Below are 57,671 nucleotides of genomic sequence, written 5' to 3' on the forward strand. Positions count from 1 at the left end.
ATAACCATATTGGCCAGCCACGACGACAGGGCACAACCCGCCGCGAAGAGCATATGAGCAGGTAACTGCGCCCAGCGTCCAGGTTCGCCGACGTTAAACGCAGTCAGAAAAAACAAAACATATAACCCTGCCTGCATTGAAAGCCAGGCCTGATAACGCCAGCTAAAATCTTCAGCCAGTGGCCTGCTTAGCAATGAACGAACGGTGGAAAACATAGGGACAAAGGTAGTTCAACGTTGGACCTTAGACGTTAAACCATGAACTACCTTTGCCCCATGAACACCCCCTCCTACCGCGTTCCGGCCCTTTTTTCTCGAATTCCAGGACTGATTGCCGCCGAGAGTACCCGTCATGGTGGCGTGAGCCAGGGGCCGTATGCAGCGCTGAATCTGGGCGTTAATACCGACGATGACCCTGTCCACGTAGCCGAAAACCGACGCCGGTTTCTGGCTAATTTCGGTATGACCGAAGCCCATCTGGCCTCGTCGTATCAGGTGCACGGCACGGCTATCCGGGTGGCTACGCAGGGGGAACGCACCCACGGTTTCGACGCGCTCATGACCAACAAACCCGGTCTGCTGGTAGGCGTAACCGTTGCCGATTGCACTCCTATTTTGGTCTACGACCCCAAAAATAAGGCCGTAGCGGCTATCCACGCGGGTTGGCGCGGCACGGTGGGCAACATCGTGACCCACACCCTCAACCTGATGCAAGCTGAATTTGGCACCCAACCCGGCGACTGCCTCGCCTACGTAGGCACCTGCATCGACGACTGCCATTTTGAAGTCAGCGCCGACGTGGCCGCGCAGTTTTCGCTTGACCACCAACGGCCCGGCCCAACAGCGGGAAAAGCCTTCGTTGATCTGAAACAGGCCAACGCCGATCAGCTTCGCGCAGCAGGCATACCCGACGCACAAATCGAGGTGTCGCCGTATTCAACCACAGTCGACAATGCCGATTATTTCTCGCACCGAATGGAAAAAGGCATCACAGGCCGGATGCTGGCTGTGGTTGGGGTAGATGAGTAGGCAGTGGGCAGTAGCAGTGGACAGTACTGACGCTGGTGTAGCTTCGCGCTGACGGTTGCTGACGCATAACCCTTCGACAGGCTCAGGGTGACAGCCCATCTAAAGCAGTTCAGTGAACTTGATTCAACGTTGTTGTCACCCTGAGCCTGTCGAAGGGCTAGGCGTCAGCAACCTAGAGCGCATAGCCGCCAACCATCAACTCGCCCCTCCCACCTTTTCTCCTGTTTATTTCGTTACTTAGTGTAGCAGTAGCTCAATCGAGTTTAGTGGTTATATAGACACACCTGTCCTAGTTTATGTACACTCCCAATTTTGGCGGCGAAGCCCGGACTATTGTTTCCAGCACGGTCAATCAGGCGAAGGGACGGTTCTTTACACGACCCGGCGTACGGTCGACGATACTGTACATGCTGGCCGTCGTCCTCGTGTTTGGCCTGGTTGGCTTTATGGCCCACGCCGTTGTCATCAACGAGTTTCTGCCCGCCACCGTCGATGTAGGCCTGTGGGTGTACCTGATCACGCTGACGCTGATTTTGTTGCTGGGCATGATCCATGCCAGCGTACAGTCGTCGGTGTTTAAATGGATTAAGCCCAACGATTATTTCATGGGCACGATCATGACCCTCTGCGTAGGCCTGGTGGGAAGTTTGACCCTCTTTTTCCTGACCTACACCACTAAATGGTTCGACTCGCTCAATGCGCAGGAGTTTCGCGGAAACGTGCGGCCGCTCACCAGCGCCATGATGGCCTTTCCACTACCGTTTTTCATTGCCTGGGCCTACGAAATGTATGAACGCATTCCGCCCAAGATTTACAAAATCTGGAAATACAATCCCCTCATTCGTCTGCCCAACCTCACCGAACGCGACCGCAACAACACCAAGGTGGTCACTTTTGTGCTCGACGTGAACAACAACGAACCCAACCCCTACGACATGCGCTCGAAGATTCCCGACGTGATGCTGGTGGGCGACGGGTTCAAGCTCACTATCGACGAAGACAACCGCAAGAATCCCAACCGGATGATTCAGATTGCCAATCCGCGCGGCGAATTTTTCGAGTGGTACTTCTACATCCGCCGGGCCTGGTACAAGCCATACCGGTTTGTGGATCCCTACAAAACCGTAGAAGAAAACGCCCTGCGCGACGGCGACCGGATTATTTCGCGGCGGCGCAACCCTACTCCCGTTCCGGGCCGTATGCCAGGCAGTGGCTTGTCGGGTGCGGGGGGAAGTGGTGGCTTCGGCGGAAATCAGCCGTTTGGCGGGAGTCAGGCATTTGGCGGCGGTACAGGCCGGTGAACCAGACGGGCCTGCAGGCTTGGTTTGCGGGCCAAAACAGTGTTATTTGCTCAACAAAATCGACTAATTACATGAATCGTGCTGAATTTTTGAAACTGGCTTTTGGAGCCGGTTTGGGTGTTACGGCTGCCGGTGCAGGCTTCGCCCGTGGCCTCGGCCAACAACCCGCCGGTCCGTTTACGCTGGCACCCCTCCCCTATGATACTGGTGCACTGGAACCCCACATCGATAAGATGACGATGGAAATTCACCACGGGAAGCACCACAAGGCTTATGTTGATAACCTCAACAAAGCGGTGGCAGGTACCGACATGGCCAAAATGAACATCGACGATCTGGTGAAAAGTGTCAACGCCAGCACCCCCGCCGCCGTGCGCAACAATGCCGGTGGCCACTGGAACCACACCTTCTTCTGGAACATCATGTCGCCAAAAGGGGGCGGGCAGCCCAAGGGTGCCGTAGCGGCCGCGATCAACAAGAAATACGGGTCGTTTGATAAGTTTAAAGAGGAATGGTCCAAAGCCGCCACCGCTCGTTTTGGGTCGGGCTGGGTATGGCTCATCAAATCGGGCAACGACGTGGAGATCACCTCGACGCCTAACCAGGACAATCCGCTGATGGCACTGGCCGAGAAAAAGGGTACGCCCATACTGGGCCTCGACGTGTGGGAACATGCCTACTACCTCAAGTACCAGAACAAGCGTCCCGACTATGTTGCCGCTGCCTGGAACGTATATGACTGGGATAAAGTAGAGAAACATTTCGGCGCGTAGATGACCGCTTTAGGTTTCATGAGCGTGTAAGTGAAGGGGGCTTCGCGCATCGGGCCCTTCGACAGGCTCAGGGTGACAACAACCTTGAATCAATTCAAGAAGATTGTTCTAGTGGCCTGTCACCCTGAGCTTGTCGAAGGGCCCGATGCGCGAAGCCCCCTCCACTTACACGCCAATGACCTTGTCTTTTTCGCTCACCGACAAATACGTAGCTTTCTCCAGCTTCATATCGTTGTCGAACAGGTAGAGCCGGGGCACGCCCGTAGCGAGTTCTGTCTTCGCAATGTCTTCGGGACTGATTTTTTCCAGGTACATCATCAGCGACCGCAGGCTGTTGCCGTGGGCCACAATGAGCACGTTTTGGCCCGCTGCTAACGTTGGTTCAATGTTAGCCTGATAATACGGCACGACCCGTTCATACGTATGTTCCAGGCTCTCGCCGTGGGGGGGCACCACGTCGTAGCTCCGTCGCCATTCATCTACCTGCTTCACGCCGTATTGTTTGGCTACATCGTCTTTATTAAGACCCTGTAGATCACCATAGTTGCGCTCATTCAAAGCCGCAGACCGCGTTACGGGCAGGTTGGTTTGGCCAGTTTGCTGCATAATAATATCCAGCGTTCGGATGGCCCGTTTCAGCACCGACGTAAAGGCACAATCAACCGGATAGGGGGTCAACAATTGCCCTGCCTGCCGGGCCTCCGCTTCGCCCTGCGGCGACAAATCAACGTCTACTTCGCCGGTGAACCGATTCTCCAGGTTCCAGACAGACTGTCCATGTCTCACAATTGCCAGGTAAGCCATACTTCGTTCTTTTGTTACGGGGTAGCCATGTACAGGGTAAACGATACGGCGGGTGTGGACTGTTTAGCTTGACGGAATTGAGCAAAAGTTTGGCGGTTTCCCGAAGGTCTGAATATGCTGTACACGCAGATTTAGCTATCGAAAACGCCACTACTTAACTGCACAAATTGCACAATGATTATGCACCCACTTCCGCAATAGCTTGATAATAACGTCTTTTTAAGTCGAAGACTTATCACCAAACCCCTGCGCCGTTTCCCGCGTGGGGGTTTATTTTTGCTCCGCATTTGCCCTGCGCATCTATGAAGAAACAAGCTTCGGCCAAAAAAGCCACTCCTACCGCCGACCTTTCGTTAGCCACTCTTCCCGGTCAGCAACGTGTTCGTATTGAGCGCGTATCACCCGAAATTGATGCCGGTTTCGACCGGCCCGGCCGCTACCCCATCAAAGCTATCCTCGGCGATACCATTGCCGTTGAGGCCGACATCATCACCGACGGACATGATTACCTCGCCGCGCGGCTGCTCTACAAACATGCCGACGAGAAAGCCTGGCAGGAATCGCCGATGACGCTGCTGGTAAACGACCGGTGGGCGGGTTCATTTCCGGTTACAGCATTGGGGCGGTACCACTACGCCATCGAAGCATGGGTTGATCATATTGCGTCGTGGCAACACGAGATTCACCTGAAAGTAGCAGACGGACAGCGGATTAGCAGTGAATTAAAAGCCGGTGCCGTACTAGTCGATGGCATGGCGCACCGGGCGGCGGGCCTCCCCAATACCGACGCTACAACAGCCGCTCATGATGCCGCCGAACTCATTCGGGCTGCCGCGCTCTTCCGCGCAGGAGCCGACCATGTCGACCCGTCGAACCACGACGATGCCCAGGCGGGTGACCCCTACGCTGAAGCCGTGGCCCTGGCCGAAAGCGATCAGTTTCTGCGTTGGGCGCAGCTATATCCCGAACGGCAACACCCGGCCCGGTATCCGTTTGAACTGGGTGTGGAAGTAGACCGGGCGGCGGCGGGTTTCAGTACCTGGTACTGCCTGTTTCCCCGGTCGGCGGCACGGGAGGCCGGTGCTCATGGCACGTTTGGGGACGTAGAAAAACTCCTGCCGCGCATTGCCGGTATGGGCTTCGACGTGCTTTATCTGCCACCTATTCACCCCATCGGCATGGCTCACCGCAAGGGTAAAAACAACTCGGTCATCTGCCAGCCCGGCGAACCCGGCGTACCCTACGGCATCGGCTCGGCGGAAGGTGGTCACGATGCCATCCACCCCGAACTGGGCACCGTCGATGATTTCAAACACCTCATTGCCGAGGCCAAAACCTACGGTATGGAGGTGGCTATGGACCTGGCCATCCAGTGTTCACCCGACCACCCGTGGGCTAAAGAGCACCCCGACTGGTTCAAAAAACGGCCCGACGGTACCATTCAGTACGCCGAGAATCCACCCAAGAAGTACCAGGATATTTATCCCGTCTATTTTGAGACGGACGACTGGCAAAACCTGTGGCTCGAACTCAAGCGCGTGCTGCTGGTCTGGGCCGACTGGGGTGTAAAAATCGTGCGGGTCGACAATCCGCATACAAAGCCGTTCGGGTTTTGGGAGTGGGTAATTGCGGAGGTAAAAAAGCACCACCCCGACATGATTTTCCTGTCGGAGGCGTTCACGAAGCCGAAGGTAATGCAGCAACTGGCTAAGGTGGGCTTTGCCCATTCGTATACCTACTACACCTGGCGCAACACCAAAGCCGAATTACAGCAGTACATGACCGAGCTGACGGCGGGCGACATGAAGCACTATTTCCGCCCCAACTTCTGGCCTACTACCCACGACATCAACCCCGGTATTCTGCAATCGGGCCACGAGCCGCAGTTTCTGATCCGCTATTTCCTGGCTGCCACCCTCTCCAGCAACTACGGCATCTATGGGCCGTCGTTCGAGCTGATGGAACATGTACCGGTGCCGAATAAGGAGGAATTTCTGAACTCGGAAAAATACGAAATTCGGTATTGGGACTGGGAACGAACCAACAAGCTGACGTACCTGATCAGCCTGACCAACCGCATCCGGCGGGAAAACGCAGCCCTGCAACAAACCAACAATATCACGTTCTGCACCGTCAACGACGACAATCTGCTGGCGTACTTGAAAGTAGCCGGCGAATCCACGCCGGGCAACAACCGGTTATTGATCGTAGTCAATATGGACGCCTACAACCGCCGTGCTGGGCTGGTGCAGGTGCCCATCTGGCAACTCGGCATTGGCTCAGACCAGCCCTACACGGTGCATGACCTACTCACCGGCAATCACTACACCTGGCGCGGCGAGTGGAATTTTGTGGAGCTGGACCCCTACATCATGCCGATGCATTTGTTCCAGATTGAAGCAATGTAGAGGGGGAACGGATGCCGTCGGTGCAGCTTCATGCTCGCCGATGGTGTCTATTCATGCCCCCCACGCTGACCGCAAAAAGCGCAGGGCATTCTGGTGGAAAATGTTGGTAATAGCTTCCTTTGAATAACCCCGTTTAGTGAGCAGTCCGGCTATGTTCTGCACATCGGCGATGGTGTCGAGATCAGCGGGAGATTGTTCAAGGCCGTAGGTGCCGTCGAGGTCGGAGCCGATGGCGCAGTGGCGCGACGAACCCGTAAGCTGGCAAATATGGTCGTAGTGATCAACCAGCGTATCGAGGGTAACGCCGAGGGTTTGAGCTTCAAACAAGGCGCGTTGGGTCAGGCCGGGTTTCATCATCCAAACATCGAGACAGCCGCCAATAATGGCCCCACGTTCGGCGAGGCGCAGAATCTGGTGGTCGGTTAGTTGGCGTTGGTGGGGCACCAGTGCCCGGCAGTTATGGTGACTGGCCCAGATCGCACCTTTATACAGATCGAGCGCTTCGTCGAACCCTTCGTCGGTGAGGTGCGTGACGTCCAGAATCATGTTAAGCCGGTCCATTTCGCGGAGTAAATCACGCCCCAACGGCGTTAGTGGGCCAGAAAGTCCGGTACCGGGGGCGTAGCGGCCGGTGCTGTAGTGCGCCGGACCAATGGCGCGCAACCCATAGGCATACGCCCTTTCTACATACGACATATCGATCAGCGAATCGGCCCCTTCCAGGCTGAGGATATAGCCGACGGGCTTTTCGTTATTGTCGATAGCTTCATTCTGCCATAACGCAACATGCTCATTCAGAGACACTAACGAGTCAATCCGACGCATTTGACCGTCGGCTTCCATCGTTTCATACCAGGCCCGTTGTGCCTGCGTCATAGCCCACGCCTGTTGCGGCGAATTCCAGCCCGCGCCGGGCAAACTGCTGTCGGTCTGATTAAACCGCGCAATCTGCGTGGCTACCACAAGGCCAATGTTACCCCGCCGCAGATCGGGCAGCGACACCACACCCCGCCCCCGGTCGGGCTTGTCGGTCATGCCGTTTTCCGATTGCCGAATGGCCGTTACGGGTTGCCGGTAATCGCGGTTCCATTCAATGGCGTTGAGCGCCATGTCGAGGTGTAGGTCGATGGTAAACATGTATTCTTGAGTGGTGAGTGATGAGTAATTCACCTGTTACGTGCCGTGACGGGCCATGCGTTTGATACGTGTCCGTTTTCAACCGTAAGCGCTTTTTCATAAAGGGCCACCGTAGGACAGATGTGGATGGGTATGGCGTACCAAACCTCGCCGGGATCATGGCGACGGGTATCGGGAACGCGGACAATCAGGTGTTCTTCATTTTGACTAATTACTTCGGCAGCAGACTGTTGCGGAAAAATCACGCGCGGCAACGGTGATTCCGACGCCACCGCTTTATAACCCAGATCAAGCGTGAGCGTATGGTCATCAACAACCGATACGACCCGCGTCAGCAGGGCGGCGGCAATCTGCAAGGGTAGTTCGGGTATTGTCTGGGCATAGCCCGCATCCCAGAAAACAAAGGTACCGGGGCTGGTTTGAAGTCGTTCGGTATCGCGTTTGGCGTGAGTGGCAAACGTGGGCGAACCGCCAATAACCAGGTTTAGTGCCACCCCAGATTCATGCTCAATTTCCTGCCGAACCCCCTCGGCCAATGCGTAGGCGGCGGCAGCCTCCTGCGTCCGCTCAAGTATGTCCGTAGCATGAATATGACCGTCGTAGGCATGCAAACCGACACAATTAACAGACGTTAGGCCAGTTAGTTGACCAAACAGAGCTACTGCTTTTTCGGGTAATATGCCCGTGCGGTTCATGCCCACGTTGAGGTCGATATACACGTCAAGCGACTTCCCGACAAACACGGCTTCTACATGCCGAACCGCCTCGATGCTGTCTACCAGACATGAAAAACGGGTAGCGGGATACTGATCAGTTAGCGCCCGCAACCGGGTTGCTTTAGGTCCAACCACGGGGTAGGCCAGCAGCACGTCGGGCGCACCGGCCTGCGCCAGCATCTCCGCCTCGGCAATGGTGGCGCACTTGAACTGATGGATACCTGCCGCCAGCAACAGTTCTGTCACGGTACGCATCTTGTGCGTTTTCACGTGCGGCCTCAGTTTGTCGGCACCACCCACCAGTTCAATGGCTACCTGAATATTGGCCTTTACGCGCTCCGGATACACCAGCAGCGCCGGCGAGTCGATTTCAGTAGGGTTGGTGATGGTGAACCAGTTATCAGTGTTGAGCATGGGATAGGGTATGTCTAACGGAGCGTTGCTCCGTTTTTTACGCTGTACAAACGGAGCGTTGCTCCGTTAGACATGGCTAATACGTTGCCCGGCCGCCGCTGAGGTCGTAGCAGAAACCGGTGGTGAAACTGTTTTGACTAGACACGATAAACGCCACTAAATCAGCGACTTCCGTGAGCGTACCACATCGACGCATCGGAATTTTGTCGGTCATGTAGCGCACCTGTGCCTCGGGGAGGGCTTCTACGAGCGGGGTCATGATCACGGCGGGGGCGATGGCGTTGACGGTAATGCCCGTTTCGGCGTATTCCTTGCCCTGCGCTTTGGTCATGCCAATAACGGCCGCTTTTGAGGCCGAATACCCCAACATGCCGGGGTTACCCTCTTTGCCCGCAATACTGGCAACGTGCAAAATGCGGCCATAATCCTGGGCCAGCATTGTGGGCAGCACGGCTTTGGTGAGGTAGAGTGCACCCCAGAAATTCAGGTCAAATACAGCCCGCACATTGTCCAGCGGCATCAGGTGCGTGGGCGTCTGCGTCAGGCCCGTAATGCCCGCCGCATTGACTAGTATGTCTATTCTTCCGAACCGGGCAATAACGTCCGCAACAGCCTGTTGCACAGCTGCTTCCTGGGTCAAATCTACGGGAAACGCCACAGCCCGTTCGCCTAGTTGCGTAGCCTCAGTAGTGACAGCGTCGGCGTTTAGGTCGAGCAGGGCCACGCCAGCCCCGTCAGCCGCGAGTTTGTGGGCAATGGCCCGGCCAATACCCGATGCCGCCCCGGTCACAATGGCGATTTGGTTCTGCATAAAGTTGTGAATTGGTGAGGGTGAGGAGTGACTTGTAATTGGCATAGCTTCGCGCTCTGGTGTGGCTTCGCGCTCTGATGTGGCTTCGCGCTTGGTGGCTTCGCGCTCTAGGCCCTTCGACAAGCTCAGGGTGACAGGCTAATAAGCAATCATCTTGACCTGAGACAAGGTCGTTGTCACCCTGAGCTTGTCGAAGGGCAACCCGCGCGAAGCCACCGAGCGCGAAGCCACCAAGCGCGAAGCTATGCCAACGACAAGTCACCCCTCACCATTCAGCATTTTTTTTACTACGTCGGCGGGGTAGCGGAGGGCCAGTTCACGAATCTCGTAACTAAACCGTTCAAACGTGCGCTGCCAGGCTTCTGCTTCTTCGGGGGTGTAGCTATAAAAACCGTCGGCGTTGGCCACACCACGTCCGCCCCGGTCTACGATATCCTGAATCAATCTGGGTACGTCGGTGCGGGTGCTGAGGGTGGGCCAAAGGTCTTTCAACACGTTCAAATAGGCCGGTACACCAGTGAGGTCCATCCATCGAAACACGCCCACGAGGGTCATCCAGTAGCCCGCGTTGTTGCGACAGGCCCGGTCCACGTCTTCGATAGTGGCGTACCCATCTTCCACCAGTGCAAACGCCTCGCGGTACATGGCGTACATAAGGCGGTTGGTGATGAACCCGCGAATGTCTTTTCGCACCAGCGTAGGCTCCTTACCCCAGCGGTGAGCTAGTTGGTAGAAAAATTCGGCGTAGCGAATGTCGGTTTGTTCGCCACAGATGACCTCCAGAAACCGCGTCGTGTGCGATGGCTCGGCCCAGTGCAACCCAATAAACCGCTGTGGTCGGCGGGTCAGGCCCTGCAACTGCGTGATGGGAATGGCCGACGTATTGGAGGCAATCACCGTTTCATCATGCACCTGCGCTTCCATCAACCCATACACCCGCCGCTTAATATCGACGTCTTCAAGGGTGCATTCTATAACCAGCCGACAGGAACTCAGGGCCGAATAATCGTCGGTGAGGGTTAATCGCTGAAGAAAAAAATCGGGTTCCTGCGCCACAATACCATGCTCACGCAACTCGCTTAGGTGGTGCCGGATACGCGGTTCGGCGGTGGGAAGATCCGTTGGTATGGGTGCCACAGCCACCACCGGATGCCCCGCCATGAGCAGGCAAGTGGTTATGCTACAGCCCATTAACCCCAGCCCCACCACGGCCACAGGCATTGTTTCGGGAGAAAAGTTTTCAGTCATGCAGGGGAAGGAGGCGTTCCAGCATGAAAGGGAATTTAAGAGCGGATTTAATGAGACTGTTGTCGCTTGGCTCCAGCCGAGTGACCCATATCTGAGGGCCTCTGGCCCGTAATGCGACGTTGAGTCATGTTGGCCAAACTATTTCAAAACCAACCTACGGGCCGGAGGCCCTCCGGCGTTGTCGCTTGGCTTCAGCCGAGTGACGCCTATCAAAGGGCCTCCGGCCCGTACTTGGATATTGGAACAGTTAAGCCAACATGACTCAACATCGCACTACGGGCCGGAGGCCCTTTGATAGGCGTCACTCGGCTGGAGCCAAGCGACAACGGCGCGACAACGCCGGACTGTCACTATTCACTCTTTCACCCCTCGCTCTTCATACTTCGCCCCTCACTATTCATTCTTCGGTAGCGGCCCTCTAAACTGATCCAGTTTGTTCGTAGCTACGGAGGCCGTGCGACCACGGGTGGCTTTCACCGCCGAGGGTACTTTGACGGGGCGACCCGTTTTTGCGGATTTGTAGATTGCCTCCATAATGCGTTGATCCTGAAGACCTTCTTCACCGGGGGTAAAAGGCACACGGTCGGTGAGTACGCATTCCGACATATGGTCAATTTCGGCGGCGAACTGGTTGACGTCCGGTAGGCTGACGTTTTCCCGGCGTTCGGCTTTTTTCTCGGCGAAGGCTACATCCATTTTCAGGCCACTATACGAAAACGCGGGGTCAAGGCCAATCCAGCCGCGTTCGGCCATGACCCGGTAGCGGCGCGTTTCGTGGACGCCATAGTGCGTGAGGCAGTTGGTGATGATGCCGCTGGGAAACCGCATCTGCCAGCTTACCATTTCCTCTACCTCCTTAAATCGCGGGTCGCCGGGCGTACTCGACTGGTAGGCAAATACTTCGGTTGGTTCTTCGCCGGTCAGGTAGCGAATGGTATTGAGGCAATAAAGGCCAATGTCGGGCAGGGCACCACCCCCGGCCAACTTCTTTTTGAAACGCCAGTGCGCCGGGTTGTCGGAGTTCTGGACGTTAACGGTCTCAATGGTTTTGGTTTTGCCAAACTGGTTGCTGCGGACCATATCGCGTACCAGCCGATTGTAGGGTTCGTACTGAATGCGGTAGGCCACCATCAGCTTGCGGTTGGCTTTCCGGCAGGCATCGATCATGGCCTGGCATTCGGCGGCGGAGTTGGCCATGGGCTTTTCGCAGAGAATATGTTTGCCCGCCTTTGCCCCGCGAATGGTGTATTCGGCGTGCATGGAATTGGGCAGCACAATGTAGATCACCTGCACCTCCGGGTTGTCTTTCAGGCGGTCGTAGGTGGCGTAGCTGTAGCAGCTTTTCTCCGAAATGCCATATTGTCGGGCCACCTTGAGCATCTTCTCTGGATTTCCACTCACCAGCGCTACCACCTTCGATTTCTTGCACTGGGCAAAGGCGGGCATCAGTTCCTCCAAGGCCAGATGTCCCAGGCCCACAATGGCGTAGCCCACGCGCTTGTCGGGCGGCATGGGCGTGGGTGTGGGGCCGCTCTGGCGTTCGGTGGCGGCTTTCCACTGCTCCAGCTTCACCGGCTGCTCAGGGTTCGTGGTGTTCTGCGGCTTCATCGCAGGCGATGCGGCCACCGTTTCCGACGACGGCTGACCGGCAGTGGGAGCCTCCGAAACGGGTGCCGGGCCACCCTTTTTACCAGTCGATTTACCCGTTGAACAAGCCGCCGCAATGGTGCTCATGGTGCCCACCGCTGCCGCCCGCAGAAATGACTTCCGCGATACTCCGGCCCGTTCGTTCGTATGTAGTAATTGATCTACCCATTCGTCTATCGAGTTCATAGCGTGTTCGTTTGCGCAATGGAAACGGGTGGCGAAGGAGGAATGTTTAGTGGGTGCTACCCCACCCCCAACCCCTCCCCTGAAAGACAGGGGAGGGGAGCAGCTTCGGCATAATAGGTTTGCCGTATGGTCTAATGTATCACCCCTCCCCTGTCTTTCAGGGGAGGGGCCGGGGGTGGGGTCAACCGCACCAGTCCCTTTCCATTGACACCCACAACCACACTACCCTCACCGATGTTGGCCAGTCCCCGAACGTCGCCGCGAATACCCGCGTTGGCCCGAAACCGGAAGTGACCACGTTGATTTTCCAGCAGTGGTATGTAGCTGGCGTCGGACCGACCGACGCGAACACGAGCTTGGGTAATGTTGCCGCCGAGCAGCAGATCAAGGTCGCCGTCGTGGTCAAAGTCAACCGGCTCCAGCGCGAAAACGGGGGCGAACTGGGCTTCTACGGGTAGTGGATGCGCCACGAATTTGTCGTTTTTATTTTCGTAATACGTTGACTGTAAACTCTTTGCATTGAGCACAGTACCCTTGGCCAGTTCATCGGGGGCGAATAGATCGGTGAGGGTGACGTTGGCATAGCGATTGTAGTCGGGGAAGCGGGCTTTGAGGAAATTGACCTGCCCCAGCGCTTCGTCGCGGCTGGCGTAGGGATAAGCTTTGCCCTGCACGAAATAAGTCATGAACGGATCAATGCGTCCGTCGCCATCGAAGTCGCCGTGGGTGAGTTGCACCGGCCGGGCAGGTGAGGCTTTGAACTGGCTGTTCAGCCCGTAGTTGCCCGCCACCATGTCCATGTCGCCGTCGTTGTCGAAATCGGCTACGGAGAGGCAATTCCACCAGCCTTCCTGATTGGCCGGGAGCCATTGTTTGGTAGCATCGGCGAAGCGACCACCTTCGTTCAGCAGTACGGTCGGAGCCATCCACTCGCCTACCAGAATCAGGTCGGGTTTTCCGTCTTTGTTCAGGTCAGCAGCGCGGGCATCGCAAATAAGACTCGGCGGCAATGGCAGCACCGACGCCGGGGCTTTGCTGAAGCTACCTTTGCCCGAATTGAGCAGCACGAAACTCGGTTCCGAACGGGGGTATTGTCCCGACACAAACCGCGTTCCGACAAACAGATCAAGGTCTTTATCACCATCTACATCCAGCGGCACTACGCACGAACCGGCCTGATGCTCAACGGGTAACCCGCCAGATGACTTGCTAAAATCACCCTTCCCATCATTCAGATAAAGTCGGTCCTGCAACAACGGATCACCCGCCGCGAAGGGGTAGCCGCCACTGACCACATACAGGTCCAGATCTCCGTCGCTGTCGGCATCAAAGAACGCAGCGGCCTCATCCTGACTCTGTTTATCTGCCTCAAAAGCAGGTACGGCTGCCCTCATCAATGCACCATCGGCCTGCTGCAAAAACAAGGCACCAGCCTGGTTTTTGGGACCACAGGCGTATACGTCCAGACGCCCATCGCCGTTCACGTCGCCGGTGGCGAGCTTGGGGCCACTGTACGAAAACTGGTACGGCAAGAGCGATTGCTGTTTGAAATCGTTGGTATCTACCGGCGTTTGCACCCACCCCGGCACGGGCGTTGTCACAAACGGAGCCGGGGCCTCAGCCGGGTACACAAACCCTGCCACTGCCTGCTCATAACGAGGTTGTAGCGGTGTCTTAACCGGCACGTTGACAAGCAGTTGCGTATGATTGTCGGGATATACAATCCGCACGGAATCAGCAACTTGGTGGCCACCCATGCCGAAGCGCAGGGGCCCGTAGCTGCACGACTGAAACCCCCGCACCGGCGAGAATTCTTCATACTGCACCCGCCCGCCCGCATACACCCACACCTTCGTGCCAATCAGTTGCGGGGTTGGGTTATTGTGCGCCAGATCAATGGCCAGAAACGTGCCCCTCCCCTCTTCCACCGCCCTGTTTCGGTATACCACAACCGGTCCATTCATGACGTTGGCCAGCAAATCCAGATCACCGTCATTATCCAGATCGGCGTAAGCGGCACCATTGGCTTTTACGGCGCGGGCGAGGCCCCAATCCTGGGTTATATCCCTGAATGTCAGCGAACTGTCGCCGTTGTTTCGAAACAGGTATCCCCCCACGTCGATGCCGGGCATCTTGTCCAGGATCTGATCGACGGTGGCTGCCTGTGCTCCCTGCTGCGCTTTCACGCGCTCATCGACGGTGTATTTCAGGAACTGCATGTTGGTATAATCTTTCTCGTAGCCGTTGGTCACGAACAGATCTTTCCACCCGTCGCCGTCATAATCAGCCAGCAATGCCGACCAGCTCCAGTCCGTGTTCGACACACCCGCGAGTTGACCTATTTCAGAGAAAGTAGCCCCCTGACCGGTATTTAATTGTACCATATTCCGCATGGTCTGGGGGTGAAAACCGGCGCGGAGAAGCTGGTTGTATTTGTCGAAGTTATCGTCGCCGGAAGAGAGCTTGATGCGCTCGTTGGTGGCGGGCAGCATGTCGAGGGTAATGATGTCGGGGCGGGCATCGTTGTTGATATCCGCCACGTCCGACCCCATTGAATACAGCGACGTATGGCCCGTGGCCGTTTTGATCACGTTGCGAAAATGCGCCTCGCCGGGGGTCGCGTCGGGGATGTTCAGCAGCAGGTAATCTTCCTCGTTGAAGTCATTCGAAATGTACAGATCCGGCCACCCATCGCCGTTCACATCCGACACGGCAACACCCAGCCCGAAGCTCAACACATTGTTAATCAGACCAGACGTGGCCGATACGTCTACAAACCGGGGCGCGGTGGGAGTCCCGTCGTTGCGGTAGAGTTTCGAGCCGAAGTGCGCACTTTTTTCCGTTTTCAACGTACCCAGCAGTTTACTAAAACCAGCGTATTGCGGCAGTGAGTGGTTCAGCACAAACAGGTCCAGATCACCGTCGCGGTCATAGTCGAAAAAGGCCCCCTGCGTGGAGTACGAATCATCAGCAATGCCATATTCAGCGGCGCGTTCGGTGAACGTAGGCACACCCGTAGCATCAGCGTGATTGTTGATAAATAAGAGGTTACGCCTTAGCGTCGAGTCGCTTTGCGCCGACCGGCAGACGTAGATATCCAGCCAGCCGTCGGCGTTGACGTCGGCCAGGGTGACGCCCGTTTTCCAGCCTGTCGGTGCTGCCACGCCTGCTTTGTCGGTCACGTTGTCGAAGTGGATTTTCGCTTCGGCACCTTCCTCTTTCTGGAAAACCGTCCGGTTCAGATACAGCTTGTTCGGTACGCTGTTGCCCGTAAAATACACGTCGGCCAGACCATCGTTATTCAGATCGCCCACCGCCACGCCACCGCCGTTGAAATAGTAGGGGTATTTCAGCACGTTGTTATCTCCATCCTGCACCACCGTGTTGGCAAAGGCAATACCCGTCTGTTCGGGGGTTAACTCCTCAAACAGTGGCTTGTCAGTTTGGGAGCAGGCTTGCAGGATGAGTAGGAAAAGGAGGGGGATGGGGCGCATTTTAGGGGTGGGTTGTTTTCGGGCGAGGAGCTACCCCACCGCAGCGGCGGACCGTCCCCGACCCCTCCCCTGAAAAGCAGGGGAGGGGAGTCTTACCGGAATAGAATACTGAATTAGGCTTGCCTTAATTTATGTTGTCTCCTAACTCGTCTCCCCTCCCCTTGTTTGAGGGGAGGGGTGGGGGGTGGGGTGGCTCCTCGCCCGAAAGCATCTTAGCTACCACCCAACTCATTCCCACAAGCTACAAAAAAAACAGAGCCACCAGGGGCAGCTCTGTTTACGTAATAGACCTACGTAATTAATTTTTGTCCCACCACAGCGGCGTGGTCACTTTGTCGGGGCCACCCAGCAGGGCGGCGGCTTTCGTGACTTCGGCACCGTTGGTGTTACGCTCCACATCGAGGAACGGAATGCGGCGCAGCACCCCCCCGGCAGGAATATCCGGGTTGTCGGAGTTGGCTACGGGATAGAGCTTGGGCAGGCGCGTGCGGCGGTATTCAGCCCAGCCTTCGAAGCCGTCGGGGAAGAGGGCCAGCCATTTCTGCGTGGCGATCTGCTCGCGCTGAATGGCCGCCGTAGCCCCAAAAGCAACGGGCACATCACTCATCGGTGCTGACTTCAGATAATCATTTGGTGCTACGGGTTTGTTGGGGCTGGTCTGGTAGGCTTTGATGGCGGCGGCATCGGTGATCCCCCACTGCTTCATCGAATTTTCGATGCCTTTTTCGTAATAAGCCTGCGCCGTTCCACCGCCCATGTTCCAGCCATTCAGGGCACCCTCGGCGCGGAGGAAGTACGCCTCGGCGGTGGCCATTACGTTTTGTGGCGTCTCCAACCCCGCCGACGTCCAGCGCTGCCCTACGTGCGAATTATAATCTGCTGTGTTTACCGGGTCTGTCAACTGACTGGTCGCCAATCCGTTGCGCAGGCCCTCATATGTATTCGTTTTCACGGCGGGCAGAAAATACACCGGCAACCGGGGATCGGCATAGCCTTTCAGCGTCGACTCCATCGATGCGCTCATGCGAAACTCGTTCCAGTCCGACATGATCGAGAGACCGTTGTAATCATTGCCTTTCGTACTGCGCTGCACCAGCGCGTCGTCGTCGGGGCTGTTAGCCAACACGCCGCCCGCCACGGCAGCCTCCGCCTCCGTTTTCGCCCGGGCCGGATCTACCTTCGACACCCGCAGGGCCAGCCGCAGCCGGAGCGTGTTGGCAAACCGAATCCATTTGTTCACGTCGCCGCCGTAGATCAGGTCAAACGCGCCAAAAGGCTTCTCAGCCGTTTTGGTTTTCAACACAGTCACGGCTTTGTCGAGGCGCTTGAAGAAGTCATCGTAAATGGTCGCCTGCGCGTCGTAAGGCACCGACTGAGCTGGTTCACCCGCCTTGAAATACGGGATTGGCCCAACGTGATCGGTCCAGCGGTGAAACGTCCATACCTACCAGACGTTGGTAATGGCGTTTTCGGCCGAGGCGGCGTCGGTGCTGTTCAGAATGGTCTTCATCTGCGGCACGGCCTGCGTATAGGTTTCCGTCCAGGGGTCGCCGATCCAGTCCATCCGGATCACAAACCGATCCGACGGGAAGTAAGTAGCCACGCAGGCAAAATACTGCGCATACTGGTCAGAAAACAGGTTTTGTCCCACCTGATAGTGGTAGTAGTTGAGCGTTGCTGCCGACTGCGACTTGGCAAACAGGTACGGAATTTCGCTCTTGCCAATCGTCGAAATCTTGGTTTTGTCGGTGTTAATCTCGTCGAAACTGCTGGTGCAGCCCGGTGCCAGAACGGCCAGCGGACCCGCCACGCAAAGGCCGACAAGGGCTTTATGGACAACGTTGTTGTTGATTTTCATCGGATAATCGAGTTGAGAGGGTCAGATCAGAACGAAAGTTTCAGGTTGAAGCCGAGACTGCGGTTGGCCGGCAATGTGCCGTATTCCACGCCCTGGAAATTACCGTTGCCGAGGTTGATGTCGGGGTCGAACGGCATGGTACGCTTGCCCACGCCCGGAATCTCCAGGATCGACTTGCCCCGGTAGAGCCAGAACAGGTTACGCGCCACAAACGCCAGCCGCGCCGACTTGATAAAGAAGCTGCTTGGTACCGGAATACCGTAGCCCAGTGATAGCTCGCGTACCCGGAAACTGGTGGCATCGTAGGTGAAAAATTCACCCCAGCCATACCGCTTGCCCGACACCGTTTGCCAGAACTGCTCGGCGGTGATGGCCTTCGTGTTGGTTTCACCAGTGGTTGTCACACCGGGCAGCACCCAACCCCCTTCGCGCTTTTGCGCCGTCACTTCGGGAATGCCGCTGAACGCCAGGTTCATCTCCGTCCCCGACGTCACGATACCCCCCACGCGCCCGTCGACGAGCACGCGGAGCGAGAACCCTTTGTAACTGAACACGTTGGTCAGGCCCAGCAGTAGTTTTGGGTTAAAGTTTCCAATGAATTCCTGGTCTTTCGTAGCCACCGGACGACCGTCGGCCGTGACAATATACTGGCCGTTGGCGTTGGTTTGCCAGCGGTAGGCCACCATATCACCATAAGAGCCACCTTCCTTCACAATGGGCGTAGCCGACCGGCTGTAGCCCCCACCCAGCAGGGCCTGCTTCACATCGGGCGACAGGCTGTTGATCACGTTGCGGTTGCGGCCCAGGTTGAAGATCACGTCCCAGGTGAAATCGTCGTTTTTCACCGCCGTGCCGTTGATCACCAGTTCAATACCTGAGTTCTGGATATCGCCCGCGTTGATGTACTGGTTCGAGAAACCCGATGCCGGGGCCAGACCCAGCGTAAGCAGTTGGTTCACCGAATTGGTCTGGTAGTAGGTCAGGTTGGCCCCGATGCGGTTGTTCAGGAACCGGGCATCTACGCCAAACTCCAGACTCTTGGTGATCTCCGGCTTCAGGTTGCCAATGGCCTGCGTTCCTGCCCGGCTGATGAAGCCCGTGCCGGCACCCTGACTGTAGGAGTAGTTGGTCTGCAGCAGATACGGACTGGCCCCGTTGCCCACTTGCGCCAGCGAGGCGTTGACTTTCAAAAACGACAGCGCCCCTTTCATGTCGAACAATTCCGACAACACCGCCGACACGCCCACCGAGGGATACTGGTACGTGTAGGGCTTGGGCAGGGTGCTCGACCAGTCGTTGCGGAGGCTGGCGTCCAGGAAAATAGCATCGCGAAAAGCCAGCGTAGCCTGCCCGTAGACCGACTGCGTCTGCGAACGCACGAAATCATCGCCCAGCCGCTGCGTTGAGCCGAAGTTCAGGTTAAACCGGTTGGGGATGTTCAGGCCGTTGGCTTCTGAGTAGGTGTTCTGATACTGCGAATCCTGCAAGATGGCTCCTACGCGGTAGTCGAGTTGCAGGTCTTTCGTCAGGCCATTTTTACCCTCGATCAGCACGTCGAACCACTTCTGGGTGGTGATGATGTTGTTGCGGGAATAGAAACCGCCCGGCTGCGAAGCCCACAGAATAGTGCCCTGCGAATAACTCTGGTCATTTTTGTCAAACGCCTTGTCGAGGTTGGCGCGGCCCTGCACACTCAGGAAGGGCGTAAGCTGGTATTTGGCCGACAGAAACCCGATTACGCGGTCGCGCTGCTCGGTGATGTTGGTGCGGTTCAGCATCCAGTATGGGTTCTGATAGATCGACGAAAGCGTCGATGGCCAGGCCGTTGGCTTGGGCAAGCCCAGGTTGTCGGTGGTTTCGTAGTTCTTGGCATCATCCAGCGACACGTTGCGCGGGATCTGATAGATGTCAATTACCGGGGCGTTTTCTTCCCCCGTGCGCGGCTTGTGGTCGATGTTCTGGTTGATGTACGTGATCTTGGCATCGGTCGAAAATTTCGAACTGATCTGGTTGCTCAGCCGCAGGTTTACCGTGTGGCGCATCAGGTCGTTGTACGGCACGGTGCCTTGCAGCGCGTTGTTGGTGTACGACAAATACGTCTGCGACTTCTCCGACCCGCCCGAAATGCCGATGGAGTTGTTGAGGCTCACCGCCGTGCGGAAAAAGTCGCGAATGTTGTTGGGCTGCGCCGAATAGGTAGCCTGGTTGCCGAGGTAGTTGGTAAACGATTGCCCGGTCATGGCCGCGCCCCAGCTTTCGCCTTTGGCGGGGTCAATTTTGCCACCCACGCCCTGCCCATACTGGTTCTGCACCGACGGCAGAATAAACGGCGTGTCCATCGAAACCCCCGAATTGATATCTACCGACACCTTCCCTGCCTTGCCGCGCTTAGTCGTGATCAGGATAACGCCATTAGCGGCCTGACTGCCGTAGAGTGCCGCTGCCGACGCCCCCCGCAGAATGGTTGTCGTCTCGATATCGTCGGGGTTGATGTTCGACGCTCCGTCTGACCCTGCTACCGCCCCAAAATCGCTGCTGGGAATGCTGTAGGTGCTGTTGTTGATCGGTACGCCGTCGACCACGATCAGGGCATTGTTGGTGCCCTGGATGGACCGGTTTCCGCGTAACACAATCCGTGAGCCCGACCCCACCCCACCCGAACCCTGGGTGATGTAGGCCCCGGCAATCTTACCCTGCAACGTGTTGAGCACGTTGCCGTCGCGCACTTCGTTCAGCTGGTTCGAGCGGATGGTCTGCGTGGCGTAGGTCAGGGCTTTGGCGTCGCGCTTGATGCCTAGGGCCGTTACCACCAGTTCGTTCAGCGCCCGGCTGTCGGGTTCGAGCGAGGCATTGATCTGATCTTGTGAGCCAACCGAAACTTCCTTTTTCAGATAACCCACAAAGCCCAGCACCAGCACGTCGCCCGCCTTGGCCCGCAACTGATACACGCCGTTGCCGTCGGTGGTTGTACCGCGGGTCGTGTTTTTCACCACCACGCTCACCCCGCTCATGGGTGCAGCCCGCTCGTCGATGATGGTGCCGGTGATGGTTCGGTCCTGCGCCATTGCCCAGGAGGCAGCCAGCAGGAGGAAGTTGAGAAGTAGTAAGAATTTTTTCATGAAGCAGGATTATGAAGTACAAAATCTACCGATTTACCACTGAGCAAATATCCTTTTTCCGTTCAGACTACGGGCGCGTGAACAAGGCCCCCACAACGTGTTTTGGCCCTTTATTTTGCCTTTAAGCCTGAACAACCGTTTGCACAGATATGCGCAAACGGTTGCGCAAAACCCGGATTGTTACGGCATTATTACCATCTTTATGAGGCAGACCATTTTCTCGCCTTTAGCGAGGCCTGATACCCATCGTGTATGAAAGAATTAGTGACAATTAAGGCTATTGCCCGCCAGTTGGGAGTATCGCCCTCCACGGTATCGCGGGCTTTACAGGACCATCCGCGCATCAGCCTGCACACCCGCGAGGCCGTCCATACCCTGGCCCGACAACTAAACTACTTCCCCAGCACCACAGCCCGGAACCTGAAGTCGGGCAAGACGGGCATCATTGCCGTGGTGTTACCCGAAATTCGGGAGAATTTTTTCAGCGAAATTATCAACGGCATCGAAGAACTGGCGTTCGACCGGGGCTATACCGTGGCGCTGTATCAGTCGCACGATAAGGTGGAGCGCGAGGAGCGTATTTTTACGGGGTTGGCCTCGCAGCGGGTCGACGGTATTTTAGTGTCGGTAGCCAAAGAGACGCAGCGGTTCGGGCATATCCAGTCCGTCATCGACCGGCAAATTCCGGTGGTGCTGCTCGACCGGATTCCGCCGGGCATTGCCGCGCACCGGGTAGGCTGCGACATGGAGCGCGGAGCCTACGAAGCTACCAAATGGCTGGCCGGGCGGGGCTACAAACGCATCGCCCTGCTCAACGGACCCATTGCGCTGGTGGCCAGCGAAGACCGCTACCGGGGCTACGTAAAGGCCCTGCTGGAGGAAAATCTGCCCGTGGAAAATGCCCTCATCAAGCGCGTTGACCTCACCACACCCGACATTACCGAAAAGATGAACCAGCTACTCCAGTCGGCCACCCGGCCCGACGCCGTACTGGCCTTCAACGATTATGTGGCCCTCGATGCCATGCGGGCCTGCCGCGCCCGGCACCTGCGTATCAATACCGACATTGGGTTTGTGTCCTTTGCCAACCTGCCCCTTACTGCCTACATGGACCCGCCACCGCTGGCTTCCGTCGAGCAGCACCCGTTTAAAATGGGCGTCACTGCCGTAGAGATTTTGCTGGCTACGTTGGCAGATGAGGGTGAAGAATCTGATTTTCAGACCATTATGATGGCCCCGGAACTGGTTGTGAGCGAAGCCGCCCTGCACATAGCCTAGCGGAACGTTGCTCTGCTATCTACGAAATCAGCAATAGCGGAGCGTTGCTCCGCTAGACTGTCGCTACCGCGCTCATCTCAGCCCGCGTACCTTCGTCGATGTGGATGACGGTGGCCTCGCCGCCTGCCGCCGTGATGGCATCGGCTACGCGTTGGGGATTGTCGGGGGCGTAGGCAAACATGCACCCTCCCCCACCAGACCCATTTATTTTGCCGCCCAGGGCACCGGCATCGAGCGCAGCCTGGAGCATTCGGTCAATTTTGGGCGTTGAAATCCGTTGCGCGTCGCGGAGGTTTTGCTGGTGCTGGTTCAATAATCTCCCAAAACCGACGTGATCTAACGTGCTATCTTTCAGCAGCATAATTGCCTGGCGCAGAATATCGCGGTTGCTGATATTGCCCAGCAGCAGGGTCATTTCGTCGGGGGTGAACAGGTGGGCGTACTGCGCCACGTCGGCAGCGGTAGTGGTGTGAAGCGAGAAGCTGCTGTCCAGGTTGCGAATCTGTTCGATGATGCGCAGCATACCGCCTTTCACCCGGCCCAGAATGCCGATAGTGTCTTTGGGTTCGCCCGAATTGCCCAGCACAAACGTACCCAACGCCGGACGGATGGTCTCGACCTTGATGGCGGGCTGACTTTCGAGGTAAATCAGGTTGCCCATGGCTGTGGCGTAGTGGTCCATCATGCCGCCGGGTTCGCCAAATTCCAGCACCTCGGCGCGGTAGGCCAGTTCGGCAAGTTGGGTGGCCGGCAACGTCCGGGGTTTAGCCTGCCCCGGCGGGGCGGGGTCGGCGAGTTGGGTGAGCAGGTTGATCCAGCTGATGAGCAGTGCCGATGAGCTGGAGGCCCCCGCATTGATGGGTATACTGCCCGTTACCTCGCCCCGAATGCCCCCCGAAAACCGGAACCCTTCACGCAGCAGCACGTTGATGGCCGACCGGAAATAGTCGCGCTTGTCCTGGTACCTGAGTGGTAACTTTTCCAGCGAAAACCGGGTTTGTCGCCCAATATCGGGCAAATCGAGCTGCACCAGCGGTTGCTCAGTACGCTCGGCGGTGATCTGAATACGGCACGAAATAGCCGCCGCAATCACGGGCAAACCCAGATAATCCTGATGTTCACCAAACAAACAAATGCGGCCCGGTGTGGAGATGGTGAGGGAAGACATGGAAAGATTTTTGATTTCGGATTGGTGATTGCGGATTTCGGATTGGGCTGACGCCAGCGTATTCTCGCGTCAGCCCAATCCGAAATCCGCAATCCCCAATCCGAAATCCCTTAAAAGTTGTTAGTCAAGCCAAAAACGGGAGCATTCGTTTTCCATTTCCCCCGCGTGAAATCGGGGATATCCATGGGTTTGCCGCCTTTGGCAATGCTCTGTTCAGACAGGGGGCTGATGCAACTCCAGGCGGCAGCATCGTAGACGTCGATGGGGGGGGCCACCTGATTTTTCACCGATTCGATAAACGCCCGCAGCACGAAATAGTCAATGCCCCCGTGGCCCGCCGATTCCGCCTCGGCGGCGTGTTCTTTCCAAATCGGGTGGTCGTATTTTTTCTGGTACGGCTCAAACGGCTCCCAGGTGTGGGGTTTGGCGCTCGTGCCTTCGATATAGATCTGCTTGCCGTCGTCCATCCAGATGCCTTTGGTACCCTGCGCCCGGAACCCCAGCGAATAGGGCCGCGGCGAGTTGGTGTCGTGGATGATGACAATGTTTTCGCCGTTGGCACATTCCACTACCGTCGTTACGATGTCGCCGAGTTTGAAGTTGACTTTGGCGTTGGGGTGGTCGGGGCCACCCTTTTCCACTACATAATTGTGCAGCCCCCGCGCTTTGGTGGCTGTTGAGGTGAGCCGCACAAACTGGTTGCCCCGGTTGATATTGAGCCAGTGCGCCACAGGTCCTAAACCGTGGGTTGGGTAGAGGTCACCATTGCGGTCAACGGAGTGCTGAGTGCGCCAACGGGCTTCGGAAAAGCCTTTTTCGCCAAATTCTACACCTCCGCCGTAGGGCTGTTTGCCATTGTTGAATTTCACATCGCGCAGGTCGTGCTGGTAGCCGCAGTGGGCGTAGGTCATTTCGCCAAACATATTCTGCCGCACCATGTTCAGCACCGCCATCACGTCGCGGCGATAGCACACGTTTTCGAGCAGCATACAGGGCTTGCGGCTTTGTTCGTAGGCGTTTACCAGGTCCCACGACTCTTTCAGCGTCACCGTGGCCGACACCTCCAGCCCGGCATATTTTCCGGCTTTCATGGTGGCTACGGCCATGGGCGTATGCCATTCCCAGGGCGTGGCAATCACCACCCCGTCGATGTCGTCGCGTTTGAGTAATTCCAGAAACGCCTGGTCGCCTTTGGTGTAGGCGGGTGGTGCTTTTCGGCCCGCTTTTTCAATCATGGCGTTAGCCTGCGCAATGGCGTTGGGGTCAGTGTCGCAGAGGGCCGTTACCTCCACGTCGGGGCGGTAGAGTGCCTGCTGGAGGTGGTTGCGCCCCCGAAGCCCTACGCCGATGAAGGCCAGCCTCACTTTGCTGAGTGGAGCCACGGAGGGCGCAAAAAAAGGCCGGGCAAAAGCTGAGGCCGCAAACGGAGCAACCGCGCCGGTGACAGCCACGGTTTGCAGAAATTTCCGACGGGAAGAAAGAGACATGGAGGGGGTAGAAGGAGCGTTTGTACCAGACAATGCGTGGACTGGATTTCCACTTTTTGTACAAATAGCGCTGGTTATCGTGATAAAACGAAATATAATTTAGCTAAACCTGATTCCGAAACAGGTTCCAGCCTGTGCGCAAACGTGTGTATACCTATTGACAAACGTTTGTTCATTTTAGGGCGAAGCCTGTTGTCGGCCCAACCACATCCACAGACCAGCCAGCCGATTGTGCCACGCAATCCGCTGCCTTGACAGCTGAAACAGATTTCTAAACAGCCAAGCGTCGGGTGGGTTGATACCCCATGCTACACTATCTGCTGATCCCGCTTTTTATACTGCTCACGTTAACGAATGCCGCTGCTCAACTGACTGATTATAAAGTGTATTTCGGCGTAACGGCCCGTTCGCCAGAGCAACTAGTGTTGCGGCAATGGCGGCAGAACGGACAGACCCGCTTTCTGTTACTCGACCCCAGAACGCTGGAAACGTCGGTAGCCGACCTACCCCCGGAGGGAGTACGACCCCGCCCCTGGTCGGTGTTAGAAATGCAATTGGCCAACACCGCCTACGGACGGGCTATGCATGCCGAAAAACAACGCGACAGCCAGTTGCAGGATGCAGGCATTAGCCGCGCCGACACCACTGAACAGGGCTTCAGCCTCACCATCGACTTATGTCCATCGAGCAAACCCCTGACGCGGTCCGTATTTGAGGCCATCATTCAGGCCTTCGAGCCGTCGGAGAAGCCCATTCCCGTCACCATACCCATTACCGGCGTCTGGATGGCCCGCCACCAGCCGGACCTCGCCTACCTGAAAAACCTCGCCAGCCGGGGCGATCTGGCTATTACGTGGGTGAATCATTCTTACCACCACCGGTTTGATCCACGCCGCCCGTTACCCGTCAACTTTTTGCTCGAACCCAACACCAGTCTGGCCGACGAGGTGCTGTTGAACGAGCAGGCCATGATTCAAAACGGCCTGCTGCCGTCTGTTTTCTTCCGTTTTCCGGGTCTGGTTTCCGACAAAGCCGTGTTCGACGCCGTACTCGATTTTGGCCTGCTACCCATTGGCAGCGATGCCTGGCTGGCCAAAAAGCAGCAGCCCAAACAAGGCAGTTTCGTGCTCATCCACGCCAACGGCAACGAACCGCTGGGTATTGCCGATTTTGTCAGGCTTATTCGGCAAAAGGCCGCGTCGATCAAGAACAAAACATGGCTGTTGTATGAGCTACCCCGGAGCGTGGCCAATGGGCGGGGGGTGCAGTAAATCAATTTTAGCCCCCTTTTTCAATCGAATGCGTTACTACCTGCATCCAACCTTTACTCGCCTATGTCACTCGAATCCATCATCACCACCTATGGGTATCCGGCGCTGTTCTTCGGGGTAATCCTGGAGGCTGAAGCGTTTCTGGTGTTGGGTGCCTATCTGGCCCACCGGGGCTATTTCTCACTGCCCGTTGTCATTGGCGTGGCGGTAGTCGCTTCATTTTCGGCCACCGAACTGTTCTTTTATCTGGGACGACGATACGGGTCGGCGATCCTGGAAAAGCGACCCAATTGGCAAAAGAGAGTTGCCCGCATTCATGCCTGGTTTACCAAATATGGTGACGGCCTGGTGCTGGGTTTCCGGGCGGTGTATGGTATGCGGCTCATTATTCCACTCACCATCGGCACTTCAGCCTATTCCCGCAGTCGGTTCACGCTCTTCAACGCCATCGGAGCCCTAAGCTGGGGATTACTCATTGGCCTGGCGGGCAACGGAATTGCGCATGCCGTAGAGCAGACGTTCGCCCATTTGCGGCGGCACGAGCTATTGGCGGTTATTGTCATGGCAGCGGTGGCAGCCACATGGGGACTTGTTCAATGGTACCGCCGCCGTAAGCTGGTTTTGCCACCAACCAATCAACATCATACAACCTGATTATGCGTTTCAAAGACAAAGTGTGCATTGTTACCGGCGGCACGTCGGGTATTGGCCGGGCTACGGCTGTTCGATTGGGGGCCGAAGGGGGTAAGGTGCTCATTGTGGGGCGTGATGAGGAAGAAGCCAACGAAGTGATTGCCGACATAAACAGCAAGGGCAGCGAGGCCAGGTTCGCCAAAACAGACATTGAAAATCCGGATGAAATAAAAGCGGCTGTTGACCAGGCGCTGGCTGCCTGGGGGCGCATCGACGTGCTCATCAACGACGCCGCCATGATGACGTTTACGCCCATCGTAGACCTGGCCATGGCAGATTGGGAACAGGTGATAAACGTTAACCTGCGGTCTATTTTTCTGTTCTGCAAGTTCTGTATTCCCCACCTCAACGGCGGGGCCATTGTCAACGTCAGCTCGGTACACGCGCACCAGTCTACGCCCAACGTGATTCCCTACGCTACCAGCAAAGGCGGCCTTGAAGCCTTCACACGGGGGGTGAGCCTGGAATATCCGATTGATAAATTACGCATCAACTGCGTGGCCCCCGGCGCCGTAGATACCCCTATGCTGTGGGACAATCCGAACGTGAAAAACGGCAAGGAAAAGGTGGAGGGCGTCATTGGCAAACCCGAAGACATTGCCGCGGCTATTTGTTTCCTGGCTGCCGACGAAGCCCGGTTTGTCAACGGCACGACGCTTGTTGTTGACGGTGGCCGCCTGGCTATGCTCTGACGGGTGTCTCAGTTCAGGTGCCGGATCACCTCTAAGATGATGGATACCAGATCGGCGAGGCGGTCGGCAAACCAGTTGGCAAGGCTGAAATCGGCGGCGCGGGGCAGGCTCAGCATAGGGCGGGGCAGTGCTACGGGGGTCATGTAGCGAACCACCAAAACGGCACCGATAACGAGCAGATTAAGCCCAACGGTCAGCGTGGTTTTGGAGGTAAACCGATCCGTGAAAAAGCGCACGATAGATTCCATAGTCAGGTTGCGATGCACACCTGCCACAAAAGTAAGTAATTTAGCTGCATCTGTAGCTAAATTACTTACTGATCGTGCTGATTAAATTCCTCAAATACAACGCGGGTGAAGCATTCGGGCAGGTGGGTATCATACACACCATGTTTGTTAAACGCCCAGGCCGGGTGTGGCTGGATTTCCTGCCCCGACGTAACCAGTTTCTGAAAACGACCAAAGAACATACGCCACTGATCGCCCGGTTGCGGGGGTAGCGAACGGCCATTGGCCAGCCAGGTCAGACTTTGCCAGGGAATGGCGATCTCCAGTGTCCAGCCCCGGTCAACGTGGGTAGGGTCATTCAGCACACCCTCTACGCGCACGGCGGTTTGCAGACCGGGCATGTCGTAGCCCAGAAACGCCCAGCGCAGGCCACGCGGATGGCGCCCCCACCAGAACGAAGCCCCCGTGCGGTCATAATCGCCGCCAAAGGTCATGGCGTTGGGCTGATGCACATCAAACAGCGGCACGTCAAACCGACCGCCTTTCTGGTAGGCATCTTTCCAGATAAAAAACACTTCATACACGGTGTTGAGGGCGTTGACTTCCAGTTCGTAGTAACAGTCGCCCCCGTCGATAAACAGTTCCAGGTCGTTGTCGAGAAACACAATCGAATCGCGCTCGGTCTGGGTAGCGGCCACAAAGGGTTCTTCGGCCCAGAACGCAACGTACAGGTTGGTATCGTCCCAAAGGGCTGCCGAACGGGTATCGTAGAGGGCCGGTCCGCCCGTTACCATGTCAACAAAACGAGGCGACCTGAGCGCCTGTTGCCAGACAGGTTTCGTCAGGTCGCCATCAATGGTGAGCGGGCCGGTGATTTTACGGCAGGTATATTGCCCGGTTTCCGATTCGGGAATGCCGTAGGGAAGCGGTTTCATACCTGCCCGTTTTATTTGCTGATTACCTTGATCAGATCACCCTGCGCCACGCGGTCATCGGCTTTCAGGCTATTGAGCACCCCCAGTTCTTCCACACGGCTGGCGGGCATACCCAATGCCAGCATGGCCTCGCGGAAGGTGCCACTGCGCGTCACGGTCTTCACATAGACGCGGTCGGGCTTGCGGTTGATTTTGTCGGGGTCGGTAAGGGTGCGAAACCGTTCGGCTACGCTCTTAAATGTGGGAAAGCGATTGGCAAAGTCAGCCGCCGATGCCAGCCCGTGCAGCGCATAAATGGCGTTGTTGTGCTGAATCAGGTATGTACCAATCTGCAGGGTGTTGGCGGCCGTTTGCTGCGTCTGTTGCTGCTGTCCCTGTTGCTGCGGGTCTGCTTTCTGCTGCGAAATAAACACCAGTGCCGGGTTGCCGTCTATGGTGGTGCGCGTGTTCTCCAACACGTTCAGGTTCAACTGCTTAACCAATGCCTGGGCGGCTTCTTCGAGCGAGTTGCCGGGGGCAGGCATCAGGATCATGGCCGACTTACCGTCTTTAGGACCCATCTGAAACTGGGCGGGCGAGTTCTGATATTGCCAGCCGTTGGGCACCGGAAACTGAAACTTCAGGTCGGGGTGGTAGAACATGTCGTTTTCGACGAAACCCTGCTTCGGGTCTTCGCCAAATACCAGGCCGTTGACCAGCTTCAGGTACTGGTTACGGTTGATGGCGTAGTTACTGGGGTTCTGCGCCTGGTATTCTTTCGCCAGCTGGTTCACCCGCGCAAAGCGGTTGCCGGGGTCAGGGTGCGTAGACAGCATGTTGGGTACGGCCTGCCCTGAGTTGTCCTGGATACGCTTGATGGTCTGAAAGAAATTGGCCATCTCACGGGCATCATAGCCTATTTTGCTCGAATAGCCCACCCCAATCTGATCCGATTCCGACTCATGGTCGCGGCTGTATTTAAGCAGCAGTAGCCCGGCGCCCTGCTGCACGGCCTGCCCCAGTTGCGGATTATAGATCGCGGCGGCAATGGTGCCCAGGGTACCAAACAATTGCTTTGTCTGCTGGCGCGAGGCGTGTTTGGCCGTGATATGGCCAATCTCGTGGCCCAGCACCCCGGCAAATTCGGCTTCGTTGTTGAAATGGGCGAGTATACCCCGCGTGAAGTAGACATACCCCCCCGGCACGGCAAAGGCATTCACCACGGGGGTGTCAACGATATAGAACTGGTATGGCAGGTCGGGGCGGTGCGAAATTTTGGCCATTGCCTGCCCTTTTTCGGTCATGAAGGCCTGCAGGGCCGCGTTTTCGTATAAACCCATCGACGCAACGATGGACGGATGCGACTCTTTGCCAATGGCAATTTCCTGCTCGGTCGACATCAGGCTGATTTCGCGTTTGCCCGACACCGGGTTGCGGGCACACGTAGACAGCGTAAACAGAGCAGCACCGAAAACAACGGTCCGCAGGGTAGTGCTTAGGTACATATAAATTTGTTGGCTGGTGAATGATACAGACCTATCAACCATTAAACATACCTAACTCGACTAAAAAAAGATTAACCGGGCTTTAAGTAGCCATCTGGTGGTCATGAATAGCCACCTATTGTATCCACTACAAAACCACACCCAGGCCTAATCCGCCCAAAATGAGCAGGTAAGGAGGAAGTTTGGTGAATTCGAGCAGCAGAATGGTGCCAGCTACCACGGCGACGAAGGGCCAGTGGGGAGCCATTGGTTCAAACAGCACAATGGCCGAGGCCGCCGTAAGGCCCGTGCTGACGGCGTTGATGCCTTCCAGCGAAGCCCGTACGGGCCGGTAGCGTTTGAGTTGGCCCCAAAAGCGGTATACAAAGAAGATGAGAAAAGTACCCGGCAGGAAAATACCGACAGTGGCCACCAGACTGCCCAGCAGCTGACCGTTGAGGCCTTCGTTGCGCATAGCCAGTGCACCAATGTAGGAGGCAAACGAGAAAACAGGTCCCGGTACGGCCTGAACCAACCCCAGCCCCGACAGGAATTCCTCGCGGGAGAGGTAGTGTTTAAAGGCCACAAACTCGTTATAAAGAATGGGCGTAAGTACCTGTCCCCCACCAAAAACGAGGCTGCCGTTGCGGTAAAAATTTTCAAACAGGCGCACCGGCAATGACTGCGACAGAGCGCCCACCACCGCCGCTACGACCAGCACACCAAACCAAAGCAGGAAATTAGCCCAGTGAACGTTCATGGGCTGATGGGTCATTTTTTCGTGCTTGCGGTAAGCAAACGAGGTAGTCAGGCCCCCAATAGCAATGGCAACAGGCGTCATAAACGGCGACCGGAACACGTAAGCAGCCAGCGCCGCCAGCAGGGCCAGCACCAGACCCGTCTGATTATGAATCACCTTACGGCCAATACGATAGCCCGCCACCACCAGAAACCCCACGGCCATAGGCTGCACAAACCGCATAAACGCCAGCGACCCGTTGTGCGCCTCCACGTAGGAGAACCCAATGGCCGCGGCCGTCATAATCAGTACGGCGGGCAGACACCAGACCAGCAGGGTGACGTAAGCCAGATTGGGGCCGCCAATTTTGTAGCCCAGCGCGGTAATGGTCTGCGTGGAGGTTGGTCCGGGCAGCAACTGGCAGAGCGCAGTCAGCTCCATCAGTTCTTCTTCCGTGAAATACCGCCGCTTGGTCACCAGCCGGTCCAGAAACATAGCCAGATGCACCTGCGGCCCCCCAAAGGTTGTCAACGCCAGAATCAGCACATCTTTCAGAAAGATGATGTACCGAATCTTACGGACAGCGGGCAACGTAGGGGCTAGTTTCAAGGGCTAAGGTTTAGGGTTCAAGGTGTAGGGTTTAATGGCTAAAGTTGGCTTACGCGAGCGTATTCTCGCGTAAGCCAACTTTAGCCATTAAACCCTACACCTTGAACCTATTTCTTCTTCAATCCTAATTCCAGCAGGCGTTCGTTGAGGAATTCGCCGGCGGTCATATCGGAATAGAGTTTGGGGTTTTCCCCATTTACGCAGTCGGGCAGGCTGGCCAGGTTCATGTCGGCCCGGGGGTGCATAAAGAACGGAATCGAATAGCGCGAGGTACCCATTTTTTCGCGGGGCGGGTTCACTACCTGGTGAATGGTCGATTTCAGGCGGTGGTTCGTGAGCCGGTCCAGCATGTCGCCCACGTTCACGATGATCTGGTCGGGCAGGGCGGTGATGGAAATCCATTTCCCATCGCGGCGGAGCACCTGAAGGCCGTCAGCCGAGGCACCCATCAGCAGCGTGATGAGGTTAATGTCGCCGTGGGCCGCCGCGCGGACAGCTCCTTCGGGCGTGGTGTTGGGGTCGAGCGGGAAGTAGTGCAACGCCCGCAGAATGCTGTCGCCATTGCGCACTTTGTCTTCGAAATACAATTCGGGCAGACCCAGATAAAGCGCAATGGCCCGCAGCAGGGTCTTGCCCGTATTTTCCAGAATCCGGTAGGTCGCCAGCGTGTTTTCGCTGAACTCAGGGTACTCGTCGGGCAGCACGTTGGCGGGCATGTCGCCTTCGGGGTCGGGCTGACCGATGTGGTAAAACTCTTTCAGGTCGGCCACCTTAAACCCTTTGGCCGTTTCCTTGCCTTTGCCAATATAGCCACGCTGCCCGTTAAGGTCGGGGCGTTCGTACTTTTTCTTTACTTCGTCGGGAGCCGAAAAAAAGGCCTGCGCCGAGTTATACAGCCGGGTAGTCAGTTGGTCGGTAAGGCCATGATTACGAATAGCCACAAAGCCAATATTAGTAAACGCATCACCCAGCTTTTGGACAAAATCAGCCCGGCGCTGACTGTCGTCCGACAGAAAGTCGGCCAGGTCGAGTGATGGTATTTCGTTATATTCAGATAAGTCAGTCATGACAGCGAGACGATTTTTTGGCCTCAAAATTACAAAAAGAGGCCGAATGTTTCTGAACGGTCCCTAACCTCAAAGTGACCACTCATAACTTGCCGCCCGTAAAAAAACATTACTTAACTGTCAGCAGTTTTTTGGCTTAATGGATTATGCGCCGGACATAGACGTGTGACAAGGTTAATCCGGCTACTCAACGCATGAAATCGCTTTCTTCCGTAACGGTAAAATCCGATGAGGTCCCCTCATTGGCGCTGATGCAGGCCGCGCTTGATCTGTCGCCGACCGGAATCATTATCTACGAGGCTGTTCGTAATGACCTAGAGGGAACCCCTCAGCTTGCCCCGCTGCAGCCCCACTCGGCTAATCCCATTCGTACATTACGCCTTGTACTGGTCAACGCCAAAACGGAACAAACGCTGGGCCTGAACCGGTCGCAGTTGCTGGGCCAGACCGTTGATGCGGTCTTCCCCGAATCCATGAATACCGATTTGTGGCAAACGGTGATTGAGGTGATCGCAACCGGCCAGCCGTGCCAGCGGGACTTCTTCTACCATATTCAGCGCACCGACACCGCAGCCTGGTACGGTCTGACCATTAAACCCGTTGGTGATGGCGAACGCGCCGTCGTTTCCTTTACCGACGTGACCGAGTTGCGCGCCGCCCGGTTGTCGCTGCTGGGCGATTCCATTCTGTTTAAGGCCCTGTCGTCTACGGTACCGGAGATGGGCGTTGTGGTGACCGATTTTTTCAAGAAGATCATTACCGCCAGTGGCGTACTACCGGGCCTGCTCCTGAAAACAAACCCCGACGAGCTGACCGGCGAAATGCTGGAAAACATGGTGTTGCCCGATTTCCGCGAAGACTGGCGCAATTACCTCGGCACCGCCCGCGAAGGCGAGGCGCACTTTTTCTCCGACCACTGGGGCGGCTGGCGCAGTGAAGTATATATTGGACCGGTATATAATGACCGGGGGGCAGTGGTGATGATACTAATCGTGTTTAGAAACGTAACCGAACAGTACCGGCAGCAGCAGGCGCTGATCCAGAGCAACGCTGCTCTGCAACAAAGCAACCAGAGCCTGGAGCAGTTTGCCTATGTGGCCAGCCATGATTTGCAGGAACCTCTGCGCAAAATCAAGTCTTTTGGCGACCTGCTACGGTCGCAATATGGCCCTGCGATTGGCACGAAAGGAGCCGACCTCATTGGCCGGATGCAGTCTGCTTCCGACCGGATGAGCACGTTGATTCAGTCGTTGCTGGCTTACGCCCGGCTTAGCGCCGAACAGAAACAGCAACCCAGTATGGTGCACCTGGAAGATTTGTTTAACGACCTTGTCTCCGACTTAAGCGTGCTGATTCAGGAACGACAGGGAGTGGTACGCCTGAAACCACCCATGCCCATTATCCCCGGCGATATGCAGCAGTTGAGACAACTGTTTCAGAACCTGCTGACCAACGCGCTGAAGTTTGTCCCCGCCGACCGAACGCCCATCATTACCGTATCGGCCCAGATTGTGGAAGGACCCAACGTACCCAACCTGGCCACATCGGCCGATTCGGTCTATGCCCAGGTCAGCGTGCAGGATAACGGTATCGGTATTGACCGGGCCAACTTCGACAAGGTGTTTGGTCTGTTTAACCGCTTGCACGGCCGGCAGCAGTTCGAAGGGTCTGGCATTGGGCTGGCCACGTCGAAGAAGGTTGTAGAAAATCACAAGGGTACTATTTCCATTGACAGTGAAGTAGACAAAGGCACCACGTTCAACGTCTACCTGCCCATGGAAATGAATCAGTTCGAGGAGCGCTAGTCATTGGTTGATAAGGTTGTAGCTATCGTAGCTTCGCGCTTTAGACTACGACAGGCACAATCGCATTTAACCAGTACACCCAATGACCAAACGCTACCTCTGCTTCCTGCTTCTTTTGGGCGCCATTACAGCGCAAGCCCAGCCCACGGCCCGCCTCAGCCGCGATGAACTCCACGACCGGGTGCTGGGTATGCTGGTTGGGTCGGCCATCGGCGATGCGATGGGTGCTCCTACCGAAATGTGGTCACGCGAGATGATCGGCACTATGTATGGCTCCGTCACGGGGCTTGACTCGATGGTGCGCGAACCCTCGGCCGAGGGCACCTGGTACATGAACCTTCCCGCCGGTGGCACCACCGACGACACCCGCTGGAAGAAGCTGACGGTGAGTTACCTGCTGACGCAACGGGGTGGCCCACTCGACGCCCGCGCCTTTGCGGGCCATATCCTGACGCAGTACCGCGCCGACGTGCAACGCCTGAAAAACACTTCCGGCGACGATCCAGGGGCATTTGAAGCCAACACCCGGCGCATGGCGTGGCTGCAGGAATGGGCCAAAGTGGCCAAACCCTACGCTGCCCAAAACTGGCCCGCCTACGTAGATGCGTTGAGTGGTTTCTACGGTGGCGAGATGACCTGCGCGGGCCTGCTCTACGCGCCGGTGCTGGGCACTCTATTTCCCGGACAACCCGAACGCGCCTACGCCGAAACCTTCCGCCTCGCCATTTTTGACCTGGGTTACGCCCGCGACCTGACCGCCCTGACCGGAGCCATGATGGCCGCCGCCATGACACCCGGTGCCACACCCGAATCGGTGCTGAACGTGCTGCGCGATGTAGACCCGCAGGGCTATTTCCAGAGCCGGCTGGTGGGCCGCATGGGCTACCGGGCCCTGGAACGGGCGCGATCGGTGGTGTACAAGGCCGCCCAGTGGACCCCGCCTGCGGCACTGAACACGGCGGGCCTGGTGTTTCCGCGCCACGGGCGGGCCGATACGCTGGCACTAGCCCGGCGGCAGTATGCGTTTACGCTGCTGGACGGGTATAATCAGGATTCGCCGATCAGGTCGGGCGAGATTTTCCAGATCACGCTCACGGCCATGCTCTATGGCGGGTTCGATTTTCTGAAAAGTCTCCAGTTCGCCGTTAACTTCGGGCGCGACAACGACACCACCGGGGCCATTATCGGGGCCATTCTGGGTGCCTGCCATGGTGCCGACAAACTGCCCAAAGACCTTGTCAATCAGGTGCTGACCGTCAACAAAAAACATACCGAAACCGATCTGGTCAAACTCGCTGATGACCTGACAGGGGTTATTTGGGCACGGCAGGGTAAGTGAGTTTATATCATCATGCTATTGTATGTTCTATGCACCTCGTCTCTGTTAATATCAGTCTTCCCCAAACCGTTAGCTGGCAGGGTCAGCCGGTTAGCACAGGGATTTTTAAACAGCCCGTGACCCATCCGGTACCCGTTGAGACAAAGCATCTCACGGGCGACGGCCAGGCTGATCTTCGTGTGCATGGCGGGCGCGACAAGGCCGTGTATGCCTACCCGCTGGAACACTACGCATACTGGCAAGGCCGCATAGCAGCAGACCTGCTGACAATGGGTGCCTTTGGCGAGAATCTGACAACCAGTGGTTTATTGGAGCAGGAAGTGTGCATCGGCGATGTGTTTCAAGTGGGTACGGCCGTGTTGATGGCCGTGCAGCCCCGGTTGCCCTGCTTTAAGCTCGGTATCCGGCTCAACGACCCGAAAGTGGTTAAACAGTTTGCGCAGTCAGGGCACAGCGGTATCTATTTCCGGGTCATGAAGCCGGGTACCCTGCAAGTCGGTGACAGTATCACCCGGCTGGCACCATCTGACCACCGGATTACCATTCAGCAAATGAATGAACTGTATTGGGCGTCAGCCAAAGACAAAAACCTTATTCAGGCGTTGCAGTCCGTTCCGTTTCTGCCTGCTTTCTGGCAACGCACTCTGCGCCGCATGACCGGTAAGGCAGCGTAAGCAGAGCAGGTAGGGCATCCGTTAGCCAGCCTCGGTGTCGGGTTTTAATCATACACCTGACCCTACAAAACAGCCGTACCCAACACAAGCTGGACACGGCTGTTTACCTGGCACATGATTGCCTTACGGCCGCACCCGCACCCGCGTTTCTATGGGCACTACGGTGGTGCCGTCGTCGAGGGTGAGCACAAAAAACAGCTGGATATCGGCATAGGTAGCGCCGAGGGCCGTGTTAGCAGGCAACGTCTTCAACTTTTTGAATGCCAGGTAGTTATCTACCGTTGTAGAAAACGTAGCCGTTTTGCCCGAGGCCGCAATCTTCGTGGCGAAGGTATTAGCCGCCGTCTTGAACGTGCTTTGGTTTATAGTGGCGTTGGTGGTCGACGCGCCCACTTGCGTGATCTCCGTAAACGCCCGCGGGCTGGTGCTCGGCAGGGTCATGGTGATCTCGATCTTACCGCCCGCCGCTATCGACGTCTCGTAGATGGGTATCCGCTCCAGGTATTTGTAGTTCGTATACGTCACCGCGTTATCAACGGCGAGCAAGTCTCTGATGCCCGGCGCATCTTTATCCTGCTGGCAGGCCGACAAACCCGCGGCCAGGGTCAATGACAATAGGAAGAGTATCTTTTTCATGATGTTAGCTGATTGACAGTGAACGACTAATCGATGTCCCACCACAGACGTTCGTTGGTTTTGGGACCGGGGTTCGGCACGTTGGGGTTCCGCTGAATTTCATTGTCGGTGTAGGGCAAACGTACCGGACGGGTACCATCGTCGCCCGACGGGTTCAGCACCTGCGACAGGGCGGGGTAGCCCGTGCGGCGGTAGTCGTCGAAAGCTTCCAGGCCAATGCCGAAGTTGGCAATCCATTTCTGGGTCATCACCTGCCGCAACTGGTTCTGTGGGCTGCCACTGAGCGTGACTACCTGCGGGTTGGCCGTGAAATACGTATTGATGTCGGCGGTGGCGATACCAGCTTTCACCATCGATGCCCGGATACCCTCCTGGTAAAACGTTTGTGCATTACCGGCCACACCCAGCGTCAGCACGGCCTCGGCCTGCATAAACGCCCGCTGGAAGTTGGTGATTATCCGTATGGGAGCCTCGCCACCCGCACCAGTCAGGTACGCACCAATGCGTGAGCGACCCGCCAGCGCGGGTGCCGCCGCAACGCTACCATTGTTGAAACCTACGTAGGCACCGCTGACGGTCGTGTAGAACCTGGCCAGGCGAGGATCCTTGTAGGCCGTCAGCGAGTCGATAAACCGCGTACTGGCCATACCGTCACTGGGGCGGTTGACGAAGTTGAACGAATAGATGGGGTTTTGCTTGCCGTTGTCAGACCCGAAACCTACCTGAAAATCAAGTGCGTTGTCGTTAAGTAATCCCGCTGATGACGCAATGGCCTCGTCGATAATTTTTTTGGCCGTAGCGGGTTCTTTCCGGCCAATGATGATCGCCAGGCGCATGAGCATGGTGTTGCCCAGCCGCTTCCATTTGGTCAGGTCGCCACCGTAGACCACGTCGTCGGTAGCGGGTTTGAAGCCCGTATAGGCCTTGTCTAACCCTTTGTCAATGTCGGCCATGCCTTCTTTAACCAGATCAAACAACCCCTGAATATTCTGGCCCGAGTTGCCCAGGTAAATGTCCTGCTGCTTGTCGAGACGGGGGCTGAGGGTGTTGGTACCCTGCAGGGCCTGTGAGTAGGGAACATCGCCCCACATGTTGGTGACGATACTGAAGGCATGGGCTTTCAATAGCTTGGCAATGCCCGCGTAGGCCGGGCTGGCAGCCTGAGTCAGATCAATAATCTGCTGCGAGTTGATCAAGGCTCCGGCATATAGCTCACCGTTCCACTGGTTATCTGATGCCCCCCGGATGTTGTAGACATCGTAGGTAGCCACCTGGTTGGCCACCCCGGCGGCATGCTGCATAAACACCTCGGCGATCCGGTTCAGGTCGTTTGAACTGGCAAAAGCAATATCATACTCAACCGTGGTGAGCAATACCGTGGCTGGCACCACAGTGGGGTTGTTGGGTGTCGTGTTGACGTCGAAAAAGGTATCGCTACAGCTTTGCAGCCCTACCGTAAGTGGCAGCGTCAACAGGGCAAAGCGAAAGAATTTTGTTTGTATAGCAGTCATTGGATGATGTCGGATTAGAACGTGAAACGGAGGTTGGCACCGTAGTTACGGGTGTTGGGTGCGCTCTGCAACTCCAGGCCACGGATATTGCCCGCGCCCTGCGTGTTTACTTCAGGGTCGATGGGGATGCCCGGCGCGAAATAGAACAGGTTGCGGCCCACAAAGCTGAGGTTGATGTTGCCAAAAGGCGTTTTGCTCAGCAGACTGGCGGGCAGGTCGTAGCCGAACGTAGCCTCGCGTACACTATAGCGGGTGGCATCATACACGTTCAGGTCGCTCTGAAGGCCAAAGCCCTGCCAGTAGGTCTGGGCGGCCACCTGAATGTTGTTGGGTACGTAGGTAGCGACACCGTCGGCGCCGGTTGTCTGGATGACCCCCGGAATGATGCGTGGTTTGTCGCGGTCGATACCCGTTTCGTAGAGTGCCCCCGCCGAGCGTAGCTGACCCACCGTAAACGACACGATCTGTCCACCCTGCTGGGTATCGAGCAGCACGCCGAAATTAAAGCCTTTGTACCGAAACGTGTTCTGAAGGCCAACCAGATAGCGCGGGTTGGGGTTCGAGATCACCTGCCCCGACTGCTCTGGATTCCACAGGCCCGACGTAGGGTTGATGATGTACTGCCCGTTGTACTGCGCGGCATTGGCTACCGTTGAGGTAGTGGCATCGACCCGCGGTTTTTTGTTACCGATGATCACGCCGTAGGGCTGGTCTTTCACGATGCTGGGGGCCGTACCGATAAAAGAACTCCCCGGAATGTTGAAGCTCGCCACCCCGTCGATGATGTCCGTGATCAGGTTGCGGTTCAGCGTGTAGTTGACCGTTACATCCCAGCGGAAATCTTTTGTCCGAATCGGGGTGGCCGACACCAGGGCTTCGATGCCTTTGTTGGTCATCCGCCCTACGTTGGTGGTGCGGGTGGTGTAGCCGGTGCTGGCTGCCTGTGCCACGTTCACGATCATGTCGGTGCTGATCGAGTTATAGAGCGTGAGGTCAACGCTAAACCGGTTGTTGAACAGACCGATGTTTGTGCCCACCTCATATGACGTGGTAAATTCTGGCCGCAGGTTGTTGCCCGACCCAATTCGGTTGCTGACCGAAAATGCGCTCAGGCCATTGATCGGAAACGCGATGTTAGCCACGTTGTTACCCAGGCCTGTAGATACGTACACCGTGTTGAGCAGGTACGGATCAGCGTCTTTGCCCACTTTGGCCGCTCCACCCCTGATTTTCAGGTATGACAGCGTCGTTGACTTCAGGTTTGGAAACATGTCGGTCAGGATGACGTTGCCCGACACGCCGGGGTAGAAATAAGTACCGTTCGAAATGGGTAGCGTCGACGACCGGTCGGCGCGGCCCGTTAGTTCCAGAAAGGCGAAATTTTTGTAGGAAAAACTAGCCTGTGCGTAGTATCCCACCAGCCGCCGCAGGGTGCTTGACTCAGACGTATTGTTGGCGTATACCGTAGCATTGCTCAGGTTGAAAAAGCCTGGCAGGGTCAGCGTCTGTCCGTCGGCGTCGATAAACTGGCTTTTCCGCTGGTTCACGTTCATGCCCAGGCGGCCTTCCAGGTTCAGGCCTGGAATGAGCAGGTCCTGCGTCTGGCCGCTCAGGATCAGGTCGCTGTTCAGTTCCTGCCGGTAGTTGGTAAATTCCGACACGCCCCCCGTTGGTACCCGCGCCGAACCAAGCCCGAAAATCTGCTTCCGGCGGTCGGTGTAGGTGTCGATACCAGCCCGGTAGTAGAGGTTCACACCCTTGATGATGTCGTAGCTGAAATTGATGTTGCCAATGATCCGGTCTACGTAGCTGTTGGTCGAGTTCTTTTCCAGCGACCAGATCGGGTTTTCGGTGGTGCCGATAAAGAAGTTCCTGTTGTTGACATCCTGATACGGCAGGTTGGTGAGGTCATAGCTACGGGGCACCGCCGTGAGTGTACCAAACGCCGACCCGCCGTTGCCCGTTAGTGAGTTGCGCTGGTTAGTGTAGATGTAGTTGACCGACGTACCCACTTTCACCTTGTTGTTCAGTTGGGTAGTACCGCCAAAGCTCACGTTGGTACGCTGAAACTCCGACTGCCGGACAATGCCTTTCTGCAAGGTGTTGGCAATGGTTGCATTGTAGTTGCTGCGCCCATCGGCCGAGGCACCACCCACGTTGATCGAGTTGTTCAGAATCTGGCCCTGATTAAAAAAGTCACTCACATTGTTGGGGTATGCCTGGTACGACGTTGTGGTTGGAATCGTGCCCTGATAACCCGTTGGGGTGGCAATAAGCGGGGCGGGGTCCAATTGGGTTGGCGTGGCCGCATTCCGAATCAGCAGACCATTGTCGAGCAGCGGCGTGGTACCGAATTTTGGTCCCCACGAGGCCGTCGACAGGTTATTGAAGATGCCGAGCGACCCCTGACCGTAGTCGTTCTGGTACTTCGGCAGGCCATACACATCCTGGTACGTAATGCCGGTGTTGACCGAGATCTCATTTTTCTTCCTTAACCCCCGACCCGACTTGGTTGTGATCAGAATAACGCCCGACGCTGCCCGCGAGCCATACAGTGCCGCCGCCGAAGGGCCTTTCAGCACGTTGATCGACTCGATGTTGTCGGGCGGTATGTCCAACCCGCGGTTCGACGATTGCGGCCCACCCAGTGTGCCGTTTGGTCCGGCGTTGGTGCGGTCGACATCGTTACTGATCGGAATACCGTCGACAATAAACAGTGGCTGGTTGTTTCCCGTAAACGACTGAATACCACGAATGTTGATGTTTGTTGACGAACCCGGTTCGCCACTGGCACCGGTAATCTGAACCCCGGCAATCTTACCCTGCAACGTATTCAGAATGTTGGGCTCGCCCTTTTGTGCCAGCTTATCCCCGTTGATCTCCTGGGTGGCGTAGGACAGGGTCCGTTTGTCGCGCTCGATACCCAACGCTGTTACGACCACCTCCGATAAGTTGTTGGCGTCATTCTTCATGACCACGTTGATCGTCGTCCGGTTACCAACAGCTACCTCCTGCACGGCGTAGCCAATAAACCCAAAAACCAGCCGCCCGTTGGCAGGTAGGGTAATGCGAAAATTGCCGTCGCCGTCGGTGGTGGTACCACGACTGGTACCTTTCACCTGCACGCTCACCCCCGGCAATACGGCGCCATCGTCTGACGATGTTACGCGACCTGTAACGGTTGCGTCCTGTGCCCATGCTGGCAGACAGCACAATAAACACAACCACGCAACACTAAGTAAAAATCTAGCCATACTGTTTTGAAAATAAAGTGTTTGAGAAGACGACACAATAAATAGCAATAATACCAGTTAAGACCCCTGAAACAAAAAATACTTTGGCAGTTTATATCATATGTAAAATTTTCATCGGAATCATTAATAAAATGGAGAGAATTTGATAGGCCGAACAGCCGCAAGCCCGAAATGAATAAATTTAGCCTATCTAATTTATATTCAGTGGCTTATAACTTATCACTACTCATCTATATAGCTATTTATAAAATAAGTATAAACTGAAGTAGCTCACCAATGATTAACAGAGTATCATCCAGATCGGGTGGTACGCATGCTCAGATAATTAGTGAATCGTGCGTCTCGCTGTTACCCAGACAGGAGAACCAGACAGAGCGTAATGAGCTAAAGCCTGAACATGCAAACAGGTGTAACAAAAACGACCAGTCCATTTACGGACTGGTCGTTTTTGTTACACCTGTTCAGACAAGTGGTCTGGTTACTGCATCGGCGAGTAATCTGTTGGCTTCATATACACCGATTCTACTTTCGTAGTGATCGGGCCATTCTTTTCCGAATCTGCTTTGACTTTTTCCCAAACAGGGTCTTTGCGGAATTCGTCGAAGTGTTGTTTGCCGGCGGCTTCGCTGGGGTGGGCCAGAATGTAGAGCAGTTGGGGTTGCTCGTCGGCGTTTTTGGGTTGCGTCATCCAGTAGGCAATGTTGGTCATGCCATGTTTGGTGAACAAGGCCCTGGTATGGTCGCGGAAGCGGGCAATCAGGTCGGGCATTTTGCCAGGATGAGTGCTGTAGGTGCGCAGTTCAAACGTGCGTGGCGGCGACTGTTTGCTGGGTTTCACCACCGGCGACAGTTCGGATTCGGTCATGAAGATTGAGGTGACGTGGTCTACCAGTTTGCCGTTGGCTTCGGTTTTGGCCACCACGGCTTTCCACTCCGGATCGGCCCCAAAATGCTTCCACGACGTGTCGCGGGCGGCTTTGCTGGGGTAGGCCAGGATGTAGATCAGTTCTTTACGGCTGGTATCGGTAGGGGTCCAGTAGCCAATGTTTTCCATACCATGTTTCTCGAAAATCTTGGTCGTGTACTGCCGGAACCGGTCAACGATAGCCTCGTATTTGCCGGGCGTGGGGTAATAAATCCGTACCTCATAGTACTTCGTCGAGGGGGCCGACGGAGGGGTATTGGCGGGGCTACCGGGGCCACCAGCCAGGGCAGTAAGTGTGGCCGAACACAGCGCAACGGCCGATAAGGCAAACATCATCAGGGCTTTTTTCATGGAAAGATGGTTGACAAACAGACCACAAATTACAACCATCTATCGAACAATCAGGGGACGGGCGGGGTAATAGTGGACATTAGACGCTGGATATTGGCTATTAAACAACGTCTGAAGTCCGATAGCCAACGTCCAGCATCCAACGTCCAGTACTCAACGTGATGACAACCAAGCAATCTCCGCTGTACTTCCTCTTCGACATGGATGGTACACTGATCGACAGTAACCCCACGCACAAAGAAGCGTACACCCAGTTCTTTGCCCGGTACGATATCAAACTCACCGACGACGACTTTAAGGAGCACATTTCGGGCAAAATGAACCCGGAGATCATCCCCTATTTTTTCGAGCAGAAAGGCGAAAAACTCGATGACAAACGCCTGCAGGAGCTAACCACCGAAAAAGAGACGCTCTACCAGCAGCTGATGGCCCCAAAACTGGCTCCCGTGGCTGGGTTGGTCGATTTCCTGACTGCCGTTCAGCAGGCCAGCATCCCGATGGCCCTGGCCACCTCGGCCCCGATGATGAACGTCGACTTTGTGCTGGATGGGCTGCGCATCCGCCAGTTTTTCCAGGAAATCGTGACCGACGCCGACGTGCAGCAGGGCAAGCCCGCCCCCGACGTGTTTCAGGTAGCTGCCGAACGGCTGGGAGCCAGACCCGATCAATGCGTGGTGTTTGAAGACTCGGCCAAAGGCGTTGAATCGGCGCAAAAGGCAAAGATGAAAGTGGTAGCCCTCAGCATCAGCCACGAGCCCGAAGCCACCGACAAAGCTGACCTGGCCATTGATGATTACGTGGGTCTGACGGTGGAGAAAGTAAAAGGGTGAAAGAGCGAAAGGGCGAAAGAGTGAGCGTAGGTTAGTATCTTTCACCCTTTTACTAGTTCACTCTTTCGCTATGCTCAGCCGCGTTGCCAACTCGATCTACTGGATGAATCGCTACATTGAACGGGCCGAAAACTATGCCCGGTTTATGAGCGTCAACTTCAACCTCGCGCTCGACTTGCCACCCAACGTGCCACCGCAATGGGAACCCCTGCTCATTGCCACCGCCGACAAATACGGCTTTGACCAGCACTACCAGGAGGCCACCCGCGAAACCGTCATCGAGTACCTCACCTTCGACAAGCGGAACCCCAACTCGATTGTGTCGAGCCTGAATTTTGCCCGCGAGAACGCCCGCACGGTGCGCGAAACGATCTCGAAAGAGATGTGGGAAAACCTGAATCAGCTTTACCACATGGTGCGCGAAACGGGTAATCATGCCGACTGGAGCCTGGGCCGCACACAGGAGTTCTTCAACGAAATCCGCAACGGGGCGCAACTTTTCTACGGCATCATCGACGCCACCATCACCCGCAACGAAGCCTGGCATTTTGCCCGCGTAGGCCGCTTCACCGAACGCGCTGACAAGATCACCCGCTTCCTCGACGTGAAGTATTTTACCCTCCTGCCCCACGGCGACGGTGCCAGCAGCAGCACCCTCGATCTGGTGATCTGGACGGCGGTGTTGAAGTCGGCGTCGGCGTATAATATGTTCCGGCAGCAGTACCGTAACCTCACGCCCGCCAACATTGTGGAGTTCCTGATTCTAGACAAGCTCTTTCCCCGCGCGGCGGCGCACTGCATCCGGCAGGCCGAACTGTCACTCTACGAAATATCAGGCACGCCCATTACGCAGGGGTTCGGCAACAAAGCCGAACGGGCGTTCAGTAAACTACGTAACGAACTGGAATTCACCGTAGTCGATGACATTTTCAAGACGGGTCTGCACGAATTTCTCGACCATTTTCAGACCCAAACCAACGAAGCCGGCACCGCCATCTACCAGACATATTTTGATCTGAAACCAGTGGAAGGATAAAAAAGGGTTAGCGTTTTGGTCTACGGTTTTTAGTTGCTCCCCTTGGGTGAGTGGTAGGCGATGAGTGGTTCGTCGTCAGAAATAATCGGATCGAACAGAAAGCAATACATGCTTGTTCACTGACCGAAAACGTCCAGACTAAGCTCTATCAGCTTATCGCTTATCCCCATAGCAACCGTTATGACCGGCGATCAATTGCCCTTTGATTCCAGTAAGAAACTTACCGAGCAACTCGATATTGATTTTGCTCTCCAGGCAGCCGAATTGGGCGTCTGGGAAATCAACCCGACCACCAACCAGGTCCTCTGGGACGAGCGCTGCCAGGCGCTGTTTGGACTCCGGCAGGCAGACACGATACCCTTGCAGGAAACGCTTCAGTATATCCACTCGGATGACCTCGATCATGTATTGGCGGCTATTCAACGCATCACCACGTTCCCCTCAGATAGGCTTTTCGACCAAACTTACCGCACCGTAGGAGCCGATGGCGGAAAACTACGGTGGGTACGCTTTTGGGGGCAAGCCAAGTTCACGCCTACCGGTGACTTGTACCGCTTTTCAGGCATCGCGCAGGAGGTTACCCAGCAGGTGCTGGCCCAGCAGGCTCTGGAGCGACAGCAGGCCCAGCAACGCTTTCTGCTGCAACTTTCTGACGCGCTACGCTCCCTGACCGACCCGCTGACGGTGTATTACCAAACGGCTTGCTTAGTAGGCGAATATTTAGGAGCCAATCGGGTTGGTTATGCCGAAGATCAGGGCGATGGCAATACAATTGTGGTGCTGCAGAACTACGTCAACGGCGTACCCGATTTGCAGGGCACTTACCAGTATGCAGACTATGGTCCCTTGCTGGACGAGTTTCTGGCGGGCCGCACGGTCGCCCGGTCAGACATTGCCAATGATCCGAGCCTGACACCCGCCCAAAAAGAAGCCCATCGGGTGCTTCATTTAGGGGCCACGCTGAACAAACCCCTGCTTAAAGATGGCCGTTTGATGGCTGTGCTGTTTATTCATTACCAGCAAGCTCATCACTGGTCGGCTGACGAGCTTAGTTTACTGGAAGGGGTGGCCGAGCGACTGGTGGTTGCTGTGGACCGGGCTATGGTCTACGAAGCCCTGCAGCAGAGTGAACAGCGCTTCCGCATGATGGCCGACTTGCTCCCCCAGGCCATTTGGGTAACTGACGCGGAAGGCAATACGGAATTTTTGAATAAATGGTGGGAGACCTACACCGGCATGCCATTTAATTCCGCATCGGTCTGGCAAATTAGCGCCGACATTGTGCACCCGGAGGATCGCTCGCGCCTAATAGCGGTTTTTCGGCAAGCTATAGAGACGGGGATTCCGTTTGACATTGAACACCGGAACCGATCGGCCTCTGGGGAATACCGCTGGTTTCTCAACAAAGGCGAACCTTACCGTGACCCGCAGACGGAGCAGATTACCAAATGGGTGGGCATGGGCATAGACATTCATGACCGCAAGCGGGCCGAGCACCTACTTCAGCAGAGCGAAGCCCGTTACCGACTACTAGCCGCCGACCTGGAACAACAGGTGCGGGAGCGGACTCTGGAATTGACGGCCACCAATACCGATTTGCTTGAATCGAATGCGTTGCTGGTGCGTTCCAACAAGAATCTGGAGCAGTTTGCCTACATCGCTTCGCATGATTTACAGGAACCCCTGCGTAAGATTAAGCAGTTTGGCGACCTGTTAAAAAAGCACTTCACAGACTCAAATAGCCAGGAGCTGGTATACCTGGAACGGATGCAAACGGCAGCCAGCCGCATGTCGACGTTGATACATGATCTGCTCAGCTACTCGCGCATTGCTACTCACCGGGAGTTAAGCACGCTGGTCTCCCTGGATATGGTCGTTGAGCGGGTGCTGAATACCCTGGAACTGGTGATTGCCGAAACGGGTGCCGAGGTGCAGGTTGACCCCCTGCCCACCCTCCTGGGCGATGCAACCCAGCTAGGTCAGCTCTTTCAGAATTTGCTCAGCAATGCGCTTAAGTTCCGCCGCAAAGAGGCGTCGGACGATTGGATCAGGCCGCTTATCGAGATTCGTGCGCAGTTGGTGAGCAGTGATACGCTTCCGCCTTCCTTCAAACCAGCCCGGCTTTCACCGGCGTATCACCTGATCCAGGTCTCGGACAATGGTATTGGCTTCGAGGAAAAATACCTGGATCGTATTTTTCAGGTGTTTCAGCGGTTGCATGGCAAAAATGAGTTTACCGGTACCGGCATTGGGCTGGCCATCTGTGAAAAGGTCGTCGCCAATCACGGGGGACTCATCACGGCCACCAGCCAACCGGGTAAAGGAAGCCACTTTTCGGTGTATTTACCGGCCTGAAGGGCAGCGTTTCACCCTCACTTATCGCTCAGCCAGTACCCGCATTCGGTACGCCATTACGGCTACGTTGCCCAGTTCGTCGAGCAGGCGCCAGTTGGCCCATACGCCCACCACGGCCCCAATGCCGGGCACGAGTTGCAGCATTTTGGCCAGGTCGATGTAGTCGCGGTATTCCTGCTGAAACGTGAGCCAGTCGAACTGATTGATGTCTTCGGGCAATGTTTTGGCATGAGCATCCCACTGCTCCATTTGCCTAAAAATTTCCTGTCGGCGGCTTTGGCTGGAGAAGGCTAGCTGGAAGATGTAGAGTATGTACAGCCGTTCGCGGTAGTCCGATACGTCGTGACCATAGAGCGCGGCGATGTCGTATAACAGCTTCATTTTCAGGCTCAGGAGCAACGGAAAATCGGCCAGACCCACCAGAAATCCCGCGGCACCCGTCAGGCCACCTTCGGCAGCCCCCACGCGTTTGTACCACTTGATCCGGGTCTTCACCTGCCGTTCGCGGACTTCCAGCACCTGCTCCTGCAAGGGCTTTGGCGCTACGTATTCCGACCCCAGCAGCACCGCCCGCGTCATGTGTTTGATCGCCGCCGTAACCACCGCGTGGACTTTGTCGGGAATAAGCCGGTTCATCCGCACCTGCACCGACTTCGCCACCCTGTTTATCAGCGACGGCGGCTTCCGCATCTGCTCAGCCCAGATGTCCAGTTCATGTTGCGCGGCCTTTTCGTAGGGGGTCATTGTTCAAGGGATAATGTACAATGAACAATGTACAATGAACAATGGGCTGACGCACGAGTACGCTTGCGTCAGCCCATTGTACATTGTTCATTGTACATTGTTCATTGTTCATTAATTCTACTCCCCCGCACTTGCCTTGTAAACGCCCACTTCGGCGAGTTCGACGGGGCCTTTGGCGTTGGTGATCGTGACGCGGATCATGGATGAACGAACCGCCGGAAAGCGGAGCAGGCGTTTGTAGCCCACGGTGGTGAATGGCTTGATGAGTTGCCAGGTTTTGCCATCCCAGTATTCGACTTTTCCGTCAATGATTTGCTGTCCATCGGCGATGTTCTCCTGCAAACTAATGCGGTCAAATTCAACCTCATTTTTCAGGGCTATTTCCAGCGATTTACCGGGCGTCAACACACTGTAGGTAAACAGCTTACCGTCCGTTTGTTTTGGATTATTGCTGACCAGATTCGTGCGGAATGTTTCGTCCAGAATACGTCGGAATTCGCGGATGCTGACTACGTCCGAATTAGCCAGGAGGCCTTCGCGGTTGGGCGGAATATTGAGCAGCAGCAGGCTGTTGCGGCCAACGGATTCGTAATACAGATTCACCAGATTCTTCGGCGACCGGACTTTGCCATCTTCCGAGGCGTGGTAAAACCAGCCGGGCCGGATGGATACGTCGGTTTCGGCGGGGAGCCAGACCGTACCGTTGGCATCACCCCGGTTCAGGTAGGCGGCGTCGGCTTTTCCCGGAGCCAGGCCCGTCGTGTCGATGGTCGACCAGCAGGTTTCGCCCGCGTTGCCTTTCTCGTTGCCCACCCAGCGCACGTCGGGACCGGCGTCGGAAAACATGACCGCGTCGGGTTGAAGCTGACGTACCATAGCCCAGTACCCGGCAAAATCGTAGGTCATATCCTTCGCGTTTTCGCCTTTGGCCCCGTCGAACCAGACTTCGGCAATGGGGCCGTAGTTGGTGAGCAGTTCGCGCAGTTGGGCCTTGTAGTAGTCGTTGTAGGCGGCGGTGCCGTAGCGTGGTTCGTGGCGATCCCAGGGCGAGAGGTAGACGCCAAATTTCAGCCCGTATTCGCGGCAGGCGTCGGCCACTTCGCGCACAATATCGCCCTTTCCACCCTTGTAGGGGCTATTTTTCACTGAATGATCCGTCATTTTTGATGGCCACAGGCAAAACCCGTCATGGTGTTTGGCGGTCAAAATAGCCATCTTAAACCCGCCCGCTTTCAACGCCCGCACCCACTGCCGGGCATCGAGTTTGGCAGGGTTGAATACCGCCGGATTTTCGGTACCGTCGCCCCATTCCTTATCCGTAAACGTGTTGACGGTGAAGTGCAAAAACGCCGTGGTTTCGCGCTGTTGCCACGCCAGTTGCCGGGCGGTGGGCCTGGGTTGCGCCAGGGCTACAGGCACACTAAGCGTAAGAAAAAGTAGCAGGGGTATGTTCATTATCTGGAAAAGATGGTCAGCGCTTCACCTGTCGAAGCTACTGGTTAAAACCCGCGCCGGGCCGTTATTTACCAGCATGAGCACCCCCAATTTACCACCCGCCAGTTGAATGGGTTTCAGATCGCGGACTTCGCCGGGGACGTTCAGGTGTTTTAGCAGGGCCAAATTACCGCCTTTCCCCACCCGAAACAGCGTTGGCAGCAGGGCATCATAGGCCCCTTCATACGGCTGCACACCCCGAAACCCACTCCCCACCAGCAACCGGCCACCCGGCAGCGACAACCCGCACAGCAACGGTCCGGTTTGGGCGTCGGCGGGCAGCGGTTGCAGGGTCAGTTGCCCATTGTTCATTCGTAACAGGCACGAGGCCAGCGTTTTTACCTCCAGGATACGGGCGTTACCCAGCGCAGGGCCAAACAGGTCGTCGATGGAGATACCGGCGTCGCGGTAGCGGAGATTTTTCTTCTTCAAATACGGCAGCCGCTGCTCTAGTTTGTCTTTGCCCAAAAACGGATAATACGTCCCGTTGTGGGCCACCGCCAGCAGCCCATCGGTCTCGCCGTTTTGGTCGGGGTCGGCCAGGTAGTAGCGCAGTGGGTACGCTATCGAGGCGCGGAGCTTGCTGTTGAGGCCCCAGTTACCGGCCACAAAATCACCGTTAGGGAGGGGCGTCAGGCAGGTCCAGAGGCCTGTAGGCAATGTAGAAGGCACTTTTTTCAGCTGACCATGCTCATTAAGCAACAACGTCGGGGCCATCCACTCCCCCACCACCAGCAGGTCGGGCCAGCCGTCGTGGTTGGGGTCGCAGAAACGGGCATCGGTCACCAGGCCCAGCACCAGTGGTTCGGGTGTGAACCGGGCCTTGCCAGACCTGCCCCCATTACGGAGCAGCACCGACGTAGGCGTGGCCCCGTAGAGCCGGGCATTGGTACGGCCACCCACAAACAAATCCAGGTCGCCATCACGGTCAATGTCGGCGGCGCGGACGCAGCTTTTTGTTTCGGGCAAATCGGGCAGATCCACGGCTTTGGTGAACGTGCCCGTGCCGTTGTTCAGATACAGCCGGTCGTTGAGGCGGGCGTCGTTACCGTAGGCTTCATTTCCCCCGCTTGCCACATACAGGTCCAGGTCCCGGTCGTTATCTACGTCAAAAAAAAGGGCATCTACGGCTTCAGCAGTGTTTTCGGCAAAAAGGGTTTCGTTGGTGGGCACAAACGTCCCCGTTTGGGTCTGCACCAGCAACGCCCCCGGCTGCCCGGCAGCACCACCCAGAAACACATCGTCAAGGCCATCGCCGTTTACATCACCCACGGCGGCTTTGGGTCCCTGCGTCGAGAGTTTGTGGGGAATAAACGGGTTGACAGCAAAGTCGTTATACGCGTTTTCGTGATGCGTCCAGGGGAGAATTATGGGAGAGTTGGAGGAAGGGGAGGAAGGGGTGGTAGAGGTGGTAGAAATGGTAGAGATGCCATCACTCAAAGTGATGGCATCTCTACCATTTCTACCACCTCTACCACCCCTTCCTCCCCTAGCCGCCGACCACACAACCCGCAACATCCCCGCCTTCACGCTACGCAGCACTTGCCAGCGCCCGTCCGGCCAGGTAACAAGCAGACTATCGACCATTTTACGTTTGCCTAAACCAACGTGCAACGAACCGGCAGTGGCCGACTGGAACCCGCGCGTAAACTGCTGACTTACCCGCTGATGCTGCCTACCGGCCCAAACATCGACCCGCACCCCCACGCCAAACGGGTTGCCGGGCGGGCCAACGGGCGAGATGCTCAGCGCGGCCTGTGTTGGCATCCGGTTTTCCAGCACCACGGCAGGTTCATTCACGCGGTTTATGGCCAGGTCCAAATCACCGTCATTATCGAGATCGGCGTAGGTGGCCCCGTTGCTGAGCGTGGGGCGTTGAAACACATCACCCGACGCGTTGGCCTGACTCACAAAACCGGTGGGCGTATTCAGAAACAGGCAGTCGGGCACCTTACCGTCGGGCATTTCGCCAATCAGCGCAACCCCTTGCTTATTCTGCCCCGCCCGGTGCGCAAACCGACTGAAATCCAGATCGTTGGTACGACGCTGAATACCATTGGCAACGAACAGATCTTTCCGCCCGTCGTTGTCGAAATCGGCCAGCAGCGGCGACCAGCTCCAGTCGGTAGCGGCCACGCCAAGCTGCAGGGCGCGGTCGCTGAACGGTAGTGGCTGCCCGGTCTGGTCGTTGCCCAGGTTGGTCTGCAGCGTATTGCGCGACACCTGATACTGAAACCCAAAGCCCTGCTTGAAGTCGTAGACGTCGGCCTCATCGTCGCCCGCCGAAGCTTTCAACACGCGGGGGTCGGTGGGTAACATATCGGCCACGATCAGGTCGGCGCGGCCATCGTTGGTGTAATCGGCCAGGTCAACACCCATCGAAAAACGGCTGTGATGGGCCAGCACCATCTGTCCCACTTCCCTAAACCGTGGCCCGGCCCGCCGCGCCGAGTCGCCCCGGTTCAGGTACACATAGTCGTGTTCGCGGAAATCATTGCCCACGTAGATATCGTCCCAGCCGTCCCCGTTCAGATCACCCACGGCCACGCCCAACCCAAACGCCATGCCCGACCGGAATATGCCCGCCGTTGCCGATACGTCGACAAATTGCTTCTCCGCCTCATTAACGCGGTTTTCGTACAGCCGATCACCCGATTCGGCATCAACCGTCAGCCGGTCGCGCGCGTCGCGGTAGTCGTCGCGGAGGTTGGCGGCATGGTTGAGCAGAAAACAATCGAGGTCGTTGTCGTGGTCATAATCGAAGAACACGGCCTGGGTGCTATGCCCCTGAAACGCCAGCCCGTATGACAACGCCGCTTCCCGAAATTGCCCGTTCCGCTGGTTCACCCACAGCTCGTTTCGCGAGGACAGCCGCCCCGGCAGGTTCACGCCACAGACGTAGATATCCAGCCAACCATCGGCGTTCACGTCGGTCAGGGTCACGCCGGTGTTCCAGTCTGAGTGGCCCGCTACGCCCGCCTTTTCGGTCACGTCGTCGAACCGTAGCTGCCCTTTGTTGAGCAACAGCCGGTTCCCGCCACGTCTATTCGCGGTAAAAAACAGGTCGATTAGTCCGTCGTTGTTTAGGTCGCCCGCCGCCACGCCCCCACCGTTGTAGAAATACGGGTAGGTTAGAATATTCAGCGAATCCGTATCGTGAACGGTGTTTTGAAACGGCAGCAGGTGTTCGAGAAATTGTGGGGGCGTAGGGTGGCAGGAGATGAGGAAATGTACAATGAATAATGTACAATGTACAATGTTGCCTACTCTAGAGCAGTTACGCTGGCGTAAGTAACATTGTTCATTATTCATTGTACATTAAGAAGCCCCCGCCGTTCGTTGAAGGTCTTCAGGATCAGTTCGCCGAAGATGGTGTTGGCCCAGGCAAACCACTTGCGGGTAAACTTGCTCACGTCGTCTTTGTGAAAGGCTTCGTGCATAAAGCCCGTGCCCGCATTCACCTTTTGCAGCGTCTGAATGCACTGTTTTATTTCGGCGTCATTGGTGCTCGTCAGGCCCCGGATAATAATACTCAGCGGCCAGATCATGTCTACCCCCACGTGCGGCCCGCCGATGCCTTCGCCTGCTTTTCCCTTGAAGAAAAAGGGGTTCTCGTCGCTCAGGAGCATTTTCCGGGTGTTCTGGTACACCGGGTCAGTGGTCGGCACAGCACCCAGGTACGGCAGGGCCAGCAGGCTCGGCACGTTGGCATCGTCCATCAAATTATACGAGCCATAGCCGTTCACTTCGTAGGCGTACACCTTCCCGAATTTGGGGTGCGTGGTGGTGGCGTGCTGCTTCAGGGCGGCATCTACCTCGTTAGCCAGCGCCCGTGCCTCAGCGGCCAGCGGGGCGTTCACCTTCATGGCCGTGAGCAGTTCGGCCATCTGCCGAAGTGAGGTGACGGCAAAGAAATTCGACGGGATCAGGTACGGGTAAATCGTGGCGTCGTCGGAGGGACGGAACATCGAGCAGATCAGGCCGTTGGGTTTGGCGGGGTAGCCGTAGCCACCCAGCGGCACACCATCCGTGGCCCAGGCCGTGCGCCGTTCAAACTTATACGGCCCTTTACCCGTCTTGCGCTGCTGCTCACGGAAAGTCTTCACTACCGTTTGCATGGCGGCCTGCCAGTCGGCATCCAGCGGGGTGGTGTCGCCGGTGGTTTTCCAGTAATGGTACGCCAGCCGGATGGGGTAGCAAAGACTGTCGATCTCCCATTTGCGCTCGTGGAGACCGGGTTTCATGTCGGTCTGGTCGTCTTTCCACTCACCTACTTTTGACTGGTCTTTGTAGAACGCGTTGGCGTAGGGGTCATAGCTAATGTTTCGCGCCTGCCGCCGAATAACCCCTGCCACAAGCTGCTGAAGGGGTTTATCCTGTTTCATCAGGGGCAGATACGGCCACACCTGCGCCGTAGAATCACGCAGCCACATAGCATCAATATCACCGGTGATGACGTACGTATCGGGCTTGCCATTGACCATCGAATGGTCGACGGTGGTGTCGAGCGTGTTGGGAAAGCAATTCTCAAACAGCCAGGCCAGTTCAGGGTTATTAATTCCTTTCTTCACGGCGGCAATCGTCTGCTCTACCGCCTCCGACCGGAAATTGCGTTTACCCACCACCTCGCGTACTACGGGAAAATCGGCGGCGGTTTTACCAAAAGAAACCGGCCCGGCCGCCAGTGCCGCCGTAGTGAGGGCCGTGTGCTGTATAAAGGTGCGTCTGTTCATAAGGAAGGATTTGGGATTTTGGATTGCGGATTTCGGATTGTTGCTTACGCCAGAGCACGTTTACTCTGGCGTAAGCAACAATCCGAAATCCGCAATCCAAAATCCCAAATCATTTTAATCTCGTCATGGCTTCCAGCAGCGTGGCGCCGCTGAGTTGGGTGGTTAGTTCGGCTTTGCCGTTGGTGGGGCGGTTGGCCCAGTTGGGGCCAAAGACAACCTGGGGTTTTTGAGTGCCGCTGCGCCAGAGCGTTTCGGCGTTGGTTGTCAGGAAATTAACATAGTTGGTACGCGTAGCCGCGGGCACGGCGGGTTCGGTAGCCAGCAGGGTTAAATACCGCACCAGCACGGCCTTAAATAATCCCCCGTCGCCGTTGCCTTCGTCTTTCAGCAAACCCGACCCCGATAAATTGGGATCGGCCAGGGTAAAATTAGCGGTCCTGATCGCATCATTCAGGTATGCCTCGTTTTTGGTGGCGCGGTACAGTTCCAGTCCCGCGCCGATGACCAGGCCCTGGTTGTAGGTGAATTTCCAGGTGGTGTTGGTTTTGCCGTCGTTGTCGCTGTTGATGCCGTCATAAACAAAGCCCGTGGCGGGATCGACAAGCGTTTTCAGTTGCCAGTCGTAGATCTTTTTGGCCCAGTCCAGGTCTGTTTGGCGGTTCAGGCGCTGGTAAAGGCGGGCGGCCAGAATGATGGCGGGGCCGTTGGCAGGCGTATTTTTGTAGTACCGCTGCCCCTTGCGCCAGGCAATGCCGCCGCCCATGGTGTCGTTCCAGCCGAGCTTAATATCGTCCCAAAGTGTCTGCGCCACGTCGAGCCATTTTTTGTCGCCGGTGGCGTCGTAGGCCCGGAGCGTGGCTAGTGCGTTCCAGTCCATGTCGTCGTAATACTCATTCAGGAAGGTGTTGCCGTTTTTGATCGGCACTCCGCCGTACCAGTCGTTCATCAGCGAGAGGTAGCGGTTGTCTTTGGTGCGTACGTAGGCATCTACCAGCACGTCGAGAGCGTGGGCCTGTGGCCAGTAGTTGAATTTGGTACTGCCACTGTTAGTCTCGTTGAAATAGCGGCCACCGCTGTTGTAAAACTGCTGGATCAGGGCCTGACTGCTGCTGTCGGCAATGACGGTCCAGTTAAACACATACGGTTTGGTAACCGGACCGGCACCCTGCCCGATGCTGTTGTCTTTGCAGGCCATCACCAGCGGGAGGGCCAGGAGGAAAAGCGATTTTCTGTTGAGATTTTTCACGTTGTATAGCACGAATCAACCGTTGAGAAGATACACTAAACGCCCGAAACAAGGCCGGGCGCTCAGTTGGTAATCCTAACCTATGAAGAAAAGTCAGTGTCTGGGGTTTGGTTGTTTGTGTGTTTGTGAGTGGCTTCGCACTCTAGGTTGCTGTCGCATAGCCCTTCGACAAGCTCAGGGTGACAACGATCTTGAATTAACTCAAGAACCTATTGTAGTGCCCTGTCACCCTGAGCCTGTCGAAGGGCTATGCGACAGCAACCCATAGCGCGAAGCCACTCACAAACACACAAACAACCAAACACTCAAACAACCCAACACACAAACCCCTACCCTCGCTCCTATTTCACCGTCACCTTATGAAAATACGGTCCGGTGGGGGCGAGTGATACGAGTATGTCTACCTTACTGCCATCAACGGCGCCGTTGAATTTGTAGGAGTAATCCCACTGACTTTCGCCGATTGACTGGAGGTAGAAATAGCTGGCCGGGCTGTTGGCGTCGGCGCGTTGGTTGTCTGAATTGCTGCTACCCAGCCACTCGTAGGCATCTTTCCCGTCGGCACCTACCACCGTCAGGCGGAATTTGTAGCGTTCTTCCTTGCCCCAGGGTACCGCCGGGAAGTCAATTTTGGTGTTGGCCAGCGTCCAGGTGCCGTTGCCGGTGTAGGGTAGCTCGAAGCGCACGGCATTATCGTTGCTGTACCACAACCCCACCGATTTGATCTCGGTCAGGCGGGCGGCGGCGTTGTTGAAATCGAGGTAGATGCGGTACACTTTGGCAGCACCGGTCACGGTCGTCGTGGCGTTCTCTTTGATGTTCGTGCCTTCCACGTTAAATGTCTTGGCGGTGCCGGTGGTGCGGTCCACAAACTTATACGTGCCGGCCTTCAGCGACGTATAGACCTCAAATTCGCCGGGTTTCACGCTTTTTAGCTTAATCGCTTTCGTCACGTCGGCACCTGCTTCGGTGGCGTCGCCCGTGAGGTACACCTCTGAGGGGATGTCGGTAAAACCGGCGGGGCGCTCCAGTTGAATGAGCCGCGACTGTCCTGCCTGCTTCACGTTGATACCCCGCGAGGCATTGACGGTCCACTTCAGCTTACCCACACCCAGCGAACCAATACCCGCCAGGGCGGCAATTTTATTAAGGTCGCGGTGCGCAATGGTGGCTTTGTTTTGCACCCCGTTCTGGTCGGAAGCCATCTTGTAGATAGGCTTCGAGAAGTCACCGGTTTCTTTGTCGAACACCACTTCATACAGTACGAGCGTACCATCTTCTGCGCGGGCCTGATCCCACTCAAAAACCACCGCCGCGGCCGTGGCGGGCAGCAGTTTCACCGATTGATTGTCGTTGGGCGAAAAGAACGACTTCACGTCGCTGATATTCGTGTTGATGTCCCGACCGGGTTCTTTGCACTGCGTCAGCAGGCCCAGTAGGCAGAGGAGGAGAAGTAGTTTTTTCATGGGAAGTTTTGAGTTTTGAGTTTTCAGTTGCTTCGCGTGTGGTGGCTTCGCGCGTCGGGCCCTTCGACTAGGCGTCCCCGACAGGCTCAGGGTGACAACGACTTTGAGTCAAGTCAAGAAGATCGCCACAGTGGCCTGTCACCCTGAGCCTGTCGGGGACGCCTAGTCGAAGGGCCCGACGCGCGAGGCCACCACACGCGAAGCAACTGAAAACTCAAAACTCATTTAAGATTTACCATTTAGGATTTTGTGACAGGTTTTGATTGAGGTCTCGCTCGATCTGGGGAATGGGCCAGAGGTATTGTTTGTCTTTGTCGAAGTTGCGGCGGTCCACGCGGGCGTAGCCGTTGTCAACGGTGGGGTCGCCGAATTTGGCACCGTGGGCAAAGCCGTTGAGTACTGTTTCGGCAATGCGCCACCGCCGAATGTCAAACACCCGCAGGCCCTCCATAGCCAGTTCTACGCGGCGCTCCCGCCGAACGGCCTCACGCAACGTAGCCTGCGTAGCCCCCGTGGGGAAAGTCAGCGCGGCCGCATCCGTGAAGCCCGCCCGCCGACGTAGCGCGCCAATGGTTTTGTCCCAGATGGCGGCGGTCAGTTGGCCCTGTTCGTTCTTGGCTTCGGCATACATCAGCAGCACGTCGGCATAGCGGATCAACATCAAATCCAGCCCCGACTGGAATGAGGCGTTGGCCGTGG

At 56.4% G+C, this 57,671-nt stretch carries 42 protein-coding genes and 1 pseudogene (2 of these 43 running past the window's edge); 14 read left to right on the forward strand and 29 right to left on the reverse strand.

What is annotated here, in order from left to right; genetic code table 11:
- On the reverse strand, positions 1-215 hold the beginning of the coding sequence (locus J2I47_RS10325) for a LytR/AlgR family response regulator transcription factor (RefSeq protein ID WP_207364496.1). It extends 673 nt beyond the left edge of the window; 215 of the gene's 888 nt are visible here — the first part of the coding sequence; its start codon is at positions 213-215; the stop codon falls past the left edge of the window.
- A 60-nt stretch (positions 216-275) separates the two neighbouring features.
- Here J2I47_RS10325 and pgeF point away from each other — a divergent pair, with 60 nt between their 5' ends.
- The 3 genes from pgeF to J2I47_RS10340 all read left to right on the forward strand — a co-directional run bounded on the left by pgeF (position 276) and on the right by J2I47_RS10340 (position 3,102).
- The gene (pgeF, locus tag J2I47_RS10330; protein ID WP_229374486.1) at positions 276-1,028 is read left to right on the forward strand and encodes a peptidoglycan editing factor PgeF; all 753 of its coding nucleotides are present in this window, start codon (positions 276-278) and stop codon (positions 1,026-1,028) included.
- 296 nt (positions 1,029-1,324) lie between these two features.
- Positions 1,325-2,329 carry a TssN family type VI secretion system protein gene (locus J2I47_RS10335; RefSeq protein ID WP_207364498.1) on the forward strand — a complete coding sequence of 335 codons (1,005 nt, stop codon included), beginning with the start codon at positions 1,325-1,327 and terminating at the stop codon, positions 2,327-2,329.
- 71 nt (positions 2,330-2,400) lie between these two features.
- Positions 2,401-3,102 carry a superoxide dismutase gene (locus J2I47_RS10340; protein WP_207364499.1) on the forward strand — a complete coding sequence of 234 codons (702 nt, stop codon included), beginning with the start codon at positions 2,401-2,403 and terminating at the stop codon, positions 3,100-3,102.
- A 165-nt stretch (positions 3,103-3,267) separates the two neighbouring features.
- Here the strand turns inward: J2I47_RS10340 and J2I47_RS10345 are convergent, their stop codons facing one another.
- Positions 3,268-3,906, reverse strand: a complete 639-nt coding sequence (locus J2I47_RS10345; protein ID WP_207364500.1) for a 2,3-bisphosphoglycerate-dependent phosphoglycerate mutase — start codon at positions 3,904-3,906, stop codon at positions 3,268-3,270.
- Positions 3,907-4,208: 302 nt separating this feature from the next.
- Between J2I47_RS10345 and J2I47_RS10350 the strand changes: the two genes are divergently transcribed.
- Positions 4,209-6,314: an alpha-1,4-glucan--maltose-1-phosphate maltosyltransferase gene (locus J2I47_RS10350; RefSeq protein WP_207364501.1), complete on the forward strand. Its 2,106-nt coding sequence runs from the start codon at positions 4,209-4,211 to the stop codon at positions 6,312-6,314.
- A 51-nt stretch (positions 6,315-6,365) separates the two neighbouring features.
- Here the strand turns inward: J2I47_RS10350 and J2I47_RS10355 are convergent, their stop codons facing one another.
- From J2I47_RS10355 to J2I47_RS10390, 9 genes and pseudogenes are all read right to left on the reverse strand, one after another.
- A complete protein-coding gene (locus tag J2I47_RS10355; protein WP_207364502.1) occupies positions 6,366-7,451 on the reverse strand; it encodes a dipeptidase in 1,086 nt (361 codons plus the stop codon).
- Positions 7,452-7,480: 29 nt separating this feature from the next.
- Entirely contained in the window at positions 7,481-8,581 is a 1,101-nt protein-coding gene (locus tag J2I47_RS10360) for a D-TA family PLP-dependent enzyme (protein ID WP_207364503.1), read from the reverse strand.
- 76 nt (positions 8,582-8,657) lie between these two features.
- Positions 8,658-9,437, reverse strand: a complete 780-nt coding sequence (locus tag J2I47_RS10365; protein ID WP_374759904.1) for an SDR family NAD(P)-dependent oxidoreductase — start codon at positions 9,435-9,437, stop codon at positions 8,658-8,660.
- Positions 9,438-9,650: 213 nt separating this feature from the next.
- A complete protein-coding gene (locus J2I47_RS10370) occupies positions 9,651-10,640 on the reverse strand; it encodes a 3-hydroxyacyl-CoA dehydrogenase family protein (protein ID WP_207364504.1) in 990 nt (329 codons plus the stop codon).
- A 393-nt stretch (positions 10,641-11,033) separates the two neighbouring features.
- Positions 11,034-12,473 carry a Gfo/Idh/MocA family protein gene (locus J2I47_RS10375; protein ID WP_207364505.1) on the reverse strand — a complete coding sequence of 480 codons (1,440 nt, stop codon included), beginning with the start codon at positions 12,471-12,473 and terminating at the stop codon, positions 11,034-11,036.
- Positions 12,474-12,604: 131 nt separating this feature from the next.
- On the reverse strand, positions 12,605-15,967 hold the full coding sequence (locus J2I47_RS10380; protein ID WP_207364506.1) for a VCBS repeat-containing protein: 3,363 nt from the start codon (positions 15,965-15,967) through the stop codon (positions 12,605-12,607).
- A gap of 298 nt (positions 15,968-16,265) precedes the next feature.
- Positions 16,266-17,399: pseudogene (locus J2I47_RS10385) on the reverse strand (SusD/RagB family nutrient-binding outer membrane lipoprotein); the annotation flags it as partial.
- Between the two features lie 12 nt (positions 17,400-17,411).
- Positions 17,412-17,825, reverse strand: coding sequence for a hypothetical protein (locus J2I47_RS26865; protein ID WP_310587653.1), 414 nt, complete (start codon positions 17,823-17,825; stop codon positions 17,412-17,414).
- Positions 17,826-17,851: 26 nt separating this feature from the next.
- Positions 17,852-20,944, reverse strand: a complete 3,093-nt coding sequence (locus J2I47_RS10390; RefSeq protein ID WP_207364507.1) for a SusC/RagA family TonB-linked outer membrane protein — start codon at positions 20,942-20,944, stop codon at positions 17,852-17,854.
- A 252-nt stretch (positions 20,945-21,196) separates the two neighbouring features.
- On the opposite strand from J2I47_RS10390, the gene J2I47_RS10395 reads away from it, so the two are divergent.
- Positions 21,197-22,222, forward strand: coding sequence for a LacI family DNA-binding transcriptional regulator (locus J2I47_RS10395; protein WP_207364508.1), 1,026 nt, complete (start codon positions 21,197-21,199; stop codon positions 22,220-22,222).
- A gap of 52 nt (positions 22,223-22,274) precedes the next feature.
- Here J2I47_RS10395 and J2I47_RS10400 read toward each other — a convergent pair whose 3' ends face one another.
- Entirely contained in the window at positions 22,275-23,390 is a 1,116-nt protein-coding gene (locus J2I47_RS10400) for a GHMP family kinase ATP-binding protein (RefSeq protein WP_207364509.1), read from the reverse strand.
- A 110-nt stretch (positions 23,391-23,500) separates the two neighbouring features.
- Positions 23,501-24,877, reverse strand: coding sequence for a Gfo/Idh/MocA family protein (locus J2I47_RS10405; protein WP_207364510.1), 1,377 nt, complete (start codon positions 24,875-24,877; stop codon positions 23,501-23,503).
- A 305-nt stretch (positions 24,878-25,182) separates the two neighbouring features.
- On the opposite strand from J2I47_RS10405, the gene J2I47_RS10410 reads away from it, so the two are divergent.
- The 3 genes from J2I47_RS10410 to J2I47_RS10420 all read left to right on the forward strand — a co-directional run bounded on the left by J2I47_RS10410 (position 25,183) and on the right by J2I47_RS10420 (position 27,533).
- The gene (locus J2I47_RS10410; protein WP_207364511.1) at positions 25,183-26,148 is read left to right on the forward strand and encodes a polysaccharide deacetylase family protein; all 966 of its coding nucleotides are present in this window, start codon (positions 25,183-25,185) and stop codon (positions 26,146-26,148) included.
- A gap of 63 nt (positions 26,149-26,211) precedes the next feature.
- Entirely contained in the window at positions 26,212-26,802 is a 591-nt protein-coding gene (locus tag J2I47_RS10415) for a DedA family protein (RefSeq protein ID WP_207364512.1), read from the forward strand.
- 2 nt (positions 26,803-26,804) lie between these two features.
- The gene (locus J2I47_RS10420) at positions 26,805-27,533 is read left to right on the forward strand and encodes an SDR family NAD(P)-dependent oxidoreductase (protein WP_207364513.1); all 729 of its coding nucleotides are present in this window, start codon (positions 26,805-26,807) and stop codon (positions 27,531-27,533) included.
- An 8-nt stretch (positions 27,534-27,541) separates the two neighbouring features.
- Here J2I47_RS10420 and J2I47_RS10425 read toward each other — a convergent pair whose 3' ends face one another.
- From J2I47_RS10425 to J2I47_RS10445, 5 genes are all read right to left on the reverse strand, one after another.
- Positions 27,542-27,781: a hypothetical protein gene (locus J2I47_RS10425; RefSeq protein ID WP_207364514.1), complete on the reverse strand. Its 240-nt coding sequence runs from the start codon at positions 27,779-27,781 to the stop codon at positions 27,542-27,544.
- 65 nt (positions 27,782-27,846) lie between these two features.
- A complete protein-coding gene (locus J2I47_RS10430; protein WP_207364515.1) occupies positions 27,847-28,695 on the reverse strand; it encodes a carbohydrate-binding family 9-like protein in 849 nt (282 codons plus the stop codon).
- 11 nt (positions 28,696-28,706) lie between these two features.
- Positions 28,707-30,179, reverse strand: a complete 1,473-nt coding sequence (locus tag J2I47_RS10435; RefSeq protein WP_207364516.1) for a M48 family metalloprotease — start codon at positions 30,177-30,179, stop codon at positions 28,707-28,709.
- Positions 30,180-30,306: 127 nt separating this feature from the next.
- Complete coding sequence (gene chrA, locus J2I47_RS10440) at positions 30,307-31,506, reverse strand: chromate efflux transporter (RefSeq protein ID WP_207364517.1); 1,200 nt, start codon at positions 31,504-31,506, stop codon at positions 30,307-30,309.
- Positions 31,507-31,613: 107 nt separating this feature from the next.
- Complete coding sequence (locus tag J2I47_RS10445) at positions 31,614-32,573, reverse strand: isopenicillin N synthase family dioxygenase (RefSeq protein ID WP_207364518.1); 960 nt, start codon at positions 32,571-32,573, stop codon at positions 31,614-31,616.
- A 194-nt stretch (positions 32,574-32,767) separates the two neighbouring features.
- Here J2I47_RS10445 and J2I47_RS10450 point away from each other — a divergent pair, with 194 nt between their 5' ends.
- The 3 genes from J2I47_RS10450 (at position 32,768) to J2I47_RS10460 (ending at position 36,391) form a co-directional block, all read left to right on the forward strand.
- Entirely contained in the window at positions 32,768-34,378 is a 1,611-nt protein-coding gene (locus J2I47_RS10450) for a sensor histidine kinase (protein ID WP_207364519.1), read from the forward strand.
- 82 nt (positions 34,379-34,460) lie between these two features.
- Complete coding sequence (locus J2I47_RS10455; RefSeq protein WP_207364520.1) at positions 34,461-35,717, forward strand: ADP-ribosylglycohydrolase family protein; 1,257 nt, start codon at positions 34,461-34,463, stop codon at positions 35,715-35,717.
- 29 nt (positions 35,718-35,746) lie between these two features.
- Positions 35,747-36,391: an MOSC domain-containing protein gene (locus J2I47_RS10460; RefSeq protein WP_207364521.1), complete on the forward strand. Its 645-nt coding sequence runs from the start codon at positions 35,747-35,749 to the stop codon at positions 36,389-36,391.
- 123 nt (positions 36,392-36,514) lie between these two features.
- Here J2I47_RS10460 and J2I47_RS10465 read toward each other — a convergent pair whose 3' ends face one another.
- The 4 genes from J2I47_RS10465 to J2I47_RS10480 all read right to left on the reverse strand — a co-directional run bounded on the left by J2I47_RS10465 (position 36,515) and on the right by J2I47_RS10480 (position 43,068).
- Positions 36,515-37,027, reverse strand: a complete 513-nt coding sequence (locus J2I47_RS10465) for a hypothetical protein (protein WP_207364522.1) — start codon at positions 37,025-37,027, stop codon at positions 36,515-36,517.
- Between the two features lie 26 nt (positions 37,028-37,053).
- Positions 37,054-38,538 carry a SusD/RagB family nutrient-binding outer membrane lipoprotein gene (locus tag J2I47_RS10470; RefSeq protein WP_207364523.1) on the reverse strand — a complete coding sequence of 495 codons (1,485 nt, stop codon included), beginning with the start codon at positions 38,536-38,538 and terminating at the stop codon, positions 37,054-37,056.
- 14 nt (positions 38,539-38,552) lie between these two features.
- Complete coding sequence (locus tag J2I47_RS10475) at positions 38,553-41,792, reverse strand: SusC/RagA family TonB-linked outer membrane protein (RefSeq protein WP_207364524.1); 3,240 nt, start codon at positions 41,790-41,792, stop codon at positions 38,553-38,555.
- A gap of 478 nt (positions 41,793-42,270) precedes the next feature.
- Entirely contained in the window at positions 42,271-43,068 is a 798-nt protein-coding gene (locus J2I47_RS10480; RefSeq protein WP_207364525.1) for an NIPSNAP family protein, read from the reverse strand.
- 161 nt (positions 43,069-43,229) lie between these two features.
- On the opposite strand from J2I47_RS10480, the gene J2I47_RS10485 reads away from it, so the two are divergent.
- The 3 genes from J2I47_RS10485 (at position 43,230) to J2I47_RS10495 (ending at position 47,289) form a co-directional block, all read left to right on the forward strand.
- Positions 43,230-43,898, forward strand: coding sequence for an HAD family hydrolase (locus J2I47_RS10485; protein ID WP_207364526.1), 669 nt, complete (start codon positions 43,230-43,232; stop codon positions 43,896-43,898).
- Positions 43,899-43,968: 70 nt separating this feature from the next.
- Positions 43,969-44,934, forward strand: a complete 966-nt coding sequence (locus J2I47_RS10490; protein ID WP_207364527.1) for an alpha-E domain-containing protein — start codon at positions 43,969-43,971, stop codon at positions 44,932-44,934.
- Between the two features lie 180 nt (positions 44,935-45,114).
- Positions 45,115-47,289, forward strand: a complete 2,175-nt coding sequence (locus J2I47_RS10495) for a sensor histidine kinase (protein WP_207364528.1) — start codon at positions 45,115-45,117, stop codon at positions 47,287-47,289.
- Positions 47,290-47,310: 21 nt separating this feature from the next.
- Here J2I47_RS10495 and J2I47_RS10500 read toward each other — a convergent pair whose 3' ends face one another.
- The 7 genes from J2I47_RS10500 to J2I47_RS10530 all read right to left on the reverse strand — a co-directional run.
- A complete protein-coding gene (locus J2I47_RS10500; RefSeq protein ID WP_207364529.1) occupies positions 47,311-48,033 on the reverse strand; it encodes an EcsC family protein in 723 nt (240 codons plus the stop codon).
- A 117-nt stretch (positions 48,034-48,150) separates the two neighbouring features.
- On the reverse strand, positions 48,151-49,488 hold the full coding sequence (locus J2I47_RS10505) for an alpha-L-fucosidase (RefSeq protein WP_207364530.1): 1,338 nt from the start codon (positions 49,486-49,488) through the stop codon (positions 48,151-48,153).
- A gap of 24 nt (positions 49,489-49,512) precedes the next feature.
- On the reverse strand, positions 49,513-52,839 hold the full coding sequence (locus tag J2I47_RS10510) for a VCBS repeat-containing protein (RefSeq protein ID WP_207364531.1): 3,327 nt from the start codon (positions 52,837-52,839) through the stop codon (positions 49,513-49,515).
- Positions 52,836-54,260 (reverse strand): glycoside hydrolase family 125 protein, encoded by a 1,425-nt coding sequence (locus J2I47_RS10515; RefSeq protein WP_207364532.1) that lies wholly within the window; start codon positions 54,258-54,260, stop codon positions 52,836-52,838. Before J2I47_RS10515 ends, J2I47_RS10510 begins: the two co-directional genes overlap by 4 nt.
- A 109-nt stretch (positions 54,261-54,369) precedes the next feature.
- On the reverse strand, positions 54,370-55,506 hold the full coding sequence (locus tag J2I47_RS10520; RefSeq protein WP_207364533.1) for a glycoside hydrolase family 76 protein: 1,137 nt from the start codon (positions 55,504-55,506) through the stop codon (positions 54,370-54,372).
- A gap of 341 nt (positions 55,507-55,847) precedes the next feature.
- Complete coding sequence (locus J2I47_RS10525) at positions 55,848-56,972, reverse strand: SusE domain-containing protein (protein WP_207364534.1); 1,125 nt, start codon at positions 56,970-56,972, stop codon at positions 55,848-55,850.
- Between the two features lie 232 nt (positions 56,973-57,204).
- Positions 57,205-57,671, reverse strand: partial view of a RagB/SusD family nutrient uptake outer membrane protein gene (locus J2I47_RS10530; protein WP_207364535.1) — the final stretch only. It continues 1,153 nt past the right edge of the window; 467 of the gene's 1,620 nt are visible here — the last part of the coding sequence; its start codon lies off the right edge, out of view — the gene reads right to left on this strand; it ends in the stop codon at positions 57,205-57,207.

The organism is Fibrella rubiginis, from assembly GCF_017353185.1.
Classification (GTDB): Bacteria; Bacteroidota; Bacteroidia; order Cytophagales; family Spirosomataceae; genus Fibrella; species Fibrella rubiginis.

Coding starts and splice junctions, on each gene's coding strand:
- pgeF (WP_229374486.1), top strand. CDS start 276: ATGAACACCCCCTCCTACCGCGTTCCGGCCCTTTTTTCTCGAATTCCA.
- J2I47_RS10335 (WP_207364498.1), top strand. CDS start 1,325: ATGTACACTCCCAATTTTGGCGGCGAAGCCCGGACTATTGTTTCCAGC.
- J2I47_RS10340 (WP_207364499.1), top strand. CDS start 2,401: ATGAATCGTGCTGAATTTTTGAAACTGGCTTTTGGAGCCGGTTTGGGT.
- J2I47_RS10345 (WP_207364500.1), bottom strand. CDS start 3,906: ATGGCTTACCTGGCAATTGTGAGACATGGACAGTCTGTCTGGAACCTG.
- J2I47_RS10350 (WP_207364501.1), top strand. CDS start 4,209: ATGAAGAAACAAGCTTCGGCCAAAAAAGCCACTCCTACCGCCGACCTT.
- J2I47_RS10355 (WP_207364502.1), bottom strand. CDS start 7,451: ATGTTTACCATCGACCTACACCTCGACATGGCGCTCAACGCCATTGAA.
- J2I47_RS10360 (WP_207364503.1), bottom strand. CDS start 8,581: ATGCTCAACACTGATAACTGGTTCACCATCACCAACCCTACTGAAATC.
- J2I47_RS10365 (WP_374759904.1), bottom strand. CDS start 9,437: ATGCCAATTACAAGTCACTCCTCACCCTCACCAATTCACAACTTTATG.
- J2I47_RS10370 (WP_207364504.1), bottom strand. CDS start 10,640: ATGACTGAAAACTTTTCTCCCGAAACAATGCCTGTGGCCGTGGTGGGG.
- J2I47_RS10375 (WP_207364505.1), bottom strand. CDS start 12,473: ATGAACTCGATAGACGAATGGGTAGATCAATTACTACATACGAACGAA.
- J2I47_RS10380 (WP_207364506.1), bottom strand. CDS start 15,967: ATGCGCCCCATCCCCCTCCTTTTCCTACTCATCCTGCAAGCCTGCTCC.
- J2I47_RS26865 (WP_310587653.1), bottom strand. CDS start 17,825: ATGAAAATCAACAACAACGTTGTCCATAAAGCCCTTGTCGGCCTTTGC.
- J2I47_RS10390 (WP_207364507.1), bottom strand. CDS start 20,944: ATGAAAAAATTCTTACTACTTCTCAACTTCCTCCTGCTGGCTGCCTCC.
- J2I47_RS10395 (WP_207364508.1), top strand. CDS start 21,197: ATGAAAGAATTAGTGACAATTAAGGCTATTGCCCGCCAGTTGGGAGTA.
- J2I47_RS10400 (WP_207364509.1), bottom strand. CDS start 23,390: ATGTCTTCCCTCACCATCTCCACACCGGGCCGCATTTGTTTGTTTGGT.
- J2I47_RS10405 (WP_207364510.1), bottom strand. CDS start 24,877: ATGTCTCTTTCTTCCCGTCGGAAATTTCTGCAAACCGTGGCTGTCACC.
- J2I47_RS10410 (WP_207364511.1), top strand. CDS start 25,183: ATGCTACACTATCTGCTGATCCCGCTTTTTATACTGCTCACGTTAACG.
- J2I47_RS10415 (WP_207364512.1), top strand. CDS start 26,212: ATGTCACTCGAATCCATCATCACCACCTATGGGTATCCGGCGCTGTTC.
- J2I47_RS10420 (WP_207364513.1), top strand. CDS start 26,805: ATGCGTTTCAAAGACAAAGTGTGCATTGTTACCGGCGGCACGTCGGGT.
- J2I47_RS10425 (WP_207364514.1), bottom strand. CDS start 27,781: ATGGAATCTATCGTGCGCTTTTTCACGGATCGGTTTACCTCCAAAACC.
- J2I47_RS10430 (WP_207364515.1), bottom strand. CDS start 28,695: ATGAAACCGCTTCCCTACGGCATTCCCGAATCGGAAACCGGGCAATAT.
- J2I47_RS10435 (WP_207364516.1), bottom strand. CDS start 30,179: ATGTACCTAAGCACTACCCTGCGGACCGTTGTTTTCGGTGCTGCTCTG.
- J2I47_RS10445 (WP_207364518.1), bottom strand. CDS start 32,573: ATGACTGACTTATCTGAATATAACGAAATACCATCACTCGACCTGGCC.
- J2I47_RS10450 (WP_207364519.1), top strand. CDS start 32,768: ATGAAATCGCTTTCTTCCGTAACGGTAAAATCCGATGAGGTCCCCTCA.
- J2I47_RS10455 (WP_207364520.1), top strand. CDS start 34,461: ATGACCAAACGCTACCTCTGCTTCCTGCTTCTTTTGGGCGCCATTACA.
- J2I47_RS10460 (WP_207364521.1), top strand. CDS start 35,747: ATGCACCTCGTCTCTGTTAATATCAGTCTTCCCCAAACCGTTAGCTGG.
- J2I47_RS10465 (WP_207364522.1), bottom strand. CDS start 37,027: ATGAAAAAGATACTCTTCCTATTGTCATTGACCCTGGCCGCGGGTTTG.
- J2I47_RS10470 (WP_207364523.1), bottom strand. CDS start 38,538: ATGACTGCTATACAAACAAAATTCTTTCGCTTTGCCCTGTTGACGCTG.
- J2I47_RS10475 (WP_207364524.1), bottom strand. CDS start 41,792: ATGGCTAGATTTTTACTTAGTGTTGCGTGGTTGTGTTTATTGTGCTGT.
- J2I47_RS10480 (WP_207364525.1), bottom strand. CDS start 43,068: ATGAAAAAAGCCCTGATGATGTTTGCCTTATCGGCCGTTGCGCTGTGT.
- J2I47_RS10485 (WP_207364526.1), top strand. CDS start 43,230: ATGACAACCAAGCAATCTCCGCTGTACTTCCTCTTCGACATGGATGGT.
- J2I47_RS10490 (WP_207364527.1), top strand. CDS start 43,969: ATGCTCAGCCGCGTTGCCAACTCGATCTACTGGATGAATCGCTACATT.
- J2I47_RS10495 (WP_207364528.1), top strand. CDS start 45,115: ATGACCGGCGATCAATTGCCCTTTGATTCCAGTAAGAAACTTACCGAG.
- J2I47_RS10500 (WP_207364529.1), bottom strand. CDS start 48,033: ATGACCCCCTACGAAAAGGCCGCGCAACATGAACTGGACATCTGGGCT.
- J2I47_RS10505 (WP_207364530.1), bottom strand. CDS start 49,488: ATGAACATACCCCTGCTACTTTTTCTTACGCTTAGTGTGCCTGTAGCC.
- J2I47_RS10510 (WP_207364531.1), bottom strand. CDS start 52,839: ATGAATAATGAACAATGTTACTTACGCCAGCGTAACTGCTCTAGAGTA.
- J2I47_RS10515 (WP_207364532.1), bottom strand. CDS start 54,260: ATGAACAGACGCACCTTTATACAGCACACGGCCCTCACTACGGCGGCA.
- J2I47_RS10525 (WP_207364534.1), bottom strand. CDS start 56,972: ATGAAAAAACTACTTCTCCTCCTCTGCCTACTGGGCCTGCTGACGCAG.